This is a genomic window from Microcoleus sp. K4-B3 (assembly GCF_036704615.1).
GTDB lineage: Bacteria > Cyanobacteriota > Cyanobacteriia > Cyanobacteriales > Microcoleaceae > Microcoleus.
The window spans coordinates 1-47,079 of record NZ_JAUBSF010000053.1; the positions used below are offsets into that span (position 1 = coordinate 1).

The following is a 47,079-nucleotide window of genomic DNA, read 5'->3' on the forward strand; positions in this document are numbered from 1 at the left end:
ACTAATTATGAAATGGAACCGAAAGATAAAAAATAAAGGCAACTTAGTTAATGCAGTTTAGATGTTTAACAGCTTATGAGGGATAAATAACTAAATTCTATCCGCGTAAATCGGCGTTGATTTGAGGTTAAACAATCAAATTACTCAACTAAAATGATAAAATATTACTTTCTCAATAGAGGATACTCACATGAACAACTCTAGCGCTTATATCGAACTACTGAAAACATTTCCTCCCCGATCCATAACTGCTGAGGAGGAGTTAATGGCAACTCAAGAAGCGATCGACTCTTTGTTGGATAAAGGCGAACTGACTCCCGACGAACGCGACTACCTCAACGTACTGGGAACCCTTGTTTATGAGTACGAGCAAACTTTAGAACCCATACCTGACATTTACGGAGTAGAACTGTTAAAGGCTTTAATAGAAGAATTTGAACTCAGAGAAAAAGACCTAGTTCCTATTTTTAAAACCGAGTCTATTGTCTCTGACATCCTCCGTGAAAAGCGCCAACTTACGACCGAACACATACAAAAACTTGCAGAGTTTTTCTGCGTCTCTCCGGCTGTTTTCTTTCCGCTGCATCCAGTTAAAACAACTGCTTGAATTGAAAAACATATTTTTGTTTGTAGTAAGGACTTTAGTCCAGAAACCGGGTTTTTACGGTAAGACGCATTGTCACCGAGATATTTTCTAACAACCCGGTTTCTTTAATCGGAGTGCGTAAATCCTGAGAAGGCTTCCTTTTCATTGCTTTTTAAAGGCGAGACAGTTTATCATAATTAGCAACTAAAAAGAATTTAAACAACCTGCTATGCTGTGGACGCCCGGACAAATCCTCAAAACTCGCCCCTACCGCATTGACACCATCCTGGGAATGGGGGGATTTGGTATGACTTACAAGGCCACACACTTGCAACTTAACTATCAAGTTGTCCTCAAAACGCCGAATCTAAGTTTGCAAAATGACCCAGAATATCCCAACTTTGTTCGCAGATTTATCCGCGAAGGGCAAATCTTAGCCAAATTTTGCCAAAACGCGCATCCTGGAATTGTTCGTATTAGCGATTTGTTTGAGGAAGCAGGCTTTCACTGTTTGGTAATGGATTTAATCGTCGGGCAAAGTTTATTTAATGCCGTACAGCAAAAGGGGCGACTCCCGGATACAGAAGCAGTGGCAATTATCCGCCAAATTGGAGAAGCATTAAGTGATGTTCACCAAGCCGGAATTGTCCATCGAGATGCCCATCCAGGTAATATTATGTTGCGTCCGAACGGGCAAGCAGTATTAATTGATTTTGGTCTTGCAAGTGAATTAATGCCAACTATTATTAGTAGCAGACATCCTCATAACCCTGCTTTTGCTCCTTGGGAACAGCATATCGAAGGTAGCGGTAAACCAACGGTTGATATTTATGCTTTAGCTGCATCTTTATATTATGCGGTAACTGGAAAAGTGCCAACAGCTTCCCTCAATCGGCATTATAGAAATGAAGTATTGCCACCTGCGAAAAATTTTGGAGTGAAGGATTGGGTGAGTTTAGCAATAGAAAAAGGGATGGCATCCGCTCCGCAAAAACGGCCGCAGTCGATGCAAGATTGGTTGAGTTATCTCCTGGAACCAATTCCGTCAACAGTTGCCGGTGTTTCGGTACAGCTTAAATCAGCGATGGGTGTTGACTATACTCGTCTGCGGGATTTATTGGCGGCCGGGAAGTGGAAAGAGGCGGATGGGGAAACACTCAAGGTGATGCTGAAAGCTGCGAGACGGGAGAAGGAAGGTTGGTTCGATAACAACTCGATCGAGAATTTTCCTTGCGATGATTTGCGGACTATCGACCAATTGTGGGTAAAATACAGTCAGGGTCACTTTGGTTTTAGCGTCCAGAAAAAAATCTGGTTGGAAGTTGGTGGTAAAGTTGATTATGAGACGGAATGCAAGCTTGCCGATCGTGTGGGCTGGAGAAAAGGATTCAGTTGGTTGAACAAAAGTGACCTAACATTTAATAAACAAGCACCAAAGGGCCACCTCCCGGGGGTGTGGATTGGTGTGGCGGGGAGGAGGGAATGGTTCTTCTCTCGCCTCAAGAGCTGTAAGCTGTAATCTATAGCGATTTCAGCCCTTTGTCAAGTCTTTTTTTGAGAACCTTTTTCTACTAAGTTATCGGCTTTTGGTCATTTCATTACCTGCTACGCGGGGGTTTACTCTTCAAACAACAGACTCGCGAAATTCGGGTGATAGCAATTGGCCAACACAAACTGTTTGGGGCTCAGAAACCGGGTTTTTTAGGAAATATTTGGTTGTAGTCAGCAGATTCGGTAAAAACCCGGTTTCTTTGGTCAGTGCATCACTCCTAATCTACTCTAAAGTCGAGAAACCTGGAGGACTTACGCATGAGATCAGAAACCGGGTTTTTGACAAAAATACTTCGCTTTCACGCGCAGATTCGGCCAAAAACCCGGTTTCTCTAGTCGCAGCGCGTCGAAAATATTAATAATTTATGCTATACTTAACTTCTAATTTTTAACCCCAGATTCACCTATGCCAACTTTAACTGATATTGGCACTCTCATCATTTCCACAGCAGAAACCTGTGGAAATCGCCCCCGCATAGCAGGAACTAGAATAACAGTTCAACGAATCGCCGTTTGGTACAAAATGGGGATGAAACCAGAAGAAATTATTGCAGAAATTCCCCACTTAAATTTAGCACAAGTTCATGCAGCATTAGCTTACTACTACGCCAATAAAGAGCAAATTGATGCTGATATTGCTGCTGAAGAAGCTGAGTGCGATCGCTTAGGAAATGAACACAAAGCGGGGAGTTAATCTTGAGCCAAATTCGTTTATATTTAGATGAGGATATTCTGGAACGCTCTTTAGTAAAAGCGCTCCGAAATGCAGGTATTGATGTAGCTACCACTGCTGAAGCTAATAATCTCAGTTGCACTGATGAAGAGCAATTAATATGGGCAACTGCCCAAGGGCGAGTTATCTATACTTTGAATGTGGGAGACTTTTGTCGCTTGCATAAAATTTATATGGAACAAGGTCAGGAACATTCAGGAATTGTAATGGGCCGACAAAGTTATTCGATTGGGGAACAATTGCGAGGATTTTTGAGGTTAATTTCTACAAAGTCAGCAGAAGAGATGATCGCTCAGCAAGAGTTTCTGGGAAATTATATGGACTAGCAATAATTCTTGTCAGCATCCATAGAGATAATTAGATACCCTGACTTCTTTAAGAAGTCAGGGTATCTGAGTATTCTATTCTACAAACTGCACAGCCTAACTAAAAGATCGATCGTCAAACGGCAATTCATCAAACCGCGAATCACTATCAGGCTCAGAATTCGCAACAGGCGAATTAGCGCGAGATGCCGGCGGCTTTGCTGAATGGACTTTTGCTACTGGTAACTTTGTCGCAGATTCCAAAACAGTCGGCTCGGATTGCTGTAACTTAACTACAGGTAATTCTCCTCCATTTTCTCCATTCTTGCTCGTTTGATTCCACATCATCATTCCCAGCAAACCATCAACCAAACCGCCACCGCTACCGTTGCCTGTTACCGCAACATCCGGCACAACTCGCACGTTGCGATCGCCTATAATTTGCATTAACTGCAAAGCCGTATAACCGGAACCTCCCAAAGCTACAACACCCGCGCGATAAGCTTCAGCTTGAGCATTTCCCTTCACCCGAATCGACTCAGCTTCGCCTTGAGCTTGTTTAACCTGAGAATTCGCTTTCAACTCAGAAATCTTCACGCCTTGTTCCGATTTCACCATCTCTTGTTGAATCTCAGCCAGCGCGGTTTCCCGCACCAATTGTTGCCGCTGAGTTTGTGCTAATTGCTGCACCTCATAAGTCTTGCACTGTTCCTCAGCAATTTTGCGATCTGTTTGAGTTTGCATCAACTCTGCCGGTGGCAAAATATCCCCGATTAAAGTATCAATTGCCTGCACGTCGTAGGTTCGCAAAGCTGCTTTGATATACTCTGCTGCTTCCGCTTGCCTGCCGCTTCTTGCCGAGAGAAAATCTAATACAGAATAAGCTTGAGCCGAATTGCGGAAATAATTCCCAATTGTCGGCTGCAAAACGTGGTCTACTAAATTCTGCATCGAACCGACGCGAGAAATCACTTTCGGAGCATCCAAAGCTCCAACGTGAATAATCTGAGCTACTTCTAAATCAAAGGCAAAGCCGTCTTGAGAACGCACGGTTAAAGACGAAAGTTGAGAATCGTAACTGTGCCGTTCTGTTTTACCAGACCAATTCAAGACAATATTCGTGGTCGGCACTAACTCTACTTTCAAAATGCGCGTATTCAGCGGATGTTTCCCGGGATAAAGGGGAGTTACCCAAACCCCTTTATTGCCGACATTTACTAAATTTCCGTGAGTGAAAGCAGCACCGCTCACATCTTCCGAGGTTTTGCCGACATAAGAAATAACCGCGCCGACATAGCCGATCGGGATTTCGGTCATCGCCACTTGATCTACCCCGACAAACCAAGGATTTAAGTTCCACGAACCGGAAAGCAAAACCTGTTCCTGCAAACCGCGCCGCCCGCCAGCGGTGATAAATTTTTGCGCGTTTTGGAAGTTGTCGTGATTCGGAATAATCGGGCCAGCAATTTCGCCATCTTGAATCGGAACGCCGTCAAAAGTTGTGACAATTCCCACTTTATCTGGGGCAATTGTGTACAGCTTTAACTGTTCGGCTGTCATCCCGTGTTTGGTAGCGTTTGTTGCTGTAATTACTGTAAATAATGCTGTATTAATTCGATAGCTACCGCCAGTCACGATGCCGAGTTGCCTACCTTTTTCGCCGCCCCCAAGGAGGAATTTGCGAGCATCTTGAAAATTGTCACATTCTGTGATTTTTCCGAGGATGCGCTGCGGCGGAATGGAGTGACCACCTGCTGCGATAATGAGAGCAATTTCACCTTGGGGAACTACAGTTAGAGACTCTTTGCGAACGTTGTACTGCAAAGGCCAATAACCCCAGTGCCAACCGGGGGGCAAAGTATCAGCTTGATATCCAGCTTCTCCGTTTAAGGCAATTAAATCTCCGGGGGGTAAAGATTTGCCGCCGAAGCTAAACTTTTTACTGACAATTCCGACTTCGCGATCGCCAATTACTACCAATCCGCCAAAAAATAATGGCAGCACCAGAATAATTATCATACCGCCGATCGCGATCGGGATAAATCCGCCCGGATCGAGCTGCATTGTCTGCACGGGAACAGTGCTGCGTAACTGCCCTAGCTGCAAGCTAGAATCAGGTTTTGTGGCTAACTGAGTCGAGGTTTGATTTGCGAGGGGGATATTGCTAGTAGCTAATACTGGCGAGGGTTTCAAACTGGTTGTTGCACTAAGAGCTAAAGACGCCGAAACAGCGGCTGCAAACTGTTTTAAAAAGCGGACTTTGACTTGAGATTTGGACAAAAATGAATAAAGCATTTTTTTGATCAGGGCTAATTTGTCCTAGGAGTTCCAGCTTAGCCTTACTAAAAAGTTTTTACATAAAACTTAAGGTCTTATTTATCATTATTTCCAGTCATAATAGTCATATTTATCAGTAAAAAAAATACTGCTCATTAAATTACAGGCTGACAATCCCCCGTTTTAAGGCGGAAATCGCGGCCTGCGTGCGATCGCTAACTCCCATTTTGCTCAAAATATTGTTGATGTGAAACTTAACGGTGCTTTCGCTAATGTGCAAAACTTCACTAATCTCGTTGTTGCTTTTACCAGCGACTATGAGGCGGATGACTTCTAATTCGCGATCGCTCAATTCAGGCCCACTCAGGCGATCGGCTAACTTAACACCCACTGCCAGCGGAATGTACTTTTTACCCTCAAAAACAGCCCGAATTGCTGCTAAAAGCTCCTCGGGTTCCGCATCCTTAAGCAGATAGCCCTTAGCACCCGCTTGCAATCCGCGATAGATGTTTTCATCGCCGTCATAAGTCGTCAGCACCACAATCCGGGCGCTGGGAAACTCCGCACAAATCGCAGCAATGGCGGCGACTCCATCCATCACCGGCATCCGCCAATCCATCAGCGTTACATCGGGCTGATGTTGGCGGAACATTGTCACAGCTTCTTGGCCGTTGCTTGCTTGCGCCACAACTTTAACATCTGATTCCTGCTCCAGCAAGGCAACTAAACCTTGCCGCACAATATAATGATCGTCGGCAATTAAAATGCGAATAATATTTGATTGGTTAATCATGTTTCCCCTGTTAATTTTATCAAAAAAAACTGAAAATCTCACTACAAACTTACTATGTATGGTGCGAAATGTGCACCTTACTTTACTGGCGATTAACTGCAACTATAACTTCTGTTCCGTTTCCGGGGCGGCTGTTTACAGTTAGCTGCGCGTTAATGCGATCGGCGCGTTCTCTCATTCCCAATAAACCAAAGCCATTACTAAAACAGATACTTTCCGTATCAAATCCCTCTCCGTTATCTTGCACCCGCAAAAGGAACTTGGATGTCGCGTAAACCAACTCAATTTTGATCGCTGTAGCTTTGGCATATTTGAAAGCATTTGTTAATGCTTCCTGTCCGATCCGCAACAGATTATTTTCTACCTCTAATGGTAGGGAATATGCCGTGCCAACTACTTCAAAAATAGTGCGCGTATCAGTATCTGATGACATTTGTTTAGCAATTTGGTTGAGAGCGCTATACAAGTCGCCATCTTCTAACAGTTGCGAGCGCAAAGATTCTACGGATCGCCGCGCTTCAGCAAGGCCAGATCGAGCCAGTTCGCAGACTGTTTTCATGTGTACTTGTGCTTGTTCTGGATTGGCTGCTATTACCCGTTCTGCGGCTCCCAAATGTATGATAATGCCTGCAAAAGTTTGCGCTAAAGTGTCGTGAATTTCCCGCGCCATGCGGTTGCGCTCTTCGAGAATATTTTGGTCTATGAGTTGTTTAGACATCCTTCTCAGACGCAATTGATTTTCAACGCGAACTAAAACTTCTTGTTGTTGAAAAGGTTTGGTAATGTAGTCTATTCCTCCCACAGAAAATGCTTTAACTTTATCAAAAATTTCTTGCAAAGCGCTGATAAAAATTATTGGGATATTTTTAGTTTTCGGAGTAGATTTGAGCTGCTCGCAGACTTCGTAGCCATCCATGTGAGGCATCATAATATCCAGTAAAATTAAGTCGGGCAAGTTGGAATCGATAAAGTTAAGAGCTAATTTCCCACTGGGAGCTAGGTGAACTTTATACCCAGCGCCCGATAGTATCCCGCTTAAAAGTTTTAAGTTCTCAGGACAATCATCAATAACTAAAATACTTTCTTCCCGGGTAAAACTGAGGTTTTTCTTCATGTCTCATCCCTTAATGTGTGTATTAAATTTAGCAACTGTTCGTACTGAAAATTTTTAATGCAAGCTGCGCTCGCCCTAGCTAAGGGCTGATTGATTTCGCGAATTTGACTGATGACTGTTTGCATCTGTTCCAAATCGAGATTGCTAATGGCTTGCTGGAGATTGGCTACTAACTCCGGAGGCAATTCAGAAAAAGCGGTTTTTGTCAATACATTTATTTCATTTTCTGTAAAACTGGGCGCAGCATTTAGTTCTTCAAAAACGAATTCCACCCCGATATGTTTGTGCAGAGCATCAAATATGTTTGCTTCTCTAAATGGTTTGCGAATAAAATCACCGCACCCGGTAGAAAGAACAATGGCTTTCTCTTCATCAAAACTACTTGCTGTTATGGCAATAATTGCTGTTGCTTGACTTTCGATACCCCCGCCGCCGTTAACAAGGGGGGAGCTTGATGATGCTTTGGCTTTAATTTGTTTGGTTGCTTCATACCCATCCATCACCGGCATCCGCATATCCATAAAGATTAAGTGCGGCGAATATTGCTCCCACTTTTCTATTGCTTCTCTCCCATTTTTGGCTTCGTAAACCTCAAAACCGATCGCAGAAAGTAGTTTAACTAGCAGTTGGCGGTGGTCAAAAGCGTCGTCTGCAATGAGAATTCGATAGCGGGGTTGATTGGGTGCGATCGCTATAACTCGTCTGGTGGGCTGTTCCCGTTGGCGATCGGCACTTTCTACTGAATTAACTTTAATGTCAAATTTGAAAATAGTACCGCCTCCGGCACGAGAACTGACTGTCATTTCACCGCCCATTAAGTCTACAAAAGAACGTGCGATCGTTAAACCTAATCCTGTTCCTTGTTGCGATTCTTCCCCGGTTTTGGTTTGAACAAAAGCTTCAAATATCTTGTCTAATTCACTAGCATCTATTCCATCTCCAGTGTCTTCAATTTCAAATCTGATTTGCTGAGCAAAATCCGGCTTGTTAATTCTTACATGAATCCCGCCTTCGGATGTGAATTTAATCGCGTTAGAAAGCAGGTTAATCAAGATTTGGCGCAATTTTATTTCATCAGTTCGCACATATTGGGGAAGGTCTGGCATCCGCTCTACTAATAACTGCAATCCCTTATTTTCTGCCGGAAGTTGGAACATATTTTCGATGTCGTCCAGCAGGCGGTGGAGGTCAAAATTTGTCTGGTTGAGCGTCGCGCGTCCAGCTTCTATTTTGGACAAATCTAATACTTGGTTAATCAGTCCGAGCAAATGTTCTCCGCTGCGGGTTATAATATTCAGGTGTTCTTGCTGTTCTTGCAATAGGTTATAAGAACGATTCAGCAGTTGGGAGAAACCCAGAATTGCATTGAGGGGAGTCCGCAATTCGTGGCTCATATTTGCGAGGAATGTACTTTTAGCTCGGTTGGCTTCTTGTGCTGCGTCTTCGGCTCGTTTTCTCTCGATAATTTCCCGCTGAAGTTCGAGAGTGCGATCGCTCACTTGCTGTTCTAAAGTGCGGTTGTAATCCGCTAAAACTTTTTCGGCTTGTTTGCGATCGGTAATGTCTTGAAATGTGGCGATCGCATAATTAATTTTACCTGTTTCGTCAACAATTGGAGTGCTAGAAACCTCTAAAGAAACAATCTTATCAGGTCGGTGGAACTCGATATCATCTACTTTGACCGTTTCACCCGCCAAAGAACGCACGATTGGCATTTGTGCGGTGGGATATAACTCGTTAGTTCCCGCGAGATAAAGTTGACAAGCTTCTGCTAATTTCTCAGTATTTGCTTCGGGTATTCTAGGAATAGCACTTAGTTGATGTGCTGTCTGATTTGCGTAGGTAATTTGTCCGGTGGTGTCATGCACGGCTACCCCGATGGGCATAGCATTGATAAATTGAGTCAGCCGATTTTCGCGTTCTTTTACTTCCGCGTAGAGTTTAGCATTAGTAAGTGCGATCGCGGCTTGTCCCGATAATAATTGCAAAACTTCCAGGCGATCGGGCGTAAAAGCTTGTGCGGTGAGGTTATTTTCGAGATAAACAATAGCAGCCAGTTGACCTTGATTCATCAAAGCAGCACACAAAATAGACTTGGGCTGACGTGCTTTGATGTAAGGGTCATTCGTAAAGTTACCTTCACGAGCAGCATCATTTAAAACTAAATTTTCTTTGGTTCTAGCGACATAATTGATAATAGCTTCGGAAAGTTCCTGGCAATTTTGCACTGGTTCTGACTGCAACACTCTTATCCGTTCATCATTCATTACACCTTCCGCTTCAATCAGCAATTGACCGTAACTTTCTAAAATTAAATAGCCTTTTTGAGCGCCGACATTTTCAATCAAAATCTTCATCAATCTGGCGAGTAGTTTATCCTGTACAATTTCGCCAGAAATTGCCTCGGAAGCTTTCATGAATGTAGCGATATCCAAGGAAGAACTAGAACGGCTGCCCGTAGTTGATGTAGTGGTTGAAGTGGCTTTATTGGTGGATCGATCGATCGTCAATAACTGCGGATATCGCGTTTCTAAATCTTTGACTTTAGCCGCCGCACCCCAGAGTTGATAGTAATAACGAGCTTCCTGCATATAAGCTTTAGCTGTTAGTTCTTTACCTATCGATAAATAAAACTTAGCTGCTAGTTCGTAAGCAAGGGCGGCTTCCTGGATGTATTCATTTTCTTTGGCTCCTTGAATGGCTCGATCGTAATAGTCTATTGCTTCTAATTTATGTCCCAAAACCCGACATTTTTCGGCTGCTACTAAATCCACCTTATGCTGATGATTCATAGGGGCATATTTTGCCCAGTGCTGTTGCAGTTCTGTTTGATTTTGTTCCACCTGCTCTAATGCTTCTGATATATCTTCTGATTCTGGACTCAACTGTGCTAAAAGGATCAAAGAATCATAGAAATAAAACGGAGGTTCACTAGGCATTCCAATAATACCGATTAAATAGCATCTGCACGCAACGGCATGGCTTTTTGCTGATGCATTCTCCCCAAACAGGTAGCAAAGCATCAGCTTAAATAAATAGAATATATACACCTGAAGCAGATTATGGGTAGATAACCATCGGGGTAGGGATTCAGATTCGCGGAAAGGTTCCCCAGATAGCGTATTAGGCTGCCCCGCAGTTCCCAGTAAATTTGAGATAAATTGCCAAAGAAGCCGACACCCATTAGCTGTTGCCATTTGGTTCAATTGCATCAAACTATTATAGTAGGCACGGGTTTCCTGCTCCAATGTAACCAGGGACTCACCACACCAAAAAGAATTAGAACAGAACTTATTTCCAGCATATCCTGCTGTTTCATGATTTCCAACTTCTCGAGCAATTGTATAGCTCTCTTGCAGAAGTTTTAATGTTTCTTTGAGGTGGGATTGGCGGTGTGAAATGATTAGTTGCCCTGTCAGCAAAACCTGCGGTTTGAAAACTTTGGCATCCATTTGGGAGACGACCTTTTGTGCCAACTGACCAAATCTTACTCCTGTATCCACATCTTTCAAAAAATTACAGGCAAGAACGCTATAGTATATATAACATAAGGCTGAAGCCGATGTATTTCCGTATTGAATGGATAGCTTGACTAACAGGGAAACTAATAATGCAAATAAAGGAGAACCACATAAGTAAGTCACGGACAGGATGCTAGTGGCAACTTGCACAATGGCAATTTTTTCGCTATCCGTCATCTGAGGCAGGTGAACTAAATCTTCGATTTCTCGGTTTCCAATCAGTTCTTCCACCTCTGCAATTCCCTGTTGAATATCATGCCGTGTAGGTGTGTCAGGAAAGATCGCACCCAACTGTTGCAAGAATTGTTGAGCAATGACAAGAGCTTTACTCAAGTTATTTCGGAAAATAATTGACTGAATTCTAATTCGGTAAACATTGACCTGTTCTAGTAACGATCGTGCGTGGGCAATGACCTTCTCAATGACCTGTTCCATTGCATCAAAGTCACCAGACAGCAAAGCCAATTCCGCCGCTAAGTTATGGAATGATAGAGTCATTTTATATTGTCTATCCCAAGCATTTTCTCCCAGCATTGATAGTCCTGTGCTAGCGTATTCACGACCCGCTTGATAGGCGTTAGCACTTCTGGCTTTGCGACAGGCAATCAGATTGAGTTGGGCTAATTCATCTCGCTCTGTTTGTGAGGTAATTAAAGCTGTTCCATAATTTAATTGATTGATGATTCCAAAAATGGCATCTTCTCTAGCTTCTGGCGAAGTTTTTTGTAGCAGTATTTTTCCGATTTGATAATGGGTAGCGGGTTTTTGGGTATCGGGGATTAAAGAATAAGCCGCTTGCTGAATTCTGTCATGGACAAATTTGTATTCTAGGGATTGGGTACTGGGTAATTTACCTGCAATTTCTAATTCCACATCTCCCATATTCCCCAGCAACACGACAAAATTTTCAGCAACGGCTGCGTACAAATCATCCGCTGTTTGTCCCACTGATTTTTGTCGAATTGAGGCTAGGATTTTTAGTTCAAATTGATTGCCAATGCAGGCTGCTATCTTTAATGTTTCCTGCGTATTATCTGACAGTTTTTGAATTTTTCCAGCCATCAACTCGACAACATTATCAGTGAATCCCCTCGCTTTAATTTCCTCTAAATCCCATTTCCAACCCCCCTTTGTCCCCCCTTGGTAAGGGGGAATTAAGTCTTTTGTCCCCTCTTGGTAAGGGGGGATGAGGGGGGTACAATCAAATTGTAACAGTCCTTCTGTATAAAGCGATTTGAGAAATTCATTCATAAAGAAAGGATTCCCGCCAGTTTTGAAAAACACTAACTCGGCTAGGGAGTTGACTCTTGCTTCCGGGCAATTCAGGGCATCAGAAATCAGTTGAGTAACAGAGGCTAAATCCAAAGGTGACAGGAAAATGCGATCGACCTTTGCCCCTGTTTCGACAATCTCTGCAATTGTTAACATTAATGGATGAGCCGCATAAACTTCGTTATCCCGATACGCTCCAATTAAAAACAATCCCGTAGCAGAAGCGCTCATCAGTAGTTGCATCAGTTTCAGAGATGCCCCGTCAGCCCACTGCAAATCATCGATAAATATTGTCAGTGGATGTTCCGGTTTGGTAAAAACTTTAATGAAGTTTTGAAACACAAAATTAAAGCGGTTTTCCGCTTCTGCCGCACCCAATTCTGGCGGCGCGGGTTGCTTGCCGATAATTAATTCAATTTCAGGAATTACATCAATCATGACTTGACCGTTGATTCCCAATGCGTCTAATAATTTTTCCCGCCATTCTTTAAGTTGCGCTTCGCTTTCTGTCAACAGTTGTTTGGCTAAATCCTGAAAAGCATTGACAATGGCGCTGTAGGGAATATTGCGCTGATATTGGTCAAATTTGCCGGAGATAAAATAACCGCGCTGTTGAGTAATCGGTTTGTATAATTCTTGCACCAAAGCTGATTTGCCGATACCAGAATATCCCGAAATTAGCATCATTGAACTTGTGGCACAGGCATCTTGCCTGTGACTGCTTGTGGCACAGGCATCTTGCCTGTGACTGCTTGTGGCATCTTTGCTATGTCCGCTGACTCGTTCAAAAGCTGTCAGCAAGCTATCAATTTCTCGCTCTCTGCCATAAAGTTTTTGTGGAATTTGAAAACGGTTAGAAATATCTTGACTCCCTAGGGTAAAAACTGATATATTGTTATGGCTTTGCAGTTGGTTTAAACATTCTACTAAATCGGCTTTTATTCCGATCGCACTTTGATAGCGCTCCTCAGCATTTTTCCCCATCAACTTCATCACAATATCGGAAACAATTTGCGGAATTTTGGGATTCACCTGAGATGGAGATAACGGCTGTTGAGCGAGATGACTGTGTACCAATTCCAGCACATCCTGAGTGTCAAAAGGCAATTTGTTTGTCAGCAGTTCGTAAAAGGTAGCGCCCAGGGAATAAAAATCCGTGCGGTAATCTAAACTGCGGTTCATTCTGCCGGTTTGTTCCGGCGACATATAAGCAAGAGTTCCCTCTAAAATGTTGGGATTTTTTAGGGTAGAATTCTCCAGCGTCAACTGCGTGGAAATGCCAAAATCGATAATTTTGAGTTGTCCGCTAGCTGGATTGAAGACAATATTTGAAGGGTTAATGTCTTTGTGAATGATGTGGGCGCTGTGAATTTGTTGTAAACTTTCTGTGGTGGCGATCGCAATTCGCAAGAATTCTTCAATACTAAATTTTTGCTGCTGCATCCAAATTTTCAAGGATTCGCCACCAAAATCCTCGACAAACATCACCAGCGTGTTTTGATATGGCTGCAAATCATAGGCTTTTATACAGCCACTCAGATTCAGAGATTGTGTAATTTTATACTCTGTGCGATAGCGGGCGAGTTCTTGGGGTGTGGGATAATTTTCTTTAAGGACTTTGAGGACGACGGGGAGACTGTCGGGTTGTCGGAATCCTCGGTAAACCAGGGAGTTTGCGCTTTCGTAGATGAGCTCTGTGACTTCAACGCCGGGAAGAGTCAGCATATTCATACCGCTGTCAACTGTGGCGTAGAACATAGCATAAATTTGCTCCTCACACCAGAGGTGCGTGAGCCATCAGTCGATTTTAGATTTTAGATTTTAGATTTTAGATTTGACTCCACATCTTAGATTTTAGATTTTAGAAGCCAAGACAGGCTTCCCAGTCAATACAACCTGTTCGATAATATCAGCGGCTTTCTTGACTCCTCCCGATCGCCCGATCGCCCCTTGCATCTCGATCGCCCTTTGTTTATACGACTCTTGGGTTAGGACTTTCTCAATTGCCGATCGGACTTTAGAAACGCTCAATTCCTTCAAAGCAACCACTTTGCCAACACCCGTATAAGCAATCCGCGCTGCCACTCCAGGCTGGTCATTCGCCACAGGAATTGCTACCATCGGTACTCCATTACTCAAAGATTCCAAGGTTGTATTCATCCCGGCGTGAGTAATTGTGAGAGCGGCTTTTTGGAGCAGTTCTAATTGCGGTGCATAGCCAACAACGATCGGATTTCCAGGCAATGAAGGCAAAGATTCAGGAGTCGCACCTGCGCCGAGAGATATTACCAATTGGGAGTCTAATCCTTCACAAGCAGAGGCGATCGTTTGAAAAACATCCAACAAGCGATTTTGCACAGTTCCCATCGAGGCATAAATCAATGGTTTGCCAGTTAATTGTTCAAAGGGAAAAGGTACTGGTTTGCGAGTTGCTTGGTTGTGATAAGGGCCAGTGAAATGGAAATGCGGGGGTAAATTTTGTCTGGGAAACTCAAATTCAGCCGGCTGCTGGCTGAGTTGAGCCAGTTTAGAGTAACCATCATTCGGGTTAGAGTACAAAGGTAATTTCCACTCTTCGCGATATTGGGCAATAACATCTCGAATTGGTTTGACAGCCAGATTTAGTAACTGATAAGTGACTTGATTGCGTAGGCGGTTTGCTAAAGTTGGATTGTATTGCCAAGAAGTACAAAACGGAGGAATGTTGGGGTCTCGATTTACCATCAAGGCACTGCATACTGTAATGAAAGGAAGGTTAAGAGATTCTGCAATTGTTCCTCCTTCAAATGAAAGTTGGTCTACGAGTAAAGCTTCTACACCGGCTTTTTGAATGGCAATTGGAGCCTCTGTCAGAAGAGCAGCCCAAATTTGGGTGAATGTTTTGATAGTATATCGAAAGGCTGTCAGTCCGCTGAGTTTCCCCAGTTGGCCCAACCCTTCTGCCATTGAGCCTGCGGGAAATTCATTTTCAGCTAATGGCTGGAATTCTAAGCCGCTGAAGAAGGTTGTGGCTTTAGCATCGAGCAAGCCAAATACCGTGACTCGATGGCCTCGGCGAAGCAGTTCGCAGCCTAATGTTGTCATCGGGTTGAGGTGGCCGGTGGCTGCCGGACAGAGGAGGCCAAAGTGGGTCATGAGTCAAGGCTCCGTGTGAGTTTAACCTTTTTTAGCATTTAATCGGCGGTATCAGTGGTTTGTGTTGGGAGATCGCTAGCAATCCGCCCTACGCTCGGCGATCGCACTGCATTGGGGTTATTGTTAGTGCGATCGGCAAGTAAACTATAAGATGCTACTCATGAAGTACCTCTGGCCAGCCAAGTTAATTACACTCTAATTTAAGCGATTGCCTGACCCATGATGAATCTTTTAACTGTCTCTCGTATATAGTCAGGATTCCTTAACTTTTCAAGATCGATGTTGAAGAAAAACTCTTTCGTCGCTTGTGCCTTATTTTTTCTGAATGCCTCTTGAAGACGCTGCTTTTCTTCAAGTTTAGCCCCAGTTGCTAGGAAATTATTCACAGTCGCTAGCATGGCAACTGTAGTAGTTATCGCGGCGATGACGGCGGGGATATCAAGAAGTCCTGTTGGAGGTATGAAAGACTGTACGAACAGAAAAATATTAGAAGAAATTGCCTCAGATGCAAAAGAAGATAGCAAGGCAATAGCAGCTTTAGGAGCAAGTGCTTTGCCATTGTAAATATAGTAAAGCGAAGCAATTGCAGAAGCTTGGGTTGCTACAATAAAAGCCGCGCTGCCCGGAATAAAAACTTGACCCGAAACAGCGACTAAGGCACTGGCTATTATCTTAATTGCATAGGATTGTTTCTCAGCCATCTGTCGGGCAAATAAAAGATCCTTTCCCTGTCCCTGCAAAAAACTCTCTATGTCTATTCTAAGTTCATCCACACCTCGTACATCTAGTGCCTCATTAGATTTAGTTTCGGGATCGTAACCAAACGCACAGACTGGATAGATTTCGTCAATATGAAGATCCGTCTTCCATTGCTCTTTGATACCTTCTAAAGTAGATGGAGTATTCCTATCCCACTGATCGATCTTGTTCAGAACTACAAATATACGACTACAGCTTGCGCGAAGATCGTCAATGTATTTTTTTTGGGTTCCATCGGAAGATCCAGTAACAACTAATACCCCTACATCAATGTGTTCTAGAAATTCTTTTGTAACTTGGGTATTTTCAGAACGAACATCATCAAGACCTGGTGAATCTATAAGTCGGAAATGCTCATTCAATTGTAAAATTTTTAGCTTAGTCGTAACGCCTGACTTCGCACCTACTGCTGCGAGAATATTTACCCTATCTCTCTTTAAAAAGGCATTAATTAATGAACTTTTACCTGAACTAACTTTGCCAATAAAAGCCATATTCAATGTTTTAGAGAAATCAGGAGACGCTTGTTCAGTCAAGATTTCTACCTTGGTGAAAAAACTGTTGTCATCCCAAGCAGGATCGTATGCAGTAGATACATCGTTTACCATACCAACCTCGTTGAATTTGAGTTCTATAAAACTACTGTACGGGGATCAACCCAAGAAAGGGTCTAACTCATAGTTGAGTTTTCAGCCCATACAAAAGATCTGGCATAAGCTACACCTAAGTGGGGGAAGCAACCTAAACTTTTGGTTAGGTATCGCCCTAAACTACAGGCAGGCAAAGGCTTGGCTGAAGGAGGGATGAAAGGAATTACCGATCCGTAATTTCAGGAGTTGTTTTAGAGTAAACGGGGGCGATCGCTCGTCTTGGCTACAGCTTACTGTTGTGAAGGAGGAAGTTTTGGGGCGATCGCTTGTTGCTAGGATGCGATCGCTCTTTTTTGTACGACTCTTGGGTTAGCACTTTCCTCTTTGCACTTCGCCGTTTAGGAACACTCAATTGTTTCAAAAAGACTACTTCGCCCCAAAGCCGCCTTTCTCAAGATAACGCTGCGTTTAGCTTGGCTTTGATGCGGAAAAAGAGGCTGGGTTGACGTAAGGAAACCCAACCTACAAGCTCAGCGTTCTGCTATTGAGAAGGGATTAATTCCCACAAGGCTTGAGTATGCGGTGGAATCCAGTTCTCTGCATGAACCGTATGAGACTGTCTGCATTTGTATTTCTTGTCCTGAAATGCTATTTCCTCGCCTACTTTATAGTACGCATTCAGCGCCCAAAGTTTCAGTTTAGGGCTTGCCGATTGATTTACTTTTTGGCCAAACGACCCATTGATATAAGCTTCAGCTTGTTGTTGAGTCCATTTTTCTGGTGGAACATTAGCGATATTTGTTGGCTGCTCTAACAGGTTTTTCCCAACAGAACTCTCCAAGAAATAATTTGAAATTATTGCCTTTTCTGTAGAATAGTCTAGATGCTGTCGAGGTGTGATAGCTATTATTGAACCCCTGTTGTTGTTCGCTGTAATTCCATACTCCTGTTTGACTTCTTCTAGTTTTTTTTCAAGAATTGATTGAGCGACACCACAGAGATTTGATAGTGCAGGCAAACTCATTGATAGCGCCGCTATTACACCAAGCACTAAAACAGCTGCTTCTGCTCGATCGTCTTCGTGGGAATGTATTAAAGAAGGAATTGCCAAGCCAATGCCAGCGCTGACAGATATTGTCAGAAATTTCCGTCTTTTAATTGGAAAACCATTCTTTGACATAAAAAAACAACTCCTGTTAGCGAACATCAATAAATAGTAAGAGCAATAACTCATAAATATCACTTATCAATTAAGTCATACTCCTGCCCATTTACTTCTAATTTATATTCAAAGCTTTCCCATTTGAAGGGATTGACATTAACGGTGACAATAACTGTCAAGCTATTGTTAGAACACCGATCTCTACCGATACCTTTTACCTTGTAAGTTCCCAGATTAATTTTCTCTTTTTTGATAGAGCAATTATTGACAAGCAATTCTACCTCAAAAAAACCTTTGATAAAAAGAGACAGAATTTCTATCTTATTTCGAGCAAACAAAACAGGTGATAAATTCAGTTCAATCAAATTTGAAGCAACATTGGCATATTTGCGGTCTCTTAATAATCCCATAAAACCTCCCTTCGCAGCTTTTTTTGCTAGTCTTTACAATCAAACCTTGGTGGAAAATATTAGTAAAATAATTAGCTAAAAAAGCCAATATGATAGTAAACTATTGGGTAGTATGACGAATAAAACCAAAGTAATAATTCGCTCAATTCCAGCTTATAGCTACCTTCAGTTCTTCAGGATTCTGCTCTTCAATCAAGGTACTTTGTTCGCATACATCATCAAATGGAAATCCATAAGCTTTGTTATCAATGCTGTGACGATGCCAGAATTCTGCATAGTAATTAGCCGGAGCATTTTGATAATACTTCTCAGGAGTATACCGATTTTCTGGATTGCCTAATATGTGCCTGTTGAGCATAGCGCTAACTTGAGATTGAATGACCTTTGCAGTGGCATCGCCTTTCGCAAATACCCCCGCACACTCAAAAACTTGGGAAGATGTGGGATAGTCTATCGTATACATTGTATTGACATCCCCATCCTTTGTAAAGGCAAAAATATTATTTTCTACCTTGCTAGTAAAAGTTCCTTCATGTGTCCTAAAAACCAGTTCGTTTGACGAATAATATTGCCACATTTCAGCAATGTAGCTATCGAAGTATGTTTCGTATTTTTTGCCACTACCGAAATCGCCTTTAAAAGGCGCTATAATTCTGTATGCTGTCTCAGCCAGAGCTTGAAATTCGATGGGAACACTTGTCATGTAGTCGTTAAACAAAGCACTTCTTGATTCGGTTATTCCTCGTTTTTGAGAAACTCCATCCGGTGCTGTCAACTCGATGGTCATTGGGAAACCAAATTGATCTACCTGAGTGGTATTACCGTGAAAACCAGCATCGTCTAGGGTAAATTCTAGCCAATCAAAATAAACGTCTACATTCGGGTCAGATGAATTAGCCGGATTTGGGCCAACAAAACCATATCCATTGTTGACAATTTTAAGATAAACTGGTGATCCGAGACTAATATATGCCCTACCAGAATCGATTTTAGGAACTTGTATTTCGGGAACTTCACTAACTGTATGCAAATAATTGCACCAGTTTTGTTGATGTTTGGTCAGATGACCGGGCGCATCGTTATCGCTATCATTGCAGGGGACTAAATTACCATCTTTGTCTACATGACAAAATTGACCTGTAGAATTTTTGCCGATGATGACAAAGTAAATCTGGTCAGAGGAATATTTTCCTCCAGTGTTATTGGTGAATGAAAATTTCATAATGTTCTCCTTATCAAGAAGCGAGTTTGTAGAATTAGGGGAAAAGCTAAACATTCCGACCGAAAAGCTTTTCCATTCAAGAGCTAGAGTCAACTCTATATGTAATTATCGTTAGAAAGCTGGTTGCCCTTGAAAGTTTGCTGGAGGGCTGTAACGGCAAACCAAGATATCATTGCCATTGGCGCTAGCGATCGCACAACCAACTTCTGTCGTGTCCCTCCAGACAACCTGGGTATAGTGACCAACATCTTGCCACTTTCCAGTAGAGCTAACATCGGGGAATATACCACCGATAAAATACTGCTTTTCGTTTCCAAAAGTCTCAATCATTTGAGTATAACTAAAGTAGCCAGATGATCCCATCCAGAGGTTTTCACCTTCACCTGTGTTCTGGCTATGTTGCAAGGTTCCTCCCAAGGAAGCAAGGTAGTCTGCCCACTCCTGAGCATGACTGGCTAAAGTATCAGACCACTTGAGTGGTGGAACACCCACTTCTGCCCGATATTGATTATGAGCATTAAGAATTTCTTCAGCCATTGAGTCTTGATTTGTTGTCGCAGATGGAGCGCCATTGATAGAAGATAAGTTAGTCATGATTTTTCTCGTCAAATAAACTGCAATCAGTCACCTACTCTGAGCTAGGATCGACCTAATCTAAGGCAAAGAGCAATTGCACTAGCACCTATTCGCGATCGATCGTCAAAGCCATTCTTCTTTGTCTTTAGAAGGTGATATTCACTCGCAAACCAGAATCCAGTCAAGGTTTTCTGAACTTTACATGACTGCCATCTCTATCAAACCAACCTCTAAAAGCCCAATTGATGTATCCACCATCACCTTTGTTAGTTAACTCACCATCTTCAAAAACCCAGATTCCGTAAACAACATCGCCATAATTAGCAGAGCCATACAGCTTAACATTGTTGAATCGATCCTCGTACTCTTGGCTCAAATTGAAAACCATCACATTGTACTGCTCTTTAGCAGAATAGAAGGTGGTCTCCATTAGATTTTTTACAAATCCCTCACGGTTTTGATTAGCGCTAACACCAGATGCAATTGCTTGACCAATCCCAAGTACATCTACATCAATATTCAAACTTGCACCCAATTCCCAAGGCATAGTGGTTATCTCCTGAAGTTCAAATGTGTTACGAAAAATCTGCTGGTGTCACATTGTAATCCCCGTATTCTTCGATGTAACGGAGAATAGATGTGCCAAATTCATCATGACTGACTTCGTTATTCAAGAGAAGTTTAGCCACTCCATAGGGGCCGCGCAAGTGTGCTCCCGCTAGAATGCCAGAAAGGGAAATCGTGATGGTTTTGGACACCCCATTATCCATAAATGCCTTGGTCTGACCAAGGTAATTATTTACGGACTGTCCTTGCTCCCCAAGCGCACTATTAACCCGCTGCCAGTTTTGGTTAAAAGCCTCACGAATTGCTGCTTCTTGAACATCAGGAGAATTCTTGAATTGTTCTTGACTATTAACGCCCCTCTTTCCTGTCCAAGTACCCTGCCAATAATTCTTGTCAGCACCATTTCCATAGAAAACATCTGCTCTGTAGTAACCTAGATCGATCAGCGGGGGTTCTCCAAATTGATACTTACCCATGAAACCCAGTGAGTTTTCAACCTTGTACTGATTGGGATCTCCTGATGGTAAGCCTGATTCAAATGCTCCAAGTGCTTCTAGCATATTTTGCAAATTTCCCTTACCACCGGGTGACGGAGAGGGAGGGGTAGAGCCAGGAATACATATTTCCCGATCGGCTTGCAAATTGCTAGCATCATTGTCTGTCAATGAATTGCCATCGGGTTTTTTAATTTCAGGCCAACGATTACCATCACCCAATTGTTCCTCGGCAATTTTATAAAGTGTATCTCCAGCCTTTACTATGTAGGAGCTACCGACTGCACAAGCCATAAACGACCTCCACTGAATAGGTGTTGCAATTTTCAAAGTAACCAACCAGCCTCTAGACTATTTCTGCTGGCCTTTGCTCTGTAAAACCACTTTAGGGGAATAAACCCAAGGAAGGTGCTAACTCATAGTTGAGTTTTCAGCCTGCAAAAAAGGTCAGCAATAAGCTGACCCCAAGTGGAGGAAATAACCTGAACTTTTGGCTAGGTGTCGCGCCAAACGAAGTAATACCGATGCTCAAAAGTAAGGACACGGCATTGCCGTGTCCCTACAGATATCGCTGAAAAGTAAGGACACGGCAATGCCGTGTCCCTACAAATATGGCGTGCAATTTAGCCGATCGCTTTAAACAAACTGACCCGTTGTGGTCGATCGCACGCGGCGAATTCCAATCACCGACGGCATCGGCGAACGACGCCGATCGTTCTCAATATTGCTCGGCCACAAACTGCCGCGAGAAACACTACGAGTCTGATTAAAAACAGCACCGTTTAAATCCAACATTTCAATTTGCCGACTGAGAACCGTACCATCATCGATCGGACAATCTTCCCCAGGATGCTGCACCGAAAGCAACAGCGTATCCCCCACAAAAGTCGGCCCCGTCATTTCGCACCGGTTCGGGCCGTAAGCAAACGGAATTACTGTTCCTGCATTCGGGCCGGAAGTCGGAATGTAAAACAGCCAATTGTTGCCGAAAACACCAGTAAACTCTGACACATTTCCAGTCTTCTTGTGGTCGATCGTCGCTTGTTTCGCCGCCGCACCGACATCAAAACCGTTGTGCGTGCTCGTAGACATATCAGTGACGCCCCAAATATTACCTTGAGTGTCAAAAACCAAATTGTCTACACTAGCAAATCCCGCCCCAGCTACCGAACCCGCTTCTCCACCTTGAGCAAAACGCTGCCAGCGGAAAGTCAAACCCGCACCGTCGGAACTATCTTCAATTATTTTGTAAATTCCTCCAGACTGCTGAGTGCTGTTGAGGGCGGCAGTGTATTTAGCAACAGTAAAAATCCGAGAATCTGGATAACCGTCGCTACCCGGTGCGCCGTCAGTATAGGAAATAAAAACTTCCTTAGTAGTAAGATTAATTTCCAAATCTTCAGGCCGGGCCGTCGGAGTACCGCCAATCAAATTAGCGGCATGAAAAGCATCAACTAAAACCGCACCTTGGCTGGTGTAGAAATTAGCAAGACTTTTATTTTTGTAGCCAGGAAGTGCTGTTGCTTCATTAGTTGTATCCATCACAAAAGAACCGCCGTCTTCGGTTTGACCTGCAATTCCGGCGCGTTTGGGGAAGCGAGTATTCGCATCTCTTTGAGCTTTGCCAAAACTGGCTAATTCCGCTTCGCCAACTTTAGAAGGACTCACTGGATTTGTGGGGCTATTTAATGCCAGCGGCAGCCATCTTCCCGCACCGTTACGGTTGTATTGGGCAACGTACAAAGTGCCGTCTTCAAACAAGCGGCTGTTGCTTTTATCTGCGGGATTTGTGACAGTACCGCTGCTGACAAATTTCCAGGTGTGTCCGCCGCGCCGATCGTCCCCCATGTACACTACTAACTTGCGTCCAGTTTCGGCGCGAATGGCGACGTTTTCGTGGCGGAAACGGCCTAAAGAAGTGTGCTTCCGGGGGCGGAAATTCGGGTCTAGGGGATCGACTTCTACCATCCAGCCGTATTTTTCGCCGACTAAGCCGAATTCCTCACCCGTAGTGCCCTTGGCGTAGCCAGTTTGGCCGCCGTTGGGTTTGATGTTTTCTTGAACTCCCACGAAGAATAGTTCGCTACCCTGGAAATTTTCTTCGGCGGAGAGGATTGTGCCCCAAGGGGTTGTGCCGCCGGAACAGTTGTAGGCTGTGCCGATGATGCGGTTTCCGAGTCCGTCGCTGTTGACTTGCGCGAAGACTTGGGTGGCTGCGGGGCCTGTGCCTGTGAGATAGTTATTGTCGCCTTGTCTGGTTCCCCAGGAAGTCACATCTTTGTATTTGTCGGTACGCTGGCTGTTGATTGCGAGGCCGGAAAGTCCGTGGATACGGCGGTTGAGGGAGTCGCGGGCGATCGCCCCAAAGCGTCCATCAGCTTGTTTGGTAATGCGGACGATCGAACCACCGAGATTGTAGAGAAATTCGCCGATGGTAGCCCGATTTTTTACGGATAAGTCTATACCGAGGACGGCGCGATCGCTCGCTGGAAATGATGCCACATCTGTCGGCGCTTCCGGTGCCACTTTCGACATCGGGAAGGATACGTACTCGTGGTTAACCCAGAGATAGCCGTCGTCACTGCTGCCGCGAATGCCTACAAAGCCCGTGTAGTCGTTGTTGTAGCCGAAATAGTCTGCCGGATCGGGAAAAACTCGATCGCCCCAGCGGAGAATCACGTACCGTTCGTATTCCGGCGGCACAACCACATCGTCAACAACGCTGTAGCTGGTTAATTTAGTATTCTGGGAGGCGGCCATTACGGTGCCCTGTCCGTTTAGGCCCGTCGGTATGAAGCTGGACAATTCTTGATAAACTGGCAGCGGGTGAGGAAGTCTTAACGGAGTGAAAGATAGCGGCCTGACAACAGCTTCCGCCGAGGTGGAATTGATGCCGAATAGTGTTTTAGTTAGTTGAGGGGCAAGCGCAGTGGTAGCTGCACTGCTGCCGAAGAAAATTAACAGTTGTCGGCGAGTTATTTTAGACATAAATTCCTTTTCAACCCAACATCTCTAATCTGATGATTCCGTATGAAACTCTATCACTGTTAAATTAAGAGGAGTTAACCTGAAGGTTAATTAAAGTGGAATTATATTTGGGTTAATAATTGGTTATTGGTTGTTTGTTGTTTGTTATTTGTTGTTTGCTACCAATTCCCAAAGCCCGATGCCCCATGCCCGATGCCCGATTTCAATCATCTCGAAAACCCGGATCGTTTTGTCTGGATGTCGATCGGCTGGGCGCAGGTACGTTAATCACTTGCGAAGACCCAGAAATTGCGGCAGAAGTATTGCCGTTTCTGAATCCCAGCAGCAATTTAGCATCGGCAAAATATCTAGTCCACTGTTCGATTCTCGCATCTTTGTGCCAGTCGCGGCGGGATACTCTCGATCGCAAAACCGGAACTCTTTGTCGGCTGCGATCGGCTGTAATGATGACTGTAACTTCTGTTAATGCCGGATTTGCTTCAAACTCGCGGGCGATCGACTCTTTCGCTAAATCTTCCGCCTGCTGCACTAAACTCGCAAAAGATTGACTGCCGTCCGAATCTAAGGTAAGGTAGCGCTCTTTTGTTTCAGCCAAACCTATCGATGTACTTGCTGTTAAACTGATAATTGCTAGAATGACGGCTGACAATAAGCGTAGGTACAAATTCATTATGTTTGAAACTAAATACTAACACTTGTCAATGATAGTTAATAAAATTTAACAGACTGTTAAGCTTAAATTAAAATAATATTTTGTGTTATTAGAATGCGCCAAAAATGCAGGCATTAGGGGGGATTTTAGTAAAAATACAACTTGTATGGGCGGGTTTATCGATATCCTTTGAGGTATCAAAGGATATCGATAAACCCGCCCCGCGTTACTCTTCCCTTTTTCTTTAAATCCGTTACATCCGTTACACAATCCGTTGCCGAACCTTCTTCCTTCAATGAAATTAACAAAATGCGCGATCGCCCTTGGTAGCAACTTAGGCGACTCCCTCGCCACACTCAAAAGCGCGATCGCAACCCTCAACAACACCCCAGAAATCGCAGTAAAATCCCATTCAAGCTGGTATCAAACCGCCCCCGTCGGGCCGCCCCAACCCGATTACATCAACGCCTGTGCCATCCTAGAAGTTGCACTAGAACCCGAACAATTGCTAGCAAATTTATTAGAAATTGAGAGAAAATTTAATCGAATTCGCCAAGAAAAATGGGGGCCGAGAACCCTCGACCTAGATTTGCTGCTGTACGACAATTTAATCCTAGAAACTCCGACACTGACTCTACCTCATCCCCGGATGACCGAAAGAGCTTTTGTATTAGTACCTTTAGCAGAAATTGCCCCGGATTGGGTGCATCCGGTGACGAAAAGTGCGATCGCCCAACTCCTGCAAACCGCAGACTGTTCCGGAGTGCAAAAATTACCACTGTAAAAATTTAGCACAGTTCAGGGATCGTACCAGTTTTCCAAAAAATGCAACCGTAGGTAAGCTCGAAACAGTGATAGTTATCAGTCATTCCCAATCTAAAATCTAAAATCTAAAATCTAAAATCCTATGAGATCGCCTATGATGTCTTAAATCAGTGCACTCTAACATTATTCGCTTCTTGCTTATGTCGATCGGTCAAGAACTACCCCAACTCCTCAAACAGCGCCTATTTTACCAAGGGCGGAAATTTAACTTTGACGTAGCCACCCTCCGCCTTCCCAACGGTTCCGAAGGCGAGTGGGAATGTATTCGCCACCCGGGCGGAGCACTTGCAGTTCCCGTCACACCCGAAGGTAAACTCGTCTTGGTGCGACAATACCGCTTTGCCACAAAAGGGCGAATTTTAGAATTTCCCGCTGGTACGGTAGAAATCAATGAAAATCCCGCCGAAACTATTAAACGCGAAATCGAAGAAGAAACCGGATATCGCGCGGGAAAATGGCAGAACTTAGGGCAATTTTTTCTCGCCCCCGGTTATTCCGACGAAATCATTTATGCTTTTTTAGCCCTAGATTTGGAAAAACTGGAAAAGCCACCAGCACAAGACGATGATGAAGACATGGAAACAGTTCTATTCACTCCTGAAGAATTAGAAAAAGCTATTTTAGCTGGGGAACCAATTGATGCAAAATCGATTTCTAGCTTTTTCTTGGCACGTCCATTTTTGATGTAAATCCGATATGTGAGTGACAGATAACAGATCGTTGAAATAGCGGTAAGGTGCGCCTCGGCGCACCCTATGGCGAAATGTATGAAGTTAAAATATAATCAAAAAAATGTCCGATCTAATTTTATTTTGGCACCGCCGCGACTTGCGTATTTCTGACAACATCGGACTGGCAGCAGCGCGCCAGCAAAGCCCTAAAGTAGTTGGGATTTTTTGTCTCGATCGCAATATCCTAAATCGCGATGACGTAGCGCCAGCCAGAGTCACATACATGATCGGCTGCTTGCAAAAACTCTCCTCGCGTTACAGGGAAGCAGGCAGCCAATTGCTGATAATTCAAGATGACCCGAGTCTAGGAATACCGAAATTAGCAACAGCTATAAATGCCAAAGCAGTATTTTGGAACTGGGATGTGGAACCCTACGCAAAACAGCGCGATCGTTCCGTATCAAGCGCCCTCGAACAAGCAGGAATTCAAGTTCAAAATTTCTGGGATCAAGTCCTGCACGCCCCAGATGAAATTCGCAGCGGTACAGGGACTCCCTACACAGTTTATACACCCTTTTGGAAAAAATGGAACAGCAAACCCAAAGCCCAACCAGTAGAGACACTGCCGATAACTTATCTGGAATTAATGACCGGATTAACCGCAGAAGAACAAGAACTCGCTAACCAAGCAGGTGCAATTGAAACACTGCCAACTGCCTCTAGTTTAGGATTTATTTGGGAAAACCCATTAGTAATAGAACCCGGAGAAGATGCAGCGAAAAAAAAATTAGAAGAATTTTGCGAGATCGCAATTTACCAATATCAAGGACAGCGCAATTTCCCCGCAATTAACGGCACATCCCAACTCAGCGCCGCCCTCAAATTTGGTGCAATTGGCATCCGCACGGTTTGGCAAGCTACCCAGATAGTAATGGAAACTTGCCGCAGCGAAGAAGCGTGCACAAGCATCCAGACTTGGCAACAGGAAATAGCGTGGCGGGAATTTTACCAACACGCCATGTATAACTTCCCAGAACTAGCAGACGGCCCCTACCGTCCAGCATTCAAAGACTTTCCGTGGGAGAACGATGAAAAACTCTTTCTAGCTTGGTGTCGGGGCAAAACTGGCTATCCTATTATTGACGCGGCAATGCGGCAGTTAAATCAGACAGGTTGGATGCACAATCGCTGCCGCATGATAGTCGCCAGCTTCCTCACCAAAGATTTAATTATTAACTGGCAGTGGGGTGAAAAATACTTCATGCAAAAATTGATAGACGGCGATCTTTCTGCTAATAACGGCGGCTGGCAGTGGAGCGCATCCAGCGGCATGGACTCGAAACCTTTGCGAATATTCAATCCCGCCAGTCAAGCTCAAAAATTTGACCCGGAAGGGGAATATATTCGGCACTGGGTTCCAGAATTGCGCCGAGTTGATACTAAACTTTTGCTAACAGGAAATCTTTCGTCTTTAGAACGCCGACTTCTTCCTTATCCCTCTCAGATCGTAGACCACAACGAGCAGCAGCGCAAGTTTAAGGAACTGTACAAGCAGCAAAAAATTTAAACCTCACACCCAGAACCCCGACTTATTGAACAAGTCAGGGTTCTAGCTGACATTATTACACCTACCTAATTAATATGTGATATCATGTTCTATTAATTACCATTAAAAAAGTTGTTTGTAGTAAGGACTTGAACTCTGATTGACTTTATTATAGGACTCAATTCCTCACTGCGAACTATTCATGGTTATATGAAAGGAGAATTTTTCATGATTCAAACCATAATCAAATCGATAACATTTGAAGAATTTTTAGAATGGTATCCAGATGGAAAAGGACGTTTCGAGCTCCGCAATGGAGTAATAGTTGAGATGAACCCAAATGGCGACCATGAGGAAGTTACAGGTTTTATGATCCGCAAAATCAACGTAGAAATTGACCGTTTAAATCTTCCTTATGTAACACCGTCAACTTATTTTGTCAGACCTCCCGAAACGACCACGGGCTACCAGCCAGATCTCATAGTCTTAGACAAAACAGCCTTAATTTCAGAGCCACTAGGGAAAAAATCATCAGTTATTTCTCAAGGTAGCTCTGTCAAGCTTGTTGTCGAAGTAGTTAGCACTAACTGGCAAGATGATTACCTGGTAAAAGTGGCTGAGTATGAAAGATTGGGTATCCCGGAATACTGGGTTGTTGACTATGCTGCTTTGGGTGGCCGGCGGTTCATAGGTAATCCCAAACAACCTACTGTATCGATTTACCAGTTGGTTGATGGCGAGTACCAGGTTAGCCAGTTCCGAGAGTCCGATACTATTATTTCGTCTGCCTTCCCGGAACTTAATCTGACTGTTGAGCAGGTTTTTAGCTCTATAACTTAAATAAATCGGAGGTTGAAATGGTAACGCTGCAATTAAGGCAAATCAGTGTACCCCCAGGACATAGAGTGTTGTTCCATGATGTCAACTGGCAGGAATTTGAAGCAATTTTAGAAGAGTTGGGAGAACACCGTGGCTCTAGAATAGCTTACAGTCAAGGAACGTTGGAGATTAGGATGCCACTACCAGAACACGAGAAAGCTAAAATCATTATTGGTTATTTAGTGAAAATTTTGTTTGAGGAACTAGAAATCGACTTTGAACCATTTGGTTCGACCACTTTCAAGCGAAAAAGTATGTTACAAGGAATTGAACCTGATGAATGTTTTTACATTGAGAATCACGCTCTAATGATTGGCAAAAAACGGATCGACTTAACTGTAGATCCGCCGCCTGACTTAGCAATTGAAGTCGATTTAACTTCCAAGACTCAACTGGACGCTTACGAAGCTCTGGGAGTCCCTGAAATCTGGCGCTATGAAAATAACAAGCTTCAGATTAATGTGCTTCAAGATGGGAAATATGTTGAATCGGAAATTAGTCTGATTTTTCCCAATCTGCCAATTATTGCAGCTATTTCTCAATATTGCGAAGAAAGTCAAACAGCGGGCACGAGTCAAACTCTCAGATTGTTTCGCCAGTGGGTTAAAGACCAAATACAAAATTGATATGAAATCCCTATTCCCCGGACTTGCTGTCACAACTCAGGCTTATTTACGATCGCAAAAAAGCCATTTTCTGACAGCAAGCGTCCTAATCCCGTTGTATGGTTAATTTCGCTTTTGGGAAATAGAGAGAGAGTAAGGGTGTTGACCTTGAGATCGATCGCCCACAAAAATAACATAAGTCCCCTTGTCCCCATAACCGGAAAATTCTACATTCCCCGCAGCAGAATTCGCCGGCAGCACGCAGAAACGCCCCCTCGGCCCCTGAATCATCAAACTCGGAGCTCCAGCGGTTTGTACTGCAATCCGCCAGTAAGGCAAATCCTGCGTTACTTCGATGACGTGGTTTGGTGCTTGGGAGACAAAACCGCAGTCGCCGCTATTGTTAGGGCCGCCGGAAACTCCAGAAACTCCCAGCGGTTCGGGAAATCCCGGAGCAATTTGTAGCGGTTGGCTCCGAAGGGCACCGGCATCCGCTAAAATCATTGCCAAGGCTAGGGTCACGATCTGGCTAAACCACTGTTTGCCGCGATCGCCCGGATAATGGATCTTCATGTTTCCTCACACAATGGCATTTATTCTAGTTCTTTGACGGTAGGGGATAATGGCGGTTCCGAACACATTAATCTAAACTAACTCCCGAATTTTTTTATGAATCCTCAAAATAACTTCAAATGGCAGCAAGCGTTCGGAGAACTAAAAGCTAAACTAGAAAGATCGCCACTCATCAAACAAAATCCAGAGAGCTATCAGGCCCTCGAAACCTTCTACAATCAATTACTGGACAAGTTTCAAAGACTCCCCAAACCGGGACAGGTGGCAGCCTTTGCCGTCGGAGCGATAATTGTCCTGACAGTCTTCAATAGCGTCGTACAGCTAATTTCAGCGCTGATGACTCTTGCTGTTCTCGGAGTGCTAATCTACATAGCGTATAAATTGGCAATTTCCCCCCAGTCCTCAAATACTAACGACAAATAATAGGAATTTCTAAATATGGCTAACCCCACCGCGCCCAGCGGCATCAATCAACCCGATCCGTCTTGGCAAACACAATCCAAGCAAATGCCACTGCTGGTTCGCAGGTGCGGCGCTTGGGCAGTGGAAATTTCGTTAATTGCCGCCAGCGCCCTAGTTCCCTTCAGTATCGGGGCATTGGTCAACAAGGAATCTCAAACCGTGCCGCTCAATTCCTCCATAGCAGCAGCATCCGAAACCGTCGCCCGTACTTTGGGCATACCCGTGCGCGATCGCAGCCCCAGAGTCGCACCCCTAACTAATCTATTCTGGTCAGGGGCGCTGCTGGCACCGGTAGTTTTAGCGGGGTGGCAACTGTTTTTGCTCGCCAGAACCGGTCAAACTATCCCCAAACGCTGGTTCGGGGTCAAAGTTGTCACAGCGTCGGGTACTCCTCCGGGTTTTGGGCAAGTGCTAATTCGCGAAAGTTTGGGGCGCTGGGGAGTGCCTCTAGGCGTCGCTTACGGCATTTGGCGCTTGAGCGGTGCGTTTCCTGATTTGCTGATTTTAGGGGGGCTGAGCGGCTTGGCAGTGCTCGCAGACGGCGCGGTTGCGTGGCGTTACAAACGGCAAGCGGGACACGATCGCCTCGCGAATACTTTGGTCGTCAACGCTCGATCGAATCAACTGTCTGACAATCCTGTCAAGAGTCCAGATTGGACTGAGGAAGACGCGCAGATTGCGGCTTTGGTTGTGACTCCACAAAGCGGCCTGAAAGCAAATGCCAGTTTGTGGAATTGGATGCGCCAACACCCAGGCACAACTTTAGTAATAGTTACCATCGGCAGCGCGGGATTGATTTTAACTTTGTTTGTCGGCACTCTTATCTACACTCAAAGTCAAGCAAATATGCGGGATTCCCGGCAGCGGAACGACGAATTATTTGTAGCTTTAGTCAACAAATTGTCTCCCACATCGGCTAGCGGGGCATCGGGCAGGCGATCGGCTATTTTGGCTTTGGGGGCGGTGGAAGACTCCCGCGCCGTACCGCTGCTAGCGGATTTGCTCGCTCAAGAAGACAACCGCGCCATGCTGGACGCGATCCAGCAAGCTTTAGTCAGTAGCGGGCCGAAAGCTTTGCCTGAGTTGCAGCGGTTGAATCAAGCCCTCAGCAACGATCTCGATTCCCTGCGCTTTGGCGGCAAGGCCCCGGAACGCGAGTTAGCGGCCGCCCGCCAGCGAACAGTACAAAGGGCGATCGGCAAAATTCTCACAGTGTATAGCAGCCAGCTCAACGGCGCGGATCTGAGCCGCACGGATTTAGCTCAAAGTCCCGCAGGCCCGTCTCAGTTTACTTTAGTTTTAAACAAAGTTGACTTGTCGGGAATTAAGTTGAGAAATACCAATTTAACCAATGCCAGCTTTCAGGGTTCTCGCTTTTACGGCACCGGCGAAGACAGGCGTCCGGCTACATTTGACGATTGGGTTTCTGACTTGAGCGGCGCTAATTTGGAAGGAGTAAATTTGACCGGGGCGTCTTTGAACAGTGCTGTAATGAACCGGACTACTTTTGTGCGCGCTGTCCTGAACAAAGCTAATTTGTCAAGCGGCAATTTGAACTCAGCTAATTTCAGCAGTGCTATTTTAATTGGAGCAAATTTGCAGCAAGCACAGTTAAAAAATGCAATTTTTACTGGTGCAGATATAGGAAGCGCGAATTTGTCTGGAGCGGATTTGTCAGGTGCACGTTTGGGCAAAGTGAAGGCTCAAGGCGCTCAGTTGTCCTTGACAAATTTGTCTAAATCGGAATGGCAAGGTGCTGATTTGTCCGGTGCTGATTTGAGCGGCGCGAACTTACAAAATGCCGATTTGAGTTCGACTAAACTCGCCAACGTGAATTTAAGAGATGCTCGGTTGCAAGATGCGAATTTTCGGAATGCGGAGGTAAGTTCGGTTGATTTTAGGGGCGCGAATTTAGCGGGAGCGAATTTTAAAGGCGCTGTGTTTCTGGGCAAGCCAGCTTCGGAGCAATTTATTCAAAGTCCGACCGGGAGTAAATCGGGTCGATTCCTAGGAGTTGATTTTGCGGAGGCTAAGAATTTAGATAAAAGTCAAATTGCTTACATTTGTTTGCAGGGGGGGATTCATCCGAAGTGCCCGCAGAAAAAGTAAGGATTGGTTGTTAGCGACTAGGGTAATACAGTCGATCGAAGAACAGGTCGGGTAATTATGAGCGTTAAGCGAATCATTTATCTCATCCTATCAATTCTGGGGCTTGTGCTGCCTTGGTACTATAATTTGCAGTTTTTTAGCAATGCTGGCTTGCTCGACTTTGTAAACGAGAGTTCGGGTAATCTTGCTGCGAAATCGGTAAGTTTAGATTTGTCGATCGCAACTGTAGCAGGAAGCACTTGGATGTACGCTGAGTCAAAACGATTGGATATAAGTTTTGTAGGGCTGTACATACTTCTGGGTGTGCTTGTTTCGTTTTCATGTGCTTTCCCGCTTTTCTTGTTTGTGCGGGAAAGCAAGCTGGAAAAATCAAGCGAAGTCTCAAGTTGAAAAGTTGTTAACAGATTAGTGGGGCGCAGCACAATAATTCAGTGCAGGCGATCGAGATATTATATAATTTGCGGTAATATCACCGTTATAGGTTTGTAGTGACGATGGAAGTTCTCAGAATTTTATGAGGATGAAATTCCTCACTACAAACCAACGTGATTATTGTCGTTCGAGGGGACCTAATATTATATCGTTTCCGGTTGCACGAGCGAGATAATATAGAGGAAACGGCAGTGCCGTTTCCCTACCCGGATTAATTGTCAGGAAAGGGCACGGCGCCGTCTCGAAAGCTGTGGGTAATATTAATTCCGATGCTACCGGATTTGATACTAATACCAATTTCATTCATTTCTGGCTAAAAACTTTTGTGTAGGGTTTCGTTCCACTGGCAAAACCTACTATTGCATTGTTTATTGAAATTGTTATTACGCAATAGCATCCGAACTGGCAAGAGTCTCGAATTGCGCCAATAGCATTGCATCACCATTATTTGGAGCTCCAAAAATTTTAGGTAACTGGCCTGTTTGGGCGAGAACTTGTCTCACTTCTCGGTTAGATACATCGGCTATATTTTTGTTATTTAGAATGGCATTAACCGCAGCGATACCCACACCCTGACCAACTGCGGCGTTGAATTCAACAATTCTACCGACAGAACAGGCAAACCCTTCAAATCCAGAACACGGACTGACCACTGCCAGGTTAGGAACGTTTTTAATTAATGCGTGGCGGATGCCAACATTAAAGATAGGGTGTTTAAAACTCAGACTTTTCAACCATCCTAGACGAGTTGCTTTATCGCGAATACCCTGGATGCCTCCCCGTACATCAAAATGATAGCTAAATGTTGCCAGTGCCTCACTAGCTGGTACGCCACCTAACAGCATTTGTGCGCCAGTTAAAGGTTCTACAACTCCCGTCACATTGCCAGCGTGTCTGATATAAAGCTCTGAGGCATAAGTAACAGAAGTAGCCCCCAAACTCTTCAGCCAAGTCGTAACAAATAACATCTCTCTTTGCATATTAGCCGTGGGTTTGCTCCCGCTTCTAGCTAAGGCTTCCGCTTCGCTGGCGGTGACTGCGAATAAAAGCGCATTCCACGAAAGTCTTTCATTTGGAAGTATTGCTATATTTCCCTCATCTAAAATTATGCCAGTTTCAGAAAAAGATAGTTTTCTTCCTCTGAAGGAGTGGTAAGCTACAGACAGAGCCGGCGAGTGAACATCGATGTAATCGTTACCCGCCCACAGAGTTTTGAGATTGCCTTTAGTATCAGTCATTTCCCGCCGGAGTTCTTCTGCTAGTTTGGCATCCTTGTCGGCAGCGTACAGCAAAAATTTTTGACTCTCTGAATCGGCCAGGTTTGTGAAGCGTTTTAGATAAATGTAATCGAGTTCTTTCAGTGCTCTTACACTGAGTCCTTGGGTTTCAAAAACGAGGGTGACTGGAAGTTCTGAGTTAGGCAGACCAAATGTTTCAAATCCTTTCAGCTTTCTCACACCAGCAGCTTGAGCTAATTCGGCATTGACAGTGGCATCAATAAATTGCTTGCCGGCATAAACTACGCCTTGAGAGGTGGTTATACTGGCAATTTTTTGACCTTCTTTACTAACTGATTTAATTTCTACTTTGCTGAGGAGATCTGCCCCAGCTTGTACCAGCATTTCTTTCAGCGCTGCACTAGCTTTGCGGGGGTCAAGTGCAATTGCCTTAACGCCGGATTTTTGTAAAAATTCTTTATAGATTGTCGCCGGTGAACCAAACATATCTAACTTTAAAGATTGTTGAAGTTCTTCACTAATCTGACTTCTATCTAAATAAGCAAGACCGCCTCTTACCAAATGTCCGCCAATTCCTTCTTGCAAGCTTGCTTTCGACATCAGTAGAATTCGCGGATAACGCTTTGTTCGGCGAAGATATTCTCTAGAGGCAGAGATAACAGCTAGAACTCCTGGAACTTCATCACCAAAACAGATGACATCGTAAGAACGCAGATCCATGACCATTATTTAATAACCTCTCCTGATTTTCATCTTTTCGAGCTGGATCTCAATGTTTGCCGTCCAACTCTCTGTTTTTCCCAAATCTAGCTCGATATTTCCTGATTTTTGCGATAAAAATTCACACATTTCTGGAGGCAGCAACCGGGTTTTTTCCAGAAAATCCTCCGTTGAGGACGATCGATCTCGGTTGAAAAACCCGGTTTCAGAGCGTCTAGAGTCGGTCAGTCTGGTGATCTTGATTGCCATCAACTCAGATTATCAGGATCTATCCCCAACTCTCGCAATCGCTGAGCTAGTCGATCGGAACGTTCAGCCAATCGATCGGCGCGCTGCGATTCCTGTTGGGCGCGCTGGGCTTCTTGTTGGGCGCGCTGCGATTCCTGTTGGGCGCGCTGCGCGGATTCTTTCACCTGTTCTTCAGGAGTCAGATAACGTTTTCCATCGGCATCATACCAATACAACCACTCCCTTGTCACCCCAGAATAACTTCCCCTTTCACAACCAATCCCCAAACCAATTTCAGGCATCCAAACTGGATTTCCTGGCTGTAACTCGTACTTCCCATTGACTAACTTGTGTACTTCCAAATGAGGTTTACGACGGCGGCGGGAAGAATAAATGACGTAATAAAGTACGCCTAAAGCTTGATATTCCTCCAACTTTGTGCTGTATTCCTTACGATAAGTTGGGGAAACTACTTCCAGCACAAAAGTCGGCAAAACATTTTCATCCCACAGCACGTAACTGGGACGCAATTCTTCATCATAAAACCTTTCTACTCCTAAACCTAAGAAAGCATCTGGGACAATGGGCGGTTCGTCAGGGTGATGATAAATACCCATATCTATGCCAAAAAACCAGTCCATGCGTTCTGCCCAAAGCATGAGCAATATTGCTTTTAGCAATCCTGGTATTAATTCTTGCAGTTCGTTATCCACAGGCGTTTCATCAGAGTCTGGTAGTTCATCGGCTGAGGGCCAGTGCCTCGGGAATTTGTAATCTAACATGGCGGCTTTCCTCAAAACTCACTAAGATTATAGCGTTTACTTGTTTTGCGATACTTGTTTATCGGGCTACAAACTACTTTATAAATACTAAAAGAATATTTATTTAAGAAACCGCTTTCGTCGCTTATGACGCGAAGGAAGAGAAAGAATAGAACGAAGAAGATAGGTAATCTCGACTGAGTTAATCTGAATGAATTTTTGTAAAAGATTTGCTGAGACTTACGCGATCGACTAAACTATGTCTAACCAGTCGGTTCTAATGGGGAGCAGCCGTTAGAGGAAACGGGGAAAGTTCGGTGCAAGTCCGGCGCTGTCCCGCAACTGTAATGAAAGTCATGTCGCTTTCTGAGTCAGGATGCCCGCCGATGTGTTAATTTACATAGTCTCATCTGCGAGGTTCAGCGTGAAGGCCAGAAATCGGAAATTGGTCAGCTTGGGATTGATGGCTGGCTTGAGTTGTTATATTGTCCTGGGATCGGCAACGCCCGCTGCAGCTATGCACATTTCGGAAGGTTTTTTGCCGGTGCAATGGGCTGCATTTTGGTGGATGGTGGCGTTGCCTTTTTTTGCAGTAGGTTTGCGCTCAATTACTCGCATTACAAAAGAACACCCGGAACTTAAACTATTGCTTGCTTTGGCGGGTGCGTTTACTTTTGTGCTTTCTGCTTTAAAAATTCCCTCGGTAACGGGGAGTTGTTCTCACCCGACGGGTACCGGTTTGGGTGCAATTTTGTTCGGCCCTTCGGTGATGGCTGTACTGGGGGCTTTAGTCCTGTTGTTTCAAACGTTACTGTTAGCACATGGTGGCTTGACAACGCTGGGAGCGAATATGTTTTCGATGGCGATTGTCGGCCCTTTCGCTGCCTATTTTATCTATCAATTGCTGTTGCGAACTGGTAGCCAGCGGGCGGCAATTTTTTGTGCTGCGGCTTTGGCAGATTTGCTGACTTATGTGACGACTTCGATTCAATTAGCGTTAGCTTTTCCGGCAGCCAGTGGCGGTTTTATGGCTTCGTTTCTCAAGTTTGCTGGCATCTTTGCTATCACTCAAGTACCCCTAGCCATCAGTGAGGGATTGCTGACTCTATTGGTCTGGAATTGGCTGCATTCTTACGGGAAGCCGGAGTTAGAAACTTTGAAATTATTGAGACAGGAGTCATAAGCGGTGAATCAAAAACCTACAAAAAATCACCAATCTACTTCGCGGCAAAATTGGCTGTTGGCTGGTGCTGTGATTGTTCTGGCAGCGTTTCCTTTAGTTTTTGTGCGGGGTAAATACGGGGGTTCCGATGACCAAGCTAAGAAAGCAATTACGGAAATTCAACCGGGTTATAAACCTTGGTTCAATCACTTGTTTGAGCCGGCTAGCGGAGAAATTTCAAGTCTATTGTTTGCGTCTCAAGCGGCGATGGGGGCTGGCGTAGTGGGGTACGTCATTGGGTTGTATAAAGGCCGATCGCAATCTCGGCAGCAGTCCGATCGTAAATCGTCGGAATGAACCATCAGATTGATAGTCTGGCTTATACCAATCGCTTGCGCGGGTTGCCGCCAGCTCACAAGTTATCATTTGCGATCGCCCTTTTAATTCTGTCTCTAGTTTCTGGGGCGATCGTCCAATTGTCGATCGCCCTTTGGTTGGCAGTCTGGATCGTCGTCTATGCGGGCATTCCGGGGAAACTGTATTTGCGGTTGCTGTCGCTACCGTTGATGTTTTTGCTGACAAGTTTGCCTGCTTTGGCGATGGGTGCGGTTGCGGGCGATCGTATCCCCGCAATTCACTGGGATATCTGGCAAGGTTGGGGCATTAGCATCGGCACTTTTTATCTGTATGTGAGCCGCACCGGAATATACCAAGTGAGCTTGCTATTTGTTCGCGCCTTCGCATCGACAAGTTGTATGTATTTCATCCTCTTGACGGTTCCATTTACCGAAACCTTGCAAATTCTCAGACAATTACGGTGTCCAGAGTTAGTCACAGAACTGCTATTACTAATGTATCGGTTTATTTTTAGCTTATTGGCGATCGCCGATGAACTTTGGATAGCACAAAACTCGCGCTGTGGCTACCGCACTTGGAAACTGGGAATGCGCAGTTTAAGCATTTTAATCGGGCAATTGCTTCAGCGAACTTTGGAAAGCTACCGTCAAGTTTCGTTGAGTTTAGCCTCGCGCGGCTTTAATGGAGAACTGCGCGTTTGGAATTCTTACCCTTATAAACCTTCGCGAAGATATATATTTGAAGCCGTGTTTGGGTGTACAATTTTAACTTTGTTAAACGTGCTATTTAAACATTAAATTACTCGTTCCCAGGCTCTGCCTGGTAAGGCAGAACCGCAGGCTCTGCCTCCAATTTCCCATTCGCCACGCGAGGCAGAGCCTCTGGAAATCGGTTCCCAGGCAGAGCCTAGGAACCAGTCAATAGGATTGTCAAAATTAGATGTGTACCACCTTAGCAATTCTAAATAAATTGTGGGATGGGCTTCTAGCCCGTCCAAGCTCGAAGCCCATCCCAAGCTTCATTTTATCAATATGACTTTTATGAACTAAAGTAATGACTTTTATGAATTGACCTTACAAGAAATCTATTGAATGATTGTCATCAATAGATTTCTTGTAGGAATTATATTATGAACAAATGGCCGTTCAAAAAAATACTTTGTTTCTTAATGACCTCCTTGACCGTCTTTCTGGTCACAGTCACTCAGACACGGGCCCAACAACTACCGTTTTACTGGGATAACATCAACGTCACAATCGACGTTCAGACCAACGGAGATATGTTAGTTACGGAAAAGCAAAAATATGTCTTCGCAGCCGACTACAACACTGAACGATATCGCTATATTCCTTTAGGTAAGGTAGATGAAATTAAAGATGTGACCGTTACCGAAAATAATCAAATAATTCCGAGTAGCACGGGGATTGAAAACAATGAACTTTGGATTCGTTGGCAACATCAATTAAAAGCGCCAGAATCACATACTTTTGTCATCAAATATCGCGTGCTAGGCGGATTGCAGGTAGATGGTGAGAATACTCTAGTTTATTGGAAAGCCATTGCAGCGGGTCGCAAAGCTCCGATTAATAGGGGAAAAGTTACGGTGCAATTACCAGAAGCTTTGTCAGGGAAAGTTCTCTCGTTTACGAATTTTGGTACAGCCGCAGTTCCGCGTCAAGTAGATCCTAAAACATTTGAGTTTGTGGCAAGTCAGCCTATTCAACCCCAACAAGAATTAGAAGTACAAATCGCATTTCCCCAGGCAATTCTGAATATACCTCAACCTGGTTGGCAACAAAGTGGCAACCAATCTCAATCTTCTCCGGGAGAAGAAGGCTTTTCCATAGACCTAGGACCCATTTTTTTTCTAATGTTGTTCGGACTTTTTCCAGCTTTAGGAATTATCACATCCATTGCAAATCGACGCTGCCCTGAGTGTAAAACGTTCAATCTCAAACGAACTTATAAAGTTTTGATTCCTGCAACTACTAGCCGTTCAGGAAAGCAGCAAGTTACCCACCACTGTGGACACTGCTCTTACCATAACGAGTACGAAGCAGTAATTCCAGTCATTAGCAATGACAGCGGTGGTGGTGGCGGTGGTGGCGGTGGCGGTGGTGGCGGTGGTGGTGGCGGTGGCGGTGGCGGTTAATATCAAGGGGAGTTACGCATCACAAGCAAAGAAACCGGGTTTTTACTGAATCTGCGGGTTGTAACCAAGTATTCTCGCCAAAAACCCGGTTTCTGACTACCCGCGCGTCCAGGACTATTGTTGATAATTTTCGTATTCTCGTTAGTTTAGCGGGCAGGATTTGAATAAGGGCGATCGCACTTTTTACAACAGCTATTACAAATATGACTTTTATGAACTTAATTAATGAATTTAATGAATTGACTTTCACTTGGGCTTGTTTGATTATGTTAATAACATTACCTTGAAATTGATTAAATATAAAATCATGAAACAAACATCAGACAAGCTGGAACTGCGAGAGACGGCGGCATTTTGGATGAATCTATTCGTTGGGGGTAGTTTTTTGGCATTTGGTTTGCCTTTTGGTTGGTATTCCGGCAGTGTTTTCCTTTATTTATTTGCTGTAATTGGTTTGATGTTGGTGATATTCTCACAGATTGAGATCGTTACATTTGATAAAAATCTCGGTCATCTGACTTTCAAGTGGGAACAACCACTCATTTTCAAAACCAAAGTGGTCAAACACCTGATTCAAGATATTTCAGGTGTGGAAATACAGAAGATTGAGGATAGTGAGAGTATCAAGTATCGTGTATGTCTGGTGCTGGAGTCAGGCAAGCGGTCTGTGCCTTTAACTTCATACTTCAGCACTGGTTTGGGAGACAAGCATAAAAAAGCCGAAGTCATTGCGACATTTCTGAATATCAAAAATTACGGTCTTGAAGGCTTTCCCAGACAACAAAATTCTAGCGAAGAACTTCAATGGGAGACTATAGAGGAGGAGATTGTCCACTGGGAAACTGCAATTAGAAGTGACTCCAATGATGCTGATGCTCACATCAGCTTGGCATCGGCTTTGCTTAACCAAGACCAAACAAAAAACAAACAACAAGCAATAAGCCACCTAAAACAGGCAGAGGCTATTTTCAAAACTAAAGGCTATGACGAGGAAGCAAAGCAGGTTTTCCAACTTTGGGGCCTGCTCTATTGGGGACTTCTTGGAAAGTGAGGTTTAGATGGAATTTTCTCTTCTCAGGTTCTGCTGGGAATACTTACCCAGAGGTTCGGCCTCCAAACACTATCAAAATAAGGAGAAAAAATCATGTATCAAGATACTAACAAAAGAAACAGTCCGCCACCCATTGTTTTTATTATTGCCCTCGGCTTAATTGGGTTTGGCGCCTACAAGTTCCTTCCCGGTTTATTGAAAGCCAAAACTTCAAATACACCTACATCTACATCTACACCGGCAACGAGCGCATCGGGAGCGATCGCCAATCGTATCAGTTTAGGAAATCAGATATTGCTGACATCCCAAACAACGCCCGAGAAACAAGCAGGAGTTCAAGCTTTTGCTGAGGGAAATTACCAAGCTGCAGCCCAATATTTTCAGAAATCGCTGCAACAAAATCGCAACGACCCGGAAACCATTATCTATTTGAATAATGCCAAAGCCAGCAATGGTTCTTCCTTAAAAATTGCTGTCAGCGTTCCCATTGGTAGCAACCCCAATGTCGCCCAAGAAATCCTCCGGGGTGTCGCCCAAGCTCAGGATGAAATCAATACTAGCGGTGGCATCAATGGGGCAAAACTGCAAGTAGAAATTGTCAACGATGACAACAGTCCCGAAGTGGTCAGAGAAGTTGCCAAAGCATTAACAAAGGAGCAAAACATACTAGCAGTAATTGGACACAATGCTAGCAACGCATCTCTCGAAGCTGCTCCGATATATCAGCAAGAAAAACTGGTAATGGTGACACCGACTAGCTTTGCAAATAATCTATCAGGATTTGGCAGCTACATCTTTCGGACAGTACCCAATATTAGCTTAATGGCTGCTCCCTTAGCAGAATATGCAGTTAAAACAGAACGCCAAACTAATATAGCGGTTTGTTACGACTCCCAAGCACCTGATAACATATCATTTAAAGATGAATTTGTTGCCTCTCTTACTGCTGCTGGTGGCAAATTAGTTCCCACTGTTTGCGACTTTTCGTTACCATCTTTTAATCCCGACAAAGCCCTCGCCGATGCTGTCAGCAAAGGTGCACAAGGATTGATGGTAGCACCCCACGTCGATCGCATTGACCGTGCCATCTCTCTGGCTCGCATCAATCGAGGCAAATTGCCACTCTACGGCAGCACTACGCTCTACACCTTTCAAACTTTAAAAGACGGACAAAAAGACGTTGACGGGCTTGTTTTGCCCGTTCCCTGGCATCCTGAAACTAATCCCGGTAGCCGTTTCCCAGAAAATGCCCGCCAGCTTTGGGGAGGAATTGTGAATTGGCGAACCGCAACGACTTTTGACGCGACTCAAGCTGTCATCGCTGGCTTGCGGCAAAGCAATACACGAGAAGGGTTGCAACAAGCGCTCAGAAATGCGAGTTTTTCGACAGCAGGAGCAAGCGAGGATGTGAAGTTTTTACCCACGGGCGATCGGGCTGGTAAGCCGATTTTAGTGCAAGTTAAACAAGGAGGAAGCACTGGCTATAACTTTGTCCCGTTGCGGTAAGTTTGTTAAGTGCGATCGCACTCACATCTTGCACATTCTCAATCAGCCTTTCAGGGGCGGGCAGGATACCCGCCCCACAATAAAATTCCCTCTTTGTGGAACAGGCCGGAAAGCCTGTTTATTAGCATGATTAAAATCTACTTTTCTGTTGAATTAGCCAAATTTTTAAGATAAACTAAAATGAGTAGATTAAAGGAGAGCGTTGTATATGATCGCGCCAGTTGAAACCAAAACTTACACGGCTGAGGAATATCTAGAATTGGAAATCAATTCTCAGGAGCGGCATGAATTTATCAATGGGGAGATTGTTCTGATGGCTGGTGGCGCACCGAATCATAATGAAATTACAAGCATCTTAAATGCTATTTTGAGGGTGAGTCTCAAGGGTAAACCTTACAGTATTTTTGCATCGGATCAGCGGCTTTGGGTTCCGCAGCTTAATAATTATACTTACCCGGATGTGATGGTGGTAGCGCGCCCGATAGATCTGCAATCTGGACGGACGGATACAATTACGAATCCGCTGCTCATTGCTGAGGTGCTGTCTAAAGGTACCAGAGCTTACGATCGAGATGAAAAGTTTGCTGCTTATCGCACTATTCCTAGTTTTCAGGAGTATTTATTAATCGACCAATATCGGCTACGGGTGGAGCAATATTCTAAAACTGATGCGAATAAGTGGATTTTTTCGGAATATAGCTGTATGGGCGATCGGCTGACTTTAACCTCTATTCCTGTGGAGATTTCGCTTGCCGATTTGTATGAAAATATTGAGTTTGGTGAATAGGCGGACGGTTTTTTGTCAAATGTTCCAAATAGTGGTAATATTCCCGTATATCGATCGGCTCTGATGGAGAACAGCCATCAGACGTAAGGGGGAAAGTTCGGTGCGAATCCGGCGCTGTCCCGCAACTGTAAGGAGATTTTTGCTTCTCTGAGTCAGAATGCCCGCCGATTTGTTTACCTGTTGTATTTCATCTGCGAGGTATGGATGATGGTGAGTTTATTATTTTTTTTATTATTGGATTGGGATTTTTTAACCGCAGATATCTGCCGATACACACAGATGAACGCTGAGGTAATTCGATTTGTGTTCTGAAGGGTATCTTATTTTAAGGGAAATGAAAAGAAATGCGAGTTGAAGATAGTGTTTGGCAGGGTAGTTTTGGCTACTGGCAAAACTTGTTTATTCATCAGAATATTTTGTCGGTCGGACATACTGCTTGGAATGGTTTTTTGCATCGAGGACGAGGCTTGGTTGCTTGCAAAATCAATACTCCCATTAACGGCTCTGTGAATTGGAGCGTAGATACTATCAAGTACGATCTGCAATTTATTTCCCAATTGTACGCAACTGCTTATTTGCAACAACTAGAACTAGAGGAGAACACTGTTTCAAATCTGCTGTCTATCATTGCTAGCTACGAGCCAAAGGAAGCAATTATATTTTTGTCGATCGCCAACGGTCAGATTGATATCAATTTGTTGCAAAACTTGGCAATTTCTCCTGTTGAGTGCTATGAACAGGTATGCAAGCGCTGGGAAGAATTTCAACTCTGCCCGAAATCCTAAAACTTACTAAATTTTCCGAATGTCGCAGCCAAAATCAATCGAAATTTCCAAGGTAACTCGCTACCAAAATGCAGCGCTTAATTACTATTTGGGCCTGACAGATTCGCCCTACCTTCACTACGGCTATTGGGAAACCCTACCTGTGCCGGCTGACGAACTAACGATCGCCCGATTGCGCCTCGCTCAGCAAGCTTATACTGTAAAACTGTTGGATGCTATCCCCAAAGGCACTCATACGATACTCGATGTGGGCTGTGGGATTGGCGGAAATGCGGCTTATTTGCTCGATCGAGGTTTTGCAGTCGAAGGGCTCGCACCCGATCCGTTCCAACAACAGCGCTTTCTTAAGTGTACGGGCGATCGGGCAATCTTCCATCTCACGAGGTTTGAAGACTTCAAAGCAACCCATTTCTACGATCTTATTCTATTTAGCGAAAGTAGCCAGTATATGTCGGCTGTTGATATTGCTAACGGTGCCGCCAAAATCCTCAATCAGGGCGGTTACGTTTTGCTTGCCGATATGCTGCGATCTGATGCTAATTATAAAGAGGGAATGTTCTCTAATTGTCATGTTGTTACGGAACTTCATGCAGCATTAAAGCAAGCTGGATTCACTTTAGTAAAAACTGAGGATATTTCCGCCCATATTTTGCCAACAATCGATTTATATGTCGATACTTTCCGCAGGTATGGACTGAATACGATGATCTATGTTGCAGATTTAATTGCGATCGCAGTTCCGCCCGTCCACAAATTCCTGCGCTGGATATTTCGTCGCTGGTTCAAGAAGCTGGTGGTTGAAGGATTGGAAGCAGGTCAACTTTTTGAGCAGCATTTGTGTTATGAAATTCAACTTTGGCAGTTGTCTAAATCAGATGAAGGTTGACACGAATACAATGGTAATCGGTCATCGGTAATAGGTAATTGGAGGCAGAGCCTCCGGGCATTTACTCCCAGGCTCTGTCTGGGAACAAGATTATAACAAATAATAAATAACAAATAACAATTAACAAATAACAAATATGTCTCAATGGATTCTCGAATTCGATCGCACTTCCTACTCATATCCCTGCGGTTCGCGAGTGGCAATTCAGGGTTTAAACCTCAAAGTCCCCGCCGGGAAACGCTGCGGGCTGATCGGTCAAAACGGCTGCGGCAAAACTACCTTTTTCTTGTTAGCAAATGGCTTATATCAACCGCAACAGGGAATCATTAGCTGGGAAGGTAAGCCCTTTCGCTACGATCGCAAATCTTTGATGCAACTGCGCCAACAAATCGGACTCGTCTTTCAAAATCCCGAACATCAATTAGTAGCTTCGACGGTAGAAGAAGATATTTCCTATGGATTGTACAATTTAGGCTTGACAGAACCGGATATTGCGACAAGGGTGCAAGAGGCGATCGAGCAATTCGATCTAAGCGAACTCGCCCGCGAACCAATTCACAATCTCAGTTTGGGGCAGAAAAAGCGGGTGTCGATCGCCGATATCATGGTTCTCAAGCCCAAACTGCTGCTGCTAGATGAACCTACCGCCTATCTCGACCCGCGCCACACCCGACAACTGATCGGTTTACTCCAACAAATTCACAGCGCCGGAACCACCATCCTTTTAGCAAGTCACGACCTCGATTTCATCTACCGCTGGGCTGATTGGGTGTTTGTAATGGATCGGGGAAAATTGATTTTAGAAGGAACACCGGAAACCGTTTTTGCTCAACGGGAGGTTTTGGAACAATTGCAGCTTGGCGTACCGCTGGCGATCGAGCTGATGGAGCAAATAAGGGCGATCGTTGAGAAAGATGATAACTCAAAAATGCACACTTTTGAGCAATGGCAACAACAGATTTTACAAGCGCGGCGGCTGCTTTAACGGGATTTAGACAATTTATGGTGTAGGAATTAAGGAAAGGGAATGAAAAGAATCTGGCCTTCATATTCGTCGGGCTGACTGCAACAAACGAATAAATACAAGTCATCAATGACCTGCCCGATCGAAGCCGTTGCAATAACTTCAACAACTCCGGGCATGGGCAACCCGTTTTGAATTCGTTCGTAGGCGTGGTCGGTAATTGTCGCCACATCATGGGTAAGCAAAATGCGCGCCTCATTGGCTGCCCATTCTAAGATAGCGGGATCGTCTGCGTGGATTAAACCTATATCCTGAATGCGAACAACATCTAAGTCTGGTAAGCGTCTGATTAAGCCTCGTAATATCGAACCGTTGAAGTTCTCATCAGTTAATAGACGCATTGGCTGTGAATTCTCCTAGAGTCCGATCGCGATCGCTCAAGCGCTGCCTGAGATTAGCTAAGTTATACTGCTGCACAAATTGACTGTGCTGTTGTTGAGCTTTCCGGCGGCGTTGCTCTAAGTAGTTATCTATTTCCTGACGGTGGCTGAGATAGTAAGCGATTGCTGCGTATATTTCCTCTAAATCGAGAACAGAATACTGAACCGCAATTTCTTCAGGTGTAGAACCATGATGGTATGCCGCTAACAAGCTATCGAGGGTAACGCGACTGTCACCAATGCGGATGCCACCAGCTTGATCCCAACGAAATGGTGGGGCAGAAACTTTAAATTCGACTTGAGGGCTCATAAGTCTATTCTCAGAATAGTTGTGTCGTTCGATCGTTACTTGTCTGCATTATAACCAAAACCCGATCGCCCTGTCGGTGAGAAAAAGTGACCGATTTTTGTAAAGGTTTTTAAGTTGGTAAATTGTCTATCGAGAGGAAACAGCGATTACAATTCATCGATAGTTACCAACCCACCTTCTGTAAACTGGATCGTAAGCTCATGGCTTTCTAACAAAGCAGTTCCCACTAGGGGTCGCCGTCCTGTCGCAAACACGCGAGCTTCTCGCTCCTCTCCATTTCAAATAATAATTGCTTTATGAAGAGGTAGCATCACTGAGCTGTTATCTGCCAAATTCGCACGCATATCGTATCTGAAAGGAAGATTCAGCAATGCCACTGCTTCAGGTGGCAAACAAAGCTCGTCTGTAAATCCTGTGTCTATGACGAATTCAATCGGGAAATCAGCGCGATTTGGAATCCGAAATGGGATGGTAACAATCGCGTGTCCGTCAGTCACAATACCTGAAATCACTTGACTACACGCTCCATGACACCACCACCAAAAGCAGCAGCAACGTTGTACCCAATTTTGATACCGAAGAGTCGGGCATGGGGATGTTTCTCGCTCAAGAAGTCAGCAGCGCGTAAGCCATTTGCATCAACTCTGTAGTCACCTGTCTCAATGTCAATGATGACCATTTTGCCAATATTTTATTCAATTTCTACTTCTTGGCGGATGCTACTTTCGTATAGTTGCTCTGCGCGTTGAGCAACTTCTTTACGGCTTAAAAGAATTGCTTGCATATGCTAACTTTTAGCTAATGATTGACTGTGATACGTTGCTCTATTATATCGCACAAGCGAGGTAAGCTGTTAAACATCTAAACTGCATTAACTAAGTTGCCTTTATTTTTTATCTTTCGGTTCCATTTCATAATTAGTC

44 protein-coding genes and 2 riboswitches are annotated in these 47,079 nt (G+C 44.3%); of the genes, 22 read left to right on the forward strand and 22 right to left on the reverse strand.

Annotation, left to right across the window (positions count from 1 at the left end; genetic code table 11):
* Positions 1-190 precede the first annotated feature (190 nt).
* From QUA78_RS20505 to QUA78_RS20520, 4 genes are all read left to right on the forward strand, one after another.
* Entirely contained in the window at positions 191-607 is a 417-nt protein-coding gene (locus tag QUA78_RS20505) for a transcriptional regulator (RefSeq protein ID WP_333398994.1), read from the forward strand.
* A 208-nt stretch (positions 608-815) separates the two neighbouring features.
* Positions 816-2,105 carry a serine/threonine-protein kinase gene (locus tag QUA78_RS20510; protein WP_333398995.1) on the forward strand — a complete coding sequence of 430 codons (1,290 nt, stop codon included), beginning with the start codon at positions 816-818 and terminating at the stop codon, positions 2,103-2,105.
* A 438-nt stretch (positions 2,106-2,543) separates the two neighbouring features.
* On the forward strand, positions 2,544-2,831 hold the full coding sequence (locus tag QUA78_RS20515; RefSeq protein ID WP_333307268.1) for a DUF433 domain-containing protein: 288 nt from the start codon (positions 2,544-2,546) through the stop codon (positions 2,829-2,831).
* Between the two features lie 2 nt (positions 2,832-2,833).
* Positions 2,834-3,196: a DUF5615 family PIN-like protein gene (locus QUA78_RS20520; RefSeq protein ID WP_333307266.1), complete on the forward strand. Its 363-nt coding sequence runs from the start codon at positions 2,834-2,836 to the stop codon at positions 3,194-3,196.
* A 96-nt stretch (positions 3,197-3,292) separates the two neighbouring features.
* Here QUA78_RS20520 and QUA78_RS20525 read toward each other — a convergent pair whose 3' ends face one another.
* The 14 genes from QUA78_RS20525 to QUA78_RS20590 all read right to left on the reverse strand — a co-directional run bounded on the left by QUA78_RS20525 (position 3,293) and on the right by QUA78_RS20590 (position 24,725).
* On the reverse strand, positions 3,293-5,470 hold the full coding sequence (locus tag QUA78_RS20525; RefSeq protein WP_333398996.1) for a flotillin family protein: 2,178 nt from the start codon (positions 5,468-5,470) through the stop codon (positions 3,293-3,295).
* Positions 5,471-5,612: 142 nt separating this feature from the next.
* Positions 5,613-6,242, reverse strand: coding sequence for a response regulator transcription factor (locus QUA78_RS20530; protein ID WP_333301795.1), 630 nt, complete (start codon positions 6,240-6,242; stop codon positions 5,613-5,615).
* Between the two features lie 85 nt (positions 6,243-6,327).
* The gene (locus QUA78_RS20535) at positions 6,328-7,359 is read right to left on the reverse strand and encodes a response regulator (protein ID WP_333301758.1); all 1,032 of its coding nucleotides are present in this window, start codon (positions 7,357-7,359) and stop codon (positions 6,328-6,330) included.
* Entirely contained in the window at positions 7,356-13,910 is a 6,555-nt protein-coding gene (locus tag QUA78_RS20540; RefSeq protein ID WP_333301759.1) for an AAA family ATPase, read from the reverse strand. Before QUA78_RS20540 ends, QUA78_RS20535 begins: the two co-directional genes overlap by 4 nt.
* Before the next feature lie 96 nt (positions 13,911-14,006).
* A complete protein-coding gene (locus QUA78_RS20545) occupies positions 14,007-15,287 on the reverse strand; it encodes a glycosyltransferase (RefSeq protein ID WP_333301760.1) in 1,281 nt (426 codons plus the stop codon).
* A gap of 200 nt (positions 15,288-15,487) precedes the next feature.
* On the reverse strand, positions 15,488-16,654 hold the full coding sequence (locus QUA78_RS20550; protein WP_333301761.1) for a GTPase: 1,167 nt from the start codon (positions 16,652-16,654) through the stop codon (positions 15,488-15,490).
* Between the two features lie 523 nt (positions 16,655-17,177).
* Positions 17,178-17,816: a carbohydrate-binding protein gene (locus tag QUA78_RS20555; protein ID WP_333301762.1), complete on the reverse strand. Its 639-nt coding sequence runs from the start codon at positions 17,814-17,816 to the stop codon at positions 17,178-17,180.
* Positions 17,817-17,875: 59 nt separating this feature from the next.
* Positions 17,876-18,208 carry a hypothetical protein gene (locus QUA78_RS20560; protein WP_333301763.1) on the reverse strand — a complete coding sequence of 111 codons (333 nt, stop codon included), beginning with the start codon at positions 18,206-18,208 and terminating at the stop codon, positions 17,876-17,878.
* Between the two features lie 142 nt (positions 18,209-18,350).
* Positions 18,351-19,430: a glycoside hydrolase family 64 protein gene (locus QUA78_RS20565; protein WP_333301764.1), complete on the reverse strand. Its 1,080-nt coding sequence runs from the start codon at positions 19,428-19,430 to the stop codon at positions 18,351-18,353.
* Between the two features lie 111 nt (positions 19,431-19,541).
* Complete coding sequence (locus QUA78_RS20570; protein ID WP_333301765.1) at positions 19,542-20,024, reverse strand: CAP family protein; 483 nt, start codon at positions 20,022-20,024, stop codon at positions 19,542-19,544.
* Between the two features lie 163 nt (positions 20,025-20,187).
* A complete protein-coding gene (locus QUA78_RS20575; protein ID WP_333301766.1) occupies positions 20,188-20,553 on the reverse strand; it encodes a hypothetical protein in 366 nt (121 codons plus the stop codon).
* Between the two features lie 28 nt (positions 20,554-20,581).
* Complete coding sequence (locus tag QUA78_RS20580) at positions 20,582-21,397, reverse strand: LysM peptidoglycan-binding domain-containing protein (RefSeq protein WP_333398997.1); 816 nt, start codon at positions 21,395-21,397, stop codon at positions 20,582-20,584.
* A 306-nt stretch (positions 21,398-21,703) separates the two neighbouring features.
* A complete protein-coding gene (locus tag QUA78_RS20585; RefSeq protein ID WP_333301768.1) occupies positions 21,704-24,055 on the reverse strand; it encodes a PhoX family phosphatase in 2,352 nt (783 codons plus the stop codon).
* Between the two features lie 202 nt (positions 24,056-24,257).
* Entirely contained in the window at positions 24,258-24,725 is a 468-nt protein-coding gene (locus QUA78_RS20590; protein WP_333301769.1) for a hypothetical protein, read from the reverse strand.
* 277 nt (positions 24,726-25,002) lie between these two features.
* Between QUA78_RS20590 and folK the strand changes: the two genes are divergently transcribed.
* The 5 genes from folK to QUA78_RS20615 all read left to right on the forward strand — a co-directional run bounded on the left by folK (position 25,003) and on the right by QUA78_RS20615 (position 29,254).
* Entirely contained in the window at positions 25,003-25,491 is a 489-nt protein-coding gene (folK, locus tag QUA78_RS20595) for a 2-amino-4-hydroxy-6-hydroxymethyldihydropteridine diphosphokinase (RefSeq protein ID WP_333301770.1), read from the forward strand.
* Between the two features lie 181 nt (positions 25,492-25,672).
* A complete protein-coding gene (locus QUA78_RS20600; RefSeq protein WP_333301796.1) occupies positions 25,673-26,221 on the forward strand; it encodes an NUDIX hydrolase in 549 nt (182 codons plus the stop codon).
* Positions 26,222-26,324: 103 nt separating this feature from the next.
* Positions 26,325-27,770: an FAD-binding domain-containing protein gene (locus QUA78_RS20605; protein ID WP_333301771.1), complete on the forward strand. Its 1,446-nt coding sequence runs from the start codon at positions 26,325-26,327 to the stop codon at positions 27,768-27,770.
* Positions 27,771-27,977: 207 nt separating this feature from the next.
* Complete coding sequence (locus QUA78_RS20610) at positions 27,978-28,589, forward strand: Uma2 family endonuclease (RefSeq protein ID WP_333301772.1); 612 nt, start codon at positions 27,978-27,980, stop codon at positions 28,587-28,589.
* 17 nt (positions 28,590-28,606) lie between these two features.
* Complete coding sequence (locus QUA78_RS20615) at positions 28,607-29,254, forward strand: Uma2 family endonuclease (RefSeq protein ID WP_333301773.1); 648 nt, start codon at positions 28,607-28,609, stop codon at positions 29,252-29,254.
* 102 nt (positions 29,255-29,356) lie between these two features.
* Here QUA78_RS20615 and QUA78_RS20620 read toward each other — a convergent pair whose 3' ends face one another.
* Entirely contained in the window at positions 29,357-29,806 is a 450-nt protein-coding gene (locus QUA78_RS20620) for a hypothetical protein (RefSeq protein ID WP_333301774.1), read from the reverse strand.
* 96 nt (positions 29,807-29,902) lie between these two features.
* Between QUA78_RS20620 and QUA78_RS20625 the strand changes: the two genes are divergently transcribed.
* From QUA78_RS20625 to QUA78_RS20635, 3 genes are read left to right on the forward strand one after another with little or no spacing between them, the layout of a single operon-like run.
* The gene (locus QUA78_RS20625; protein WP_333301775.1) at positions 29,903-30,229 is read left to right on the forward strand and encodes a hypothetical protein; all 327 of its coding nucleotides are present in this window, start codon (positions 29,903-29,905) and stop codon (positions 30,227-30,229) included.
* Positions 30,230-30,244: 15 nt separating this feature from the next.
* A complete protein-coding gene (locus QUA78_RS20630; protein WP_333301776.1) occupies positions 30,245-32,377 on the forward strand; it encodes a pentapeptide repeat-containing protein in 2,133 nt (710 codons plus the stop codon).
* A 57-nt stretch (positions 32,378-32,434) separates the two neighbouring features.
* Positions 32,435-32,767, forward strand: a complete 333-nt coding sequence (locus tag QUA78_RS20635) for a DUF2834 domain-containing protein (RefSeq protein ID WP_333301777.1) — start codon at positions 32,435-32,437, stop codon at positions 32,765-32,767.
* A gap of 425 nt (positions 32,768-33,192) precedes the next feature.
* On the opposite strand, the gene QUA78_RS20640 is transcribed toward QUA78_RS20635, so the two are convergent.
* A complete protein-coding gene (locus QUA78_RS20640; RefSeq protein ID WP_333301778.1) occupies positions 33,193-34,773 on the reverse strand; it encodes an FAD-dependent oxidoreductase in 1,581 nt (526 codons plus the stop codon).
* Between the two features lie 242 nt (positions 34,774-35,015).
* Positions 35,016-35,777, reverse strand: a complete 762-nt coding sequence (locus tag QUA78_RS20645; RefSeq protein WP_333301780.1) for a Uma2 family endonuclease — start codon at positions 35,775-35,777, stop codon at positions 35,016-35,018.
* Positions 35,778-36,011: 234 nt separating this feature from the next.
* Positions 36,012-36,158: riboswitch (cobalamin riboswitch) on the forward strand.
* 61 nt (positions 36,159-36,219) lie between these two features.
* Here QUA78_RS20645 and QUA78_RS20650 point away from each other — a divergent pair.
* Genes QUA78_RS20650 through cbiQ form a run of 3 tightly spaced genes read left to right on the forward strand, consistent with a single transcriptional unit; the run spans position 36,220 to position 38,072 of the window.
* Positions 36,220-36,939 (forward strand): energy-coupling factor ABC transporter permease, encoded by a 720-nt coding sequence (locus QUA78_RS20650; protein ID WP_333047166.1) that lies wholly within the window; start codon positions 36,220-36,222, stop codon positions 36,937-36,939.
* Positions 36,940-36,942: 3 nt separating this feature from the next.
* Positions 36,943-37,275, forward strand: coding sequence for an energy-coupling factor ABC transporter substrate-binding protein (locus tag QUA78_RS20655; RefSeq protein ID WP_333301781.1), 333 nt, complete (start codon positions 36,943-36,945; stop codon positions 37,273-37,275).
* Complete coding sequence (gene cbiQ / locus QUA78_RS20660; RefSeq protein WP_333301782.1) at positions 37,272-38,072, forward strand: cobalt ECF transporter T component CbiQ; 801 nt, start codon at positions 37,272-37,274, stop codon at positions 38,070-38,072. Before QUA78_RS20655 ends, cbiQ begins: the two co-directional genes overlap by 4 nt.
* On the opposite strand, the gene QUA78_RS20665 is transcribed toward cbiQ, so the two are convergent.
* On the reverse strand, positions 38,069-38,290 hold the full coding sequence (locus tag QUA78_RS20665; protein ID WP_333301783.1) for a hypothetical protein: 222 nt from the start codon (positions 38,288-38,290) through the stop codon (positions 38,069-38,071). The two genes, cbiQ and QUA78_RS20665, sit on opposite strands and share 4 nt — an antisense overlap.
* A 114-nt stretch (positions 38,291-38,404) precedes the next feature.
* Between QUA78_RS20665 and QUA78_RS20670 the strand changes: the two genes are divergently transcribed.
* From QUA78_RS20670 to QUA78_RS20700, 7 genes are all read left to right on the forward strand, one after another.
* Positions 38,405-39,427 (forward strand): DUF2207 domain-containing protein, encoded by a 1,023-nt coding sequence (locus tag QUA78_RS20670; RefSeq protein ID WP_333301784.1) that lies wholly within the window; start codon positions 38,405-38,407, stop codon positions 39,425-39,427.
* 307 nt (positions 39,428-39,734) lie between these two features.
* Complete coding sequence (locus QUA78_RS20675) at positions 39,735-40,478, forward strand: hypothetical protein (RefSeq protein WP_333301785.1); 744 nt, start codon at positions 39,735-39,737, stop codon at positions 40,476-40,478.
* 93 nt (positions 40,479-40,571) lie between these two features.
* Entirely contained in the window at positions 40,572-41,984 is a 1,413-nt protein-coding gene (locus QUA78_RS20680) for an ABC transporter substrate-binding protein (RefSeq protein ID WP_333301786.1), read from the forward strand.
* A 208-nt stretch (positions 41,985-42,192) separates the two neighbouring features.
* Positions 42,193-42,771: a Uma2 family endonuclease gene (locus QUA78_RS20685; RefSeq protein ID WP_333301787.1), complete on the forward strand. Its 579-nt coding sequence runs from the start codon at positions 42,193-42,195 to the stop codon at positions 42,769-42,771.
* Between the two features lie 38 nt (positions 42,772-42,809).
* Positions 42,810-42,954, forward strand: a riboswitch (cobalamin riboswitch).
* 161 nt (positions 42,955-43,115) lie between these two features.
* Positions 43,116-43,556, forward strand: coding sequence for a hypothetical protein (locus QUA78_RS20690; protein ID WP_333301788.1), 441 nt, complete (start codon positions 43,116-43,118; stop codon positions 43,554-43,556).
* A gap of 19 nt (positions 43,557-43,575) precedes the next feature.
* Positions 43,576-44,442 carry a methyltransferase domain-containing protein gene (locus tag QUA78_RS20695; protein WP_333301789.1) on the forward strand — a complete coding sequence of 289 codons (867 nt, stop codon included), beginning with the start codon at positions 43,576-43,578 and terminating at the stop codon, positions 44,440-44,442.
* 136 nt (positions 44,443-44,578) lie between these two features.
* Complete coding sequence (locus QUA78_RS20700; RefSeq protein ID WP_333301790.1) at positions 44,579-45,427, forward strand: ABC transporter ATP-binding protein; 849 nt, start codon at positions 44,579-44,581, stop codon at positions 45,425-45,427.
* A gap of 29 nt (positions 45,428-45,456) precedes the next feature.
* Here the strand turns inward: QUA78_RS20700 and QUA78_RS20705 are convergent, their stop codons facing one another.
* From QUA78_RS20705 to QUA78_RS20720, 4 genes are all read right to left on the reverse strand, one after another.
* Positions 45,457-45,807, reverse strand: a complete 351-nt coding sequence (locus QUA78_RS20705) for a DUF5615 family PIN-like protein (protein ID WP_333301791.1) — start codon at positions 45,805-45,807, stop codon at positions 45,457-45,459.
* Entirely contained in the window at positions 45,791-46,156 is a 366-nt protein-coding gene (locus QUA78_RS20710) for a DUF433 domain-containing protein (RefSeq protein ID WP_333301792.1), read from the reverse strand. The genes QUA78_RS20705 and QUA78_RS20710 overlap by 17 nt, the downstream gene beginning before the upstream one ends.
* A 278-nt stretch (positions 46,157-46,434) precedes the next feature.
* On the reverse strand, positions 46,435-46,668 hold the full coding sequence (locus QUA78_RS20715) for a hypothetical protein (protein WP_333301793.1): 234 nt from the start codon (positions 46,666-46,668) through the stop codon (positions 46,435-46,437).
* Positions 46,665-46,835 (reverse strand): hypothetical protein, encoded by a 171-nt coding sequence (locus tag QUA78_RS20720; RefSeq protein WP_333301794.1) that lies wholly within the window; start codon positions 46,833-46,835, stop codon positions 46,665-46,667. Before QUA78_RS20720 ends, QUA78_RS20715 begins: the two co-directional genes overlap by 4 nt.
* Positions 46,836-47,079 lie beyond the last annotated feature (244 nt).

Excerpts from the sequence above, each read along its gene's own strand:
- QUA78_RS20505 (WP_333398994.1), top strand. The coding sequence starts at position 191 with ATGAACAACTCTAGCGCTTATATCGAACTACTGAAAACATTTCCTCCC.
- QUA78_RS20510 (WP_333398995.1), top strand. The coding sequence starts at position 816 with ATGCTGTGGACGCCCGGACAAATCCTCAAAACTCGCCCCTACCGCATT.
- QUA78_RS20515 (WP_333307268.1), top strand. The coding sequence starts at position 2,544 with ATGCCAACTTTAACTGATATTGGCACTCTCATCATTTCCACAGCAGAA.
- QUA78_RS20525 (WP_333398996.1), bottom strand. The coding sequence starts at position 5,470 with ATGCTTTATTCATTTTTGTCCAAATCTCAAGTCAAAGTCCGCTTTTTA.
- QUA78_RS20535 (WP_333301758.1), bottom strand. The coding sequence starts at position 7,359 with ATGAAGAAAAACCTCAGTTTTACCCGGGAAGAAAGTATTTTAGTTATT.
- QUA78_RS20540 (WP_333301759.1), bottom strand. The coding sequence starts at position 13,910 with ATGTTCTACGCCACAGTTGACAGCGGTATGAATATGCTGACTCTTCCC.
- QUA78_RS20545 (WP_333301760.1), bottom strand. The coding sequence starts at position 15,287 with ATGACCCACTTTGGCCTCCTCTGTCCGGCAGCCACCGGCCACCTCAAC.
- QUA78_RS20550 (WP_333301761.1), bottom strand. The coding sequence starts at position 16,654 with ATGGTAAACGATGTATCTACTGCATACGATCCTGCTTGGGATGACAAC.
- QUA78_RS20555 (WP_333301762.1), bottom strand. The coding sequence starts at position 17,816 with ATGTCAAAGAATGGTTTTCCAATTAAAAGACGGAAATTTCTGACAATA.
- QUA78_RS20560 (WP_333301763.1), bottom strand. The coding sequence starts at position 18,208 with ATGGGATTATTAAGAGACCGCAAATATGCCAATGTTGCTTCAAATTTG.
- QUA78_RS20565 (WP_333301764.1), bottom strand. The coding sequence starts at position 19,430 with ATGAAATTTTCATTCACCAATAACACTGGAGGAAAATATTCCTCTGAC.
- QUA78_RS20570 (WP_333301765.1), bottom strand. The coding sequence starts at position 20,024 with ATGACTAACTTATCTTCTATCAATGGCGCTCCATCTGCGACAACAAAT.
- QUA78_RS20575 (WP_333301766.1), bottom strand. The coding sequence starts at position 20,553 with ATGCCTTGGGAATTGGGTGCAAGTTTGAATATTGATGTAGATGTACTT.
- QUA78_RS20585 (WP_333301768.1), bottom strand. The coding sequence starts at position 24,055 with ATGTCTAAAATAACTCGCCGACAACTGTTAATTTTCTTCGGCAGCAGT.
- QUA78_RS20590 (WP_333301769.1), bottom strand. The coding sequence starts at position 24,725 with ATGAATTTGTACCTACGCTTATTGTCAGCCGTCATTCTAGCAATTATC.
- folK (WP_333301770.1), top strand. The coding sequence starts at position 25,003 with ATGAAATTAACAAAATGCGCGATCGCCCTTGGTAGCAACTTAGGCGAC.
- QUA78_RS20600 (WP_333301796.1), top strand. The coding sequence starts at position 25,673 with ATGTCGATCGGTCAAGAACTACCCCAACTCCTCAAACAGCGCCTATTT.
- QUA78_RS20605 (WP_333301771.1), top strand. The coding sequence starts at position 26,325 with ATGTCCGATCTAATTTTATTTTGGCACCGCCGCGACTTGCGTATTTCT.
- QUA78_RS20610 (WP_333301772.1), top strand. The coding sequence starts at position 27,978 with ATGATTCAAACCATAATCAAATCGATAACATTTGAAGAATTTTTAGAA.
- QUA78_RS20615 (WP_333301773.1), top strand. The coding sequence starts at position 28,607 with ATGGTAACGCTGCAATTAAGGCAAATCAGTGTACCCCCAGGACATAGA.
- QUA78_RS20620 (WP_333301774.1), bottom strand. The coding sequence starts at position 29,806 with ATGAAGATCCATTATCCGGGCGATCGCGGCAAACAGTGGTTTAGCCAG.
- QUA78_RS20625 (WP_333301775.1), top strand. The coding sequence starts at position 29,903 with ATGAATCCTCAAAATAACTTCAAATGGCAGCAAGCGTTCGGAGAACTA.
- QUA78_RS20630 (WP_333301776.1), top strand. The coding sequence starts at position 30,245 with ATGGCTAACCCCACCGCGCCCAGCGGCATCAATCAACCCGATCCGTCT.
- QUA78_RS20635 (WP_333301777.1), top strand. The coding sequence starts at position 32,435 with ATGAGCGTTAAGCGAATCATTTATCTCATCCTATCAATTCTGGGGCTT.
- QUA78_RS20640 (WP_333301778.1), bottom strand. The coding sequence starts at position 34,773 with ATGGTCATGGATCTGCGTTCTTACGATGTCATCTGTTTTGGTGATGAA.
- QUA78_RS20645 (WP_333301780.1), bottom strand. The coding sequence starts at position 35,777 with ATGTTAGATTACAAATTCCCGAGGCACTGGCCCTCAGCCGATGAACTA.
- QUA78_RS20650 (WP_333047166.1), top strand. The coding sequence starts at position 36,220 with ATGGCTGGCTTGAGTTGTTATATTGTCCTGGGATCGGCAACGCCCGCT.
- cbiQ (WP_333301782.1), top strand. The coding sequence starts at position 37,272 with ATGAACCATCAGATTGATAGTCTGGCTTATACCAATCGCTTGCGCGGG.
- QUA78_RS20670 (WP_333301784.1), top strand. The coding sequence starts at position 38,405 with ATGAACAAATGGCCGTTCAAAAAAATACTTTGTTTCTTAATGACCTCC.
- QUA78_RS20675 (WP_333301785.1), top strand. The coding sequence starts at position 39,735 with ATGAAACAAACATCAGACAAGCTGGAACTGCGAGAGACGGCGGCATTT.
- QUA78_RS20680 (WP_333301786.1), top strand. The coding sequence starts at position 40,572 with ATGTATCAAGATACTAACAAAAGAAACAGTCCGCCACCCATTGTTTTT.
- QUA78_RS20685 (WP_333301787.1), top strand. The coding sequence starts at position 42,193 with ATGATCGCGCCAGTTGAAACCAAAACTTACACGGCTGAGGAATATCTA.
- QUA78_RS20690 (WP_333301788.1), top strand. The coding sequence starts at position 43,116 with ATGCGAGTTGAAGATAGTGTTTGGCAGGGTAGTTTTGGCTACTGGCAA.
- QUA78_RS20695 (WP_333301789.1), top strand. The coding sequence starts at position 43,576 with ATGTCGCAGCCAAAATCAATCGAAATTTCCAAGGTAACTCGCTACCAA.
- QUA78_RS20700 (WP_333301790.1), top strand. The coding sequence starts at position 44,579 with ATGTCTCAATGGATTCTCGAATTCGATCGCACTTCCTACTCATATCCC.
- QUA78_RS20705 (WP_333301791.1), bottom strand. The coding sequence starts at position 45,807 with ATGCGTCTATTAACTGATGAGAACTTCAACGGTTCGATATTACGAGGC.
- QUA78_RS20710 (WP_333301792.1), bottom strand. The coding sequence starts at position 46,156 with ATGAGCCCTCAAGTCGAATTTAAAGTTTCTGCCCCACCATTTCGTTGG.
- QUA78_RS20720 (WP_333301794.1), bottom strand. The coding sequence starts at position 46,835 with ATGGTCATCATTGACATTGAGACAGGTGACTACAGAGTTGATGCAAAT.